General features: G+C 70.5%; 69 protein-coding genes and 1 pseudogene (2 of these 70 only partly in view). 15 read left to right on the forward strand and 55 right to left on the reverse strand.

What is annotated here, in order from left to right; translation table 11 throughout:
* From AB0K80_RS21675 to AB0K80_RS21690, 4 genes are all read left to right on the forward strand, one after another.
* Positions 1-2,125, forward strand: the 3' portion of a protein-coding gene (locus AB0K80_RS21675; protein ID WP_365672026.1) for a glycoside hydrolase family 3 N-terminal domain-containing protein. The gene continues 185 nt to the left of window position 1, outside the view; the window shows 2,125 of its 2,310 coding nt (coding positions 186-2,310); its start codon lies off the left edge, out of view; the stop codon is at positions 2,123-2,125.
* A 72-nt stretch (positions 2,126-2,197) separates the two neighbouring features.
* Positions 2,198-2,470 (forward strand): hypothetical protein, encoded by a 273-nt coding sequence (locus AB0K80_RS21680; protein WP_365672028.1) that lies wholly within the window; start codon positions 2,198-2,200, stop codon positions 2,468-2,470.
* Positions 2,471-2,540: 70 nt separating this feature from the next.
* Positions 2,541-4,046 (forward strand): M48 family metalloprotease, encoded by a 1,506-nt coding sequence (locus tag AB0K80_RS21685; protein ID WP_365672030.1) that lies wholly within the window; start codon positions 2,541-2,543, stop codon positions 4,044-4,046.
* Between the two features lie 247 nt (positions 4,047-4,293).
* The gene (locus tag AB0K80_RS21690; RefSeq protein ID WP_365672031.1) at positions 4,294-4,932 is read left to right on the forward strand and encodes a carbonic anhydrase; all 639 of its coding nucleotides are present in this window, start codon (positions 4,294-4,296) and stop codon (positions 4,930-4,932) included.
* A 118-nt stretch (positions 4,933-5,050) separates the two neighbouring features.
* On the opposite strand, the gene AB0K80_RS21695 is transcribed toward AB0K80_RS21690, so the two are convergent.
* Positions 5,051-5,536, reverse strand: coding sequence for an Asp23/Gls24 family envelope stress response protein (locus AB0K80_RS21695; protein ID WP_365672033.1), 486 nt, complete (start codon positions 5,534-5,536; stop codon positions 5,051-5,053).
* 200 nt (positions 5,537-5,736) lie between these two features.
* Between AB0K80_RS21695 and AB0K80_RS21700 the strand changes: the two genes are divergently transcribed.
* Positions 5,737-5,907 carry a hypothetical protein gene (locus AB0K80_RS21700; RefSeq protein ID WP_365672035.1) on the forward strand — a complete coding sequence of 57 codons (171 nt, stop codon included), beginning with the start codon at positions 5,737-5,739 and terminating at the stop codon, positions 5,905-5,907.
* Between the two features lie 127 nt (positions 5,908-6,034).
* Entirely contained in the window at positions 6,035-7,078 is a 1,044-nt protein-coding gene (locus tag AB0K80_RS21705; protein ID WP_365672037.1) for a YihY/virulence factor BrkB family protein, read from the forward strand.
* Positions 7,079-7,220: 142 nt separating this feature from the next.
* Here the strand turns inward: AB0K80_RS21705 and AB0K80_RS21710 are convergent, their stop codons facing one another.
* From AB0K80_RS21710 to AB0K80_RS21720, 3 genes are all read right to left on the reverse strand, one after another.
* Positions 7,221-8,210, reverse strand: coding sequence for a magnesium and cobalt transport protein CorA (locus tag AB0K80_RS21710; protein ID WP_365672039.1), 990 nt, complete (start codon positions 8,208-8,210; stop codon positions 7,221-7,223).
* A gap of 448 nt (positions 8,211-8,658) precedes the next feature.
* Positions 8,659-9,450: a GvpL/GvpF family gas vesicle protein gene (locus AB0K80_RS21715; RefSeq protein ID WP_365672041.1), complete on the reverse strand. Its 792-nt coding sequence runs from the start codon at positions 9,448-9,450 to the stop codon at positions 8,659-8,661.
* Positions 9,451-9,453: 3 nt separating this feature from the next.
* Complete coding sequence (locus tag AB0K80_RS21720; protein WP_365672043.1) at positions 9,454-9,855, reverse strand: gas vesicle structural protein GvpA; 402 nt, start codon at positions 9,853-9,855, stop codon at positions 9,454-9,456.
* 515 nt (positions 9,856-10,370) lie between these two features.
* On the opposite strand from AB0K80_RS21720, the gene AB0K80_RS21725 reads away from it, so the two are divergent.
* From AB0K80_RS21725 to AB0K80_RS21735, 3 genes and pseudogenes are all read left to right on the forward strand, one after another.
* Complete coding sequence (locus AB0K80_RS21725) at positions 10,371-10,799, forward strand: phage holin family protein (protein WP_365672233.1); 429 nt, start codon at positions 10,371-10,373, stop codon at positions 10,797-10,799.
* The gene (locus AB0K80_RS21730; RefSeq protein ID WP_365672045.1) at positions 10,796-11,245 is read left to right on the forward strand and encodes a DUF3618 domain-containing protein; all 450 of its coding nucleotides are present in this window, start codon (positions 10,796-10,798) and stop codon (positions 11,243-11,245) included. The genes AB0K80_RS21725 and AB0K80_RS21730 overlap by 4 nt, the downstream gene beginning before the upstream one ends.
* 7 nt (positions 11,246-11,252) lie before the next feature.
* Positions 11,253-11,366, forward strand: a pseudogene (locus AB0K80_RS21735) (DUF4235 domain-containing protein); the annotation flags it as partial.
* A gap of 146 nt (positions 11,367-11,512) precedes the next feature.
* Here AB0K80_RS21735 and AB0K80_RS21740 read toward each other — a convergent pair.
* Genes AB0K80_RS21740 through tsaB form a run of 4 tightly spaced genes read right to left on the reverse strand, consistent with a single transcriptional unit; the run spans position 11,513 to position 14,040 of the window.
* Complete coding sequence (locus AB0K80_RS21740; protein WP_365672047.1) at positions 11,513-11,779, reverse strand: hypothetical protein; 267 nt, start codon at positions 11,777-11,779, stop codon at positions 11,513-11,515.
* Positions 11,776-12,864, reverse strand: coding sequence for a tRNA (adenosine(37)-N6)-threonylcarbamoyltransferase complex transferase subunit TsaD (tsaD, locus tag AB0K80_RS21745; RefSeq protein ID WP_365672048.1), 1,089 nt, complete (start codon positions 12,862-12,864; stop codon positions 11,776-11,778). Before tsaD ends, AB0K80_RS21740 begins: the two co-directional genes overlap by 4 nt.
* Positions 12,857-13,390, reverse strand: coding sequence for a ribosomal protein S18-alanine N-acetyltransferase (gene rimI, locus AB0K80_RS21750; RefSeq protein ID WP_365672049.1), 534 nt, complete (start codon positions 13,388-13,390; stop codon positions 12,857-12,859). The genes tsaD and rimI overlap by 8 nt, the downstream gene beginning before the upstream one ends.
* Positions 13,387-14,040, reverse strand: a complete 654-nt coding sequence (gene tsaB / locus AB0K80_RS21755) for a tRNA (adenosine(37)-N6)-threonylcarbamoyltransferase complex dimerization subunit type 1 TsaB (RefSeq protein WP_365672051.1) — start codon at positions 14,038-14,040, stop codon at positions 13,387-13,389. Before tsaB ends, rimI begins: the two co-directional genes overlap by 4 nt.
* 120 nt (positions 14,041-14,160) lie before the next feature.
* Between tsaB and AB0K80_RS21760 the strand changes: the two genes are divergently transcribed.
* Positions 14,161-14,712 carry a hypothetical protein gene (locus AB0K80_RS21760; RefSeq protein ID WP_365672053.1) on the forward strand — a complete coding sequence of 184 codons (552 nt, stop codon included), beginning with the start codon at positions 14,161-14,163 and terminating at the stop codon, positions 14,710-14,712.
* A gap of 42 nt (positions 14,713-14,754) precedes the next feature.
* Here the strand turns inward: AB0K80_RS21760 and AB0K80_RS21765 are convergent, their stop codons facing one another.
* The 6 genes from AB0K80_RS21765 to AB0K80_RS21790 form a co-directional block, all read right to left on the reverse strand.
* Entirely contained in the window at positions 14,755-14,928 is a 174-nt protein-coding gene (locus AB0K80_RS21765) for a hypothetical protein (protein ID WP_365672055.1), read from the reverse strand.
* A gap of 182 nt (positions 14,929-15,110) precedes the next feature.
* Positions 15,111-15,626, reverse strand: coding sequence for a tRNA (adenosine(37)-N6)-threonylcarbamoyltransferase complex ATPase subunit type 1 TsaE (tsaE, locus tag AB0K80_RS21770; RefSeq protein WP_365672056.1), 516 nt, complete (start codon positions 15,624-15,626; stop codon positions 15,111-15,113).
* Positions 15,592-16,851, reverse strand: a complete 1,260-nt coding sequence (locus tag AB0K80_RS21775; RefSeq protein ID WP_365672058.1) for an alpha/beta hydrolase — start codon at positions 16,849-16,851, stop codon at positions 15,592-15,594. Before AB0K80_RS21775 ends, tsaE begins: the two co-directional genes overlap by 35 nt.
* A gap of 67 nt (positions 16,852-16,918) precedes the next feature.
* Entirely contained in the window at positions 16,919-18,088 is a 1,170-nt protein-coding gene (alr, locus tag AB0K80_RS21780) for an alanine racemase (RefSeq protein ID WP_365672060.1), read from the reverse strand.
* Between the two features lie 86 nt (positions 18,089-18,174).
* On the reverse strand, positions 18,175-18,399 hold the full coding sequence (locus tag AB0K80_RS21785; protein ID WP_365672062.1) for a hypothetical protein: 225 nt from the start codon (positions 18,397-18,399) through the stop codon (positions 18,175-18,177).
* Positions 18,400-18,435: 36 nt separating this feature from the next.
* Positions 18,436-19,881 carry an NAD(P)H-hydrate dehydratase gene (locus tag AB0K80_RS21790; RefSeq protein WP_365672064.1) on the reverse strand — a complete coding sequence of 482 codons (1,446 nt, stop codon included), beginning with the start codon at positions 19,879-19,881 and terminating at the stop codon, positions 18,436-18,438.
* A 140-nt stretch (positions 19,882-20,021) separates the two neighbouring features.
* Here AB0K80_RS21790 and AB0K80_RS21795 point away from each other — a divergent pair, with 140 nt between their 5' ends.
* Complete coding sequence (locus AB0K80_RS21795) at positions 20,022-21,179, forward strand: hypothetical protein (RefSeq protein WP_365672066.1); 1,158 nt, start codon at positions 20,022-20,024, stop codon at positions 21,177-21,179.
* Between the two features lie 41 nt (positions 21,180-21,220).
* On the opposite strand, the gene AB0K80_RS21800 is transcribed toward AB0K80_RS21795, so the two are convergent.
* Both AB0K80_RS21800 and AB0K80_RS21805 read right to left on the reverse strand, forming a co-directional pair.
* Entirely contained in the window at positions 21,221-21,958 is a 738-nt protein-coding gene (locus AB0K80_RS21800) for a dienelactone hydrolase family protein (RefSeq protein ID WP_365672068.1), read from the reverse strand.
* 109 nt (positions 21,959-22,067) lie between these two features.
* A complete protein-coding gene (locus tag AB0K80_RS21805) occupies positions 22,068-22,439 on the reverse strand; it encodes a holo-ACP synthase (RefSeq protein WP_365672070.1) in 372 nt (123 codons plus the stop codon).
* A gap of 213 nt (positions 22,440-22,652) precedes the next feature.
* Here AB0K80_RS21805 and AB0K80_RS21810 point away from each other — a divergent pair, with 213 nt between their 5' ends.
* Positions 22,653-22,865: a DUF397 domain-containing protein gene (locus AB0K80_RS21810; RefSeq protein ID WP_365672235.1), complete on the forward strand. Its 213-nt coding sequence runs from the start codon at positions 22,653-22,655 to the stop codon at positions 22,863-22,865.
* Here the strand turns inward: AB0K80_RS21810 and glmS are convergent.
* Positions 22,826-24,673, reverse strand: coding sequence for a glutamine--fructose-6-phosphate transaminase (isomerizing) (gene glmS, locus AB0K80_RS21815; RefSeq protein WP_365672072.1), 1,848 nt, complete (start codon positions 24,671-24,673; stop codon positions 22,826-22,828). The genes AB0K80_RS21810 and glmS overlap by 40 nt on opposite strands.
* Positions 24,674-24,830: 157 nt before the next feature.
* Between glmS and coaA the strand changes: the two genes are divergently transcribed.
* Together coaA and AB0K80_RS21825 are read left to right on the forward strand one after the other, a co-directional pair.
* A complete protein-coding gene (gene coaA, locus AB0K80_RS21820) occupies positions 24,831-25,799 on the forward strand; it encodes a type I pantothenate kinase (RefSeq protein WP_365672074.1) in 969 nt (322 codons plus the stop codon).
* A gap of 16 nt (positions 25,800-25,815) precedes the next feature.
* The gene (locus AB0K80_RS21825) at positions 25,816-26,745 is read left to right on the forward strand and encodes a DUF389 domain-containing protein (RefSeq protein ID WP_365672076.1); all 930 of its coding nucleotides are present in this window, start codon (positions 25,816-25,818) and stop codon (positions 26,743-26,745) included.
* 83 nt (positions 26,746-26,828) lie between these two features.
* Here AB0K80_RS21825 and glmM read toward each other — a convergent pair whose 3' ends face one another.
* From glmM to AB0K80_RS21845, 4 genes are all read right to left on the reverse strand, one after another.
* A complete protein-coding gene (gene glmM, locus AB0K80_RS21830; protein ID WP_365672078.1) occupies positions 26,829-28,187 on the reverse strand; it encodes a phosphoglucosamine mutase in 1,359 nt (452 codons plus the stop codon).
* Between the two features lie 188 nt (positions 28,188-28,375).
* Entirely contained in the window at positions 28,376-28,888 is a 513-nt protein-coding gene (rpsI, locus tag AB0K80_RS21835) for a 30S ribosomal protein S9 (RefSeq protein ID WP_365672080.1), read from the reverse strand.
* A gap of 42 nt (positions 28,889-28,930) precedes the next feature.
* Positions 28,931-29,374, reverse strand: a complete 444-nt coding sequence (gene rplM / locus AB0K80_RS21840) for a 50S ribosomal protein L13 (protein WP_031118775.1) — start codon at positions 29,372-29,374, stop codon at positions 28,931-28,933.
* Positions 29,375-29,576: 202 nt separating this feature from the next.
* Positions 29,577-30,797: a glycosyltransferase family 87 protein gene (locus tag AB0K80_RS21845; protein ID WP_365672082.1), complete on the reverse strand. Its 1,221-nt coding sequence runs from the start codon at positions 30,795-30,797 to the stop codon at positions 29,577-29,579.
* Between the two features lie 74 nt (positions 30,798-30,871).
* Here AB0K80_RS21845 and AB0K80_RS21850 point away from each other — a divergent pair, with 74 nt between their 5' ends.
* Positions 30,872-31,750, forward strand: a complete 879-nt coding sequence (locus tag AB0K80_RS21850) for a hypothetical protein (RefSeq protein ID WP_365672084.1) — start codon at positions 30,872-30,874, stop codon at positions 31,748-31,750.
* 60 nt (positions 31,751-31,810) lie between these two features.
* Here AB0K80_RS21850 and truA read toward each other — a convergent pair whose 3' ends face one another.
* The 34 genes from truA to AB0K80_RS22020 all read right to left on the reverse strand — a co-directional run.
* Positions 31,811-32,665: a tRNA pseudouridine(38-40) synthase TruA gene (gene truA, locus AB0K80_RS21855; protein WP_365672086.1), complete on the reverse strand. Its 855-nt coding sequence runs from the start codon at positions 32,663-32,665 to the stop codon at positions 31,811-31,813.
* 73 nt (positions 32,666-32,738) lie between these two features.
* Positions 32,739-33,269: a 50S ribosomal protein L17 gene (rplQ, locus tag AB0K80_RS21860; protein WP_365672088.1), complete on the reverse strand. Its 531-nt coding sequence runs from the start codon at positions 33,267-33,269 to the stop codon at positions 32,739-32,741.
* A 142-nt stretch (positions 33,270-33,411) separates the two neighbouring features.
* Positions 33,412-34,434, reverse strand: coding sequence for a DNA-directed RNA polymerase subunit alpha (locus AB0K80_RS21865; protein ID WP_028420758.1), 1,023 nt, complete (start codon positions 34,432-34,434; stop codon positions 33,412-33,414).
* A 149-nt stretch (positions 34,435-34,583) separates the two neighbouring features.
* A complete protein-coding gene (gene rpsK, locus AB0K80_RS21870; protein ID WP_003956432.1) occupies positions 34,584-34,988 on the reverse strand; it encodes a 30S ribosomal protein S11 in 405 nt (134 codons plus the stop codon).
* 64 nt (positions 34,989-35,052) lie between these two features.
* Positions 35,053-35,433, reverse strand: coding sequence for a 30S ribosomal protein S13 (gene rpsM, locus AB0K80_RS21875; RefSeq protein ID WP_365672090.1), 381 nt, complete (start codon positions 35,431-35,433; stop codon positions 35,053-35,055).
* A 189-nt stretch (positions 35,434-35,622) separates the two neighbouring features.
* Positions 35,623-35,736 (reverse strand): 50S ribosomal protein L36, encoded by a 114-nt coding sequence (gene rpmJ, locus AB0K80_RS21880; RefSeq protein WP_003998809.1) that lies wholly within the window; start codon positions 35,734-35,736, stop codon positions 35,623-35,625.
* A 58-nt stretch (positions 35,737-35,794) separates the two neighbouring features.
* The gene (gene infA, locus AB0K80_RS21885; RefSeq protein ID WP_003948620.1) at positions 35,795-36,016 is read right to left on the reverse strand and encodes a translation initiation factor IF-1; all 222 of its coding nucleotides are present in this window, start codon (positions 36,014-36,016) and stop codon (positions 35,795-35,797) included.
* A gap of 162 nt (positions 36,017-36,178) precedes the next feature.
* Entirely contained in the window at positions 36,179-37,015 is an 837-nt protein-coding gene (gene map, locus AB0K80_RS21890; protein ID WP_365672092.1) for a type I methionyl aminopeptidase, read from the reverse strand.
* Between the two features lie 575 nt (positions 37,016-37,590).
* Positions 37,591-38,253 carry an adenylate kinase gene (locus AB0K80_RS21895; RefSeq protein WP_365672094.1) on the reverse strand — a complete coding sequence of 221 codons (663 nt, stop codon included), beginning with the start codon at positions 38,251-38,253 and terminating at the stop codon, positions 37,591-37,593.
* A complete protein-coding gene (gene secY / locus AB0K80_RS21900) occupies positions 38,253-39,566 on the reverse strand; it encodes a preprotein translocase subunit SecY (protein ID WP_365672096.1) in 1,314 nt (437 codons plus the stop codon). Before secY ends, AB0K80_RS21895 begins: the two co-directional genes overlap by 1 nt.
* Before the next feature lie 562 nt (positions 39,567-40,128).
* On the reverse strand, positions 40,129-40,584 hold the full coding sequence (gene rplO, locus AB0K80_RS21905; protein WP_289933205.1) for a 50S ribosomal protein L15: 456 nt from the start codon (positions 40,582-40,584) through the stop codon (positions 40,129-40,131).
* A 2-nt stretch (positions 40,585-40,586) separates the two neighbouring features.
* Positions 40,587-40,769 carry a 50S ribosomal protein L30 gene (rpmD, locus tag AB0K80_RS21910; RefSeq protein ID WP_004984515.1) on the reverse strand — a complete coding sequence of 61 codons (183 nt, stop codon included), beginning with the start codon at positions 40,767-40,769 and terminating at the stop codon, positions 40,587-40,589.
* A gap of 2 nt (positions 40,770-40,771) precedes the next feature.
* Positions 40,772-41,377 carry a 30S ribosomal protein S5 gene (rpsE, locus tag AB0K80_RS21915; RefSeq protein ID WP_014674381.1) on the reverse strand — a complete coding sequence of 202 codons (606 nt, stop codon included), beginning with the start codon at positions 41,375-41,377 and terminating at the stop codon, positions 40,772-40,774.
* A 43-nt stretch (positions 41,378-41,420) separates the two neighbouring features.
* Entirely contained in the window at positions 41,421-41,804 is a 384-nt protein-coding gene (gene rplR, locus AB0K80_RS21920; RefSeq protein WP_029380981.1) for a 50S ribosomal protein L18, read from the reverse strand.
* A 3-nt stretch (positions 41,805-41,807) separates the two neighbouring features.
* Positions 41,808-42,347, reverse strand: a complete 540-nt coding sequence (gene rplF, locus AB0K80_RS21925) for a 50S ribosomal protein L6 (RefSeq protein ID WP_365672099.1) — start codon at positions 42,345-42,347, stop codon at positions 41,808-41,810.
* Between the two features lie 24 nt (positions 42,348-42,371).
* On the reverse strand, positions 42,372-42,770 hold the full coding sequence (gene rpsH, locus AB0K80_RS21930) for a 30S ribosomal protein S8 (RefSeq protein ID WP_365672101.1): 399 nt from the start codon (positions 42,768-42,770) through the stop codon (positions 42,372-42,374).
* Between the two features lie 215 nt (positions 42,771-42,985).
* A complete protein-coding gene (locus AB0K80_RS21935) occupies positions 42,986-43,171 on the reverse strand; it encodes a type Z 30S ribosomal protein S14 (protein WP_003956452.1) in 186 nt (61 codons plus the stop codon).
* A gap of 5 nt (positions 43,172-43,176) precedes the next feature.
* The gene (rplE, locus tag AB0K80_RS21940; protein WP_365672103.1) at positions 43,177-43,737 is read right to left on the reverse strand and encodes a 50S ribosomal protein L5; all 561 of its coding nucleotides are present in this window, start codon (positions 43,735-43,737) and stop codon (positions 43,177-43,179) included.
* Positions 43,737-44,060 carry a 50S ribosomal protein L24 gene (gene rplX / locus AB0K80_RS21945; protein WP_365672105.1) on the reverse strand — a complete coding sequence of 108 codons (324 nt, stop codon included), beginning with the start codon at positions 44,058-44,060 and terminating at the stop codon, positions 43,737-43,739. Before rplX ends, rplE begins: the two co-directional genes overlap by 1 nt.
* A gap of 2 nt (positions 44,061-44,062) precedes the next feature.
* Positions 44,063-44,431: a 50S ribosomal protein L14 gene (rplN, locus tag AB0K80_RS21950; protein WP_003998823.1), complete on the reverse strand. Its 369-nt coding sequence runs from the start codon at positions 44,429-44,431 to the stop codon at positions 44,063-44,065.
* Positions 44,432-44,528: 97 nt separating this feature from the next.
* Positions 44,529-44,816: a 30S ribosomal protein S17 gene (gene rpsQ / locus AB0K80_RS21955; RefSeq protein ID WP_365672107.1), complete on the reverse strand. Its 288-nt coding sequence runs from the start codon at positions 44,814-44,816 to the stop codon at positions 44,529-44,531.
* Positions 44,816-45,040, reverse strand: a complete 225-nt coding sequence (rpmC, locus tag AB0K80_RS21960; protein WP_365672109.1) for a 50S ribosomal protein L29 — start codon at positions 45,038-45,040, stop codon at positions 44,816-44,818. Before rpmC ends, rpsQ begins: the two co-directional genes overlap by 1 nt.
* On the reverse strand, positions 45,040-45,459 hold the full coding sequence (gene rplP / locus AB0K80_RS21965) for a 50S ribosomal protein L16 (RefSeq protein ID WP_029380975.1): 420 nt from the start codon (positions 45,457-45,459) through the stop codon (positions 45,040-45,042). The genes rpmC and rplP overlap by 1 nt, the downstream gene beginning before the upstream one ends.
* Before the next feature lie 5 nt (positions 45,460-45,464).
* The gene (rpsC, locus tag AB0K80_RS21970) at positions 45,465-46,292 is read right to left on the reverse strand and encodes a 30S ribosomal protein S3 (protein WP_069779214.1); all 828 of its coding nucleotides are present in this window, start codon (positions 46,290-46,292) and stop codon (positions 45,465-45,467) included.
* Positions 46,292-46,639, reverse strand: coding sequence for a 50S ribosomal protein L22 (rplV, locus tag AB0K80_RS21975; RefSeq protein ID WP_184818458.1), 348 nt, complete (start codon positions 46,637-46,639; stop codon positions 46,292-46,294). The genes rpsC and rplV overlap by 1 nt, the downstream gene beginning before the upstream one ends.
* A 41-nt stretch (positions 46,640-46,680) precedes the next feature.
* Complete coding sequence (gene rpsS / locus AB0K80_RS21980; protein WP_247461288.1) at positions 46,681-46,962, reverse strand: 30S ribosomal protein S19; 282 nt, start codon at positions 46,960-46,962, stop codon at positions 46,681-46,683.
* Positions 46,963-46,974: 12 nt separating this feature from the next.
* A complete protein-coding gene (gene rplB, locus AB0K80_RS21985) occupies positions 46,975-47,811 on the reverse strand; it encodes a 50S ribosomal protein L2 (RefSeq protein ID WP_365672112.1) in 837 nt (278 codons plus the stop codon).
* Between the two features lie 50 nt (positions 47,812-47,861).
* A complete protein-coding gene (gene rplW, locus AB0K80_RS21990; protein WP_365672114.1) occupies positions 47,862-48,281 on the reverse strand; it encodes a 50S ribosomal protein L23 in 420 nt (139 codons plus the stop codon).
* Positions 48,281-48,940 (reverse strand): 50S ribosomal protein L4, encoded by a 660-nt coding sequence (gene rplD, locus AB0K80_RS21995; protein WP_365672116.1) that lies wholly within the window; start codon positions 48,938-48,940, stop codon positions 48,281-48,283. The genes rplW and rplD overlap by 1 nt, the downstream gene beginning before the upstream one ends.
* An 8-nt stretch (positions 48,941-48,948) precedes the next feature.
* Positions 48,949-49,593: a 50S ribosomal protein L3 gene (rplC, locus tag AB0K80_RS22000; protein ID WP_365672118.1), complete on the reverse strand. Its 645-nt coding sequence runs from the start codon at positions 49,591-49,593 to the stop codon at positions 48,949-48,951.
* A gap of 18 nt (positions 49,594-49,611) precedes the next feature.
* Entirely contained in the window at positions 49,612-49,920 is a 309-nt protein-coding gene (gene rpsJ, locus AB0K80_RS22005; protein WP_003948644.1) for a 30S ribosomal protein S10, read from the reverse strand.
* Between the two features lie 581 nt (positions 49,921-50,501).
* Entirely contained in the window at positions 50,502-51,089 is a 588-nt protein-coding gene (locus tag AB0K80_RS22010; protein ID WP_365672120.1) for an AAA family ATPase, read from the reverse strand.
* A 200-nt stretch (positions 51,090-51,289) separates the two neighbouring features.
* Entirely contained in the window at positions 51,290-51,889 is a 600-nt protein-coding gene (locus AB0K80_RS22015) for a hypothetical protein (RefSeq protein ID WP_365672122.1), read from the reverse strand.
* Positions 51,886-52,821, reverse strand: the end of a protein-coding gene (locus AB0K80_RS22020) for a DUF6531 domain-containing protein (protein WP_365672125.1). 3,624 nt of this gene lie beyond the right edge of the window; only the last 936 of its 4,560 coding nucleotides appear in the window; its start codon lies off the right edge, out of view; its stop codon occupies positions 51,886-51,888. Before AB0K80_RS22020 ends, AB0K80_RS22015 begins: the two co-directional genes overlap by 4 nt.

Genomic DNA, 52,821 nt, shown 5'->3' on the forward strand with positions numbered 1-52,821 from the left:
GCTGATCACCCGGGGTCTGGGCCAGCTCACCCGCTCCTTCGGCACCGCCCCCGTGGACCCGGCGCTGGGCGCGCAGGCTCTGGCCCGCGCCCAGCGCCGCATCACCGAGGCGGGCCGCTTCGGCATCCCGGCCATCGCGCACGAGGAGTGCCTGGCCGGTTTCACCGCCTGGCGGGCCACCGCCTACCCCGTGCCGCTGGCCTGGGGCGCGAGCTGGGACCCGGTGCTCGTCGAGGAGATGGCCCGCCGCATCGGCGCCGACCTGCGCGCGGTGGGCGTGCACCAGGGCCTCGCGCCGGTCCTGGACGTCGTACGGGATCCGCGCTGGGGCCGGGTGGAGGAGACGATCGGCGAGGACCCGTACCTGGTCGGCACGATCGGCACCGCGTACGTGCGGGGCCTGGAGTCGGCCGGGGTGGTGGCCACGCTCAAGCACTTCGCCGGGTACGCCTCCTCCGCCGGCGCCCGCAATCTCGCGCCGGTGCGGGCGGGGGTCCGGGAGTTCGCCGACGTCACGCTGCCGCCCTTCGAGATGGCGCTGCGCGAGGGCGGGGCGCGCTCGGTGATGGCGGCCTACACCGAGACCGACGGCGTCCCCGCCTCCGCCGACCCGGGGTTGCTGACCCGTCTGCTGCGCGAGGAGTGGGGCTTCACCGGCACGGTGGTCGCCGACTACTTCGGCATCGGGTTCCTGGAAACCCTGCACCGGGTCGCGGCCGGCCCCGCCGAGGCGGCGCACGCGGCGCTGGCCGCCGGTATCGACGTCGAGCTGCCGACGCTGAAGTGCTACGGGAAGCCGCTGGTGGAAGCCGTGCGGGCGGGCGAGATCCCGGAGGACCTGGTGGACCGCGCGGCCCGCCGCGTCCTGCTCCAGAAGTGCGAACTGGGCCTGCTCGACGAGGACTGGACTCCCGAGCCGGCCGGTCCGGTCGAGCTGGACTCGACGGCCAACAGGATCCTGGCCCGCCGCCTGGCCGAGGAGTCGGTGGTCCTGCTGGACAACCCGGACGGCCTGCTGCCGCTCGCCCCCGACACCAGGATCGCGGTGGTCGGTCCCCGGGCGGCCGACGCCCTGGCGATGCTGGGCTGCTACTCCTTCCCCTCCCACGTCCTGCCCCACCACCCCGATGTGCCGACCGGCATCGAGATCCCGACGCTGCTGGAGGCGCTACGCGCCGAACTCCCCGACGCCAAGGTGACGTTCGCGCAGGGGTGCGGGGTGTCGGACCCGGACACCTCCGGCTTCGAGGAGGCCATCGCCCGGACGGCGGAGGCGGATGTGTGCGTGGCGGTCCTCGGCGACCGGGCGGGCCTGTTCGGCCGCGGCACCTCGGGCGAGGGCTGCGACGCGAGCGACCTGCGCCTGCCGGGCGTGCAGGGCGCGTTGCTGGATGCGCTGGTCGCGACCGGCGTCCCGGTCGTCCTGGTGCTGCTGACCGGCCGCCCCTACGCGCTCGGCCGCTGGCACGGCCGCCTGGGCGCCGTCGTCCAGGCGTTCTTCCCGGGGGAGGAGGGCGGCCCGGCGGTGGCGGGTGTGCTGTCGGGCCGCGTCACCCCCTCCGGCCGGCTCCCGGTCAGCATCCCCCAGGTCCCCGGCGGCCAGCCCTGGACCTATCTCCAGCCCCCGCTGGGCCTGGCGGGCGAGGTCAGCAACCTCGACCCGACCCCGCTGTACGCCTTCGGCCACGGCCGCTCGTACACGACGTTCGCGTGGGAGGACTTCACCGGCGGCGAGCCGGTGGAGCTCGGCACGGACGGCTCGTACGACGTCTCCCTCACGGTCCGCAACACCGGCGACCGCCCGGGCGCGGAGGTCGTCCAGCTGTACCTGCACGACCCGGTGGCGTCGGTGACCCGGCCGGACGTACGGCTGGTCGGCTACCAGCGGGTGGAGCTGGTGCCGGGGGAGGCGGCCCGCGTGACCTTCCGCTTCCACGCCGACCTCTCGGCGTTCACCGACCGTTCAGCCCGCAAGGTGGTCGAGCCCGGCGCCCTGGAACTACGGTTGGCGGCGTCCAGCGCGGACGTACGCCACACGGTACGGCTGCAGCTCACCGGGCCCCCGCGGGTGCTCGGGCCGCAGCGGCGGCTGCGCTGCGGGACGGAGGTGTCGGGGGTGGCGTAGCCCTCCGCGCCGCGGGTGCACGGGGGATGTCATGGACAGGTTGCTCCACCACGAGCTGCGGCCGCCTTCGCGGTGCCGGCCTGCGCCGCCGTCAGCACGACGGCGGCGCTTCTCGCCCACGGCGTCCCCCCGCTGCGGCCGCGCACGCTGGGCACCGTCGCCGCCGTGCCGTGGGTGCTCCTGGTGCCGGTGTGGTCGGCGCTGGACTGGCTGGGCGAGGCCGCCGTGGTCGCCCACCGGGAGCGGCGCAACGGCAGGCTGCTGTGGCGCGGTCATGTGACGAGCCGCCCCTGGGAGTTGTCCTGGTCCCCGGCCGGCTGCGGCACGACGGCCGGGCAGCCGTAGACAGGTGACGCCGAGCCGGCTGTGCCAGAATCCGCCGACACTCTTCCCGCACAGGGCGACAGGAGCGCGTATGGACGACGCCATAGCCGGCGGCGAGGGCAGGGGCGCGGACGCCGGGATCCGGGCGTGGCTGCTCGCCCTCGCCATGCTGGCCCTGGCCTGGCTGCCGTCCGCGCTGGTGGTGGCGGCACTCGCCGCGGCCGCTCTGGCCTGGGGTCCCCGGTGGGCCGTGGCGGGACCGTTCGTCCTGCTCGCGGCCGGTGCCGTACGGGCGGCCCGGGAGCACGGCCGGCTGCCCGGACGGGCCGTGGAGCCGGAGGCCGAGCAGGAGCTGACCGCGCTGGTGCGGGGCGTGGCGGAACGGCTCGGGTTCCGCGAGCCGCTGCTGGTCCGGGTCGTCCCCGAGGTGCAGGCGTCCCTCGGCCCGGCCAGGGTCGCCGGGGCACGGGCGTACGTGCTGCTGCTGGGCCTGCCCCTGCTGCGCGGGCTGACCGAGGCGCAGCTGGCGTCGGTCGTCGCGCACGAGCTGGGGCACCGGCAGCATCTGGGGGACCGCCGCATGACCCTGCTGCGGTTCGCCCGCGGCACCCTCGCCGACCGTCTGGACCGCCGGGTCCGCCCGCTCGCGCCGCTCGCCGCCCCGCTGCTGCGCGCCTCGCAGCCGCTGATGTGGCGGGCGGAGCTGGCCGCCGACGCCGACGCGGTCCACGTCGCCGGGAGCGCCGCCTGCGCCCAGGCGCTACGGCGGACGGCGGTGCTGCACGCCGCGTTCGAGGGGCTCGGCGGCACCTGGTGGTCCGCCCTGGCGGAGGAGGGCGCCTGCCCCGCGGACTTCTACGACGCCCTCGACACCGCGCTGGCCGACCCGCACGTCGCCGCCCGTGCGGCCCGGGTCGCCGCCGAGGAGGACGCCCTCGACCCGTACGCCGCGTCCGGCCACCCGCCGGTCACCACGCGCATCGCCGCGCTGCCGGCCGGGCCCGGCGAGCCGCCCGGCACCTACCGGGACACCCCCCTGGTGCTGCGGGACGCCGCCGCCCTCGCCCGCTGGTGCGTCGCGGAACTCGCCGGGGTGGACGGGGAGCCGACGGACGCTGCCTCGGTGCCGCCCGGCCGGAAGCCCGACCGGTACGACGGCCCCCGCCCGGTCCGCCTGCTGGAGCTGGACGCCGAACGGCTGCACGGTCTGCACGACGACACCGGTCTGACGCTGCTGCTGTACGCCACCCGCCAGGAGGAACCCGCCCCGGCTCTGGTCGCCGCCCTGGACACCGTCGCCGACGGCAGCTGGCCGCGGCTGGCCCGGCGGCTCGAACCCGGCCTGCGCTGGATGCCGTCCGCCGTCCGCCCGGACATCGCCCGCCGGGCGTTCGCCGGTGCCCTGGCCGCTGCCCTGGCCCCCCTGCTGCGCGACTCGGGCTGGACGTACCCGAGCCGCTGGCTCAACTCCGTCCTCACCTCCCCCGACGGCACCACCCTGGACCTCCAGGAACTGGCCTGGGAGGCCGTGGCGGACCCGGGTCCCCTGCGCGCGCTCCTCGCCGCCCCGAACACCCGGACGCAGCCGGCGGCCTGAGCCGTACGGGGCGCCCCCGGCCCGCGTCCTGGGCGGTGTCGGCTCCCGGCCGCGCCGACCGGCGGTGATGTCGCCACGACGGCGCGGCGCGGCCAGCCTGGGATCCGCCGACGGATCGGCGGGAAGGGCGCCGTGCGGACAGGACGCACAGGACCTGCCGGACCACCGCGCGCACCGCTGCCTCATCGAGTTGCTTGAAGGCCGATGTGGGTGAGCGTGGGCGAGCGCCGACTCGTAGGCTGCGAGCATGACAGAGATCCAGAACCCGACTCCCCGTGACGCCTTCGACCTGCTCATGGCCGGCAACCAGCGCTTCGTCGCAGGCACCCCCGAACACCCGAACCAGGACGCCGTCCGCCGCGCCGAGACCGCGCCGGGGCAGCAGCCCTTCGCCGTGCTGTTCGGATGTTCCGACTCCCGGCTCGCCGCCGAGATCATCTTCGATCGTGGCCTGGGCGACCTGTTCGTGGTCCGCACTGCCGGACATGTCGCCGGGACGGAAGTCCTCGGGTCTCTCGAGTTCGGAGTCAGCGTCCTCAACGCACCGCTGGTCGTCGTCCTCGGCCACGACTCGTGCGGTGCCGTCGCCGCGGCCTGCTCCGCCTTGGAGAACGGGCAGACGCCGGGCGGCTTCGTCCGCGACGTCGTCGAACGGGTGACCCCGAGCGTGTTGGCAGCCCGCGCCGCCGGACGTGAGACGGCCGAGGAGGTCCTGGCCGAGCACATCGAGCACACCGTGGACCTGCTGCTCGAGCGCTCCCGCATCCTGGCCGAGCGGGTGGCCGCCGGCCGGGCCGCCGTGGTGGGTCTGTGCTACCGGCTGGCCGACGGCAGCGCGCAGCTCGTTGCCGCCCGCGGCCTTGATGCGGCGGTCCCCACATCCTGACCGTCCCGGCCCCAGGCGAGTGTGCGGGTGGTGACCCTTGCCTCCCGGAGGCGGGTGACGAGCGGACGCACGTCACCCTTCGGGTGATCACCCGCGCCCACCGGGGTGCGGCGCCGGATCACCTGACGCGGCCCTCGTCCGGCTCGGCTTCTTCCTCCTCGTCGGGCAGGTGGACGTCGCCGACGGCGATGTTCACCTCGACCACCTCCAGGCCCGTCATCCGCTCCACGGCGCTGATCACGTTGGTGCGTACGTCGCCGGCGACGTCGACGATGGAGGCGCCGTACTCGACTACGACGTTCAGGTCCACGGCGGCCTGCCGCTCGCCGACCTCGACCTTCACCCCCCGCGTGACGGCTGCGCCGCCCCCTCCGCCGGGGACGCGTTCCCGCACAGCGCCCAGGGCGCGGGCCATGCCGGCCCCGAGGTTGTGAATGCCCGGTACCTCGCGGGCGGCCATGCCCGCGATCTTGGCCACTACCCCGTCCGCGATGGTGGTCTGCCCTCGTGTCTCGGCCGGAGCCCCGGCCCCGGTGCGGCCCTTCAGCGCGCTCACGCCCGCATCGGGCCGACTGCCCCCGCCGACACTGGTGTTGTCCGTCATGGCGGTCACCTCGATCGGTCGGTCGGACACCGGTGCGGCGCCCTTCGAACGGCCGACTACCCCACGAAGTCAAAACCACACAATCCCGACTTATCGACTCAGCTCATCACTGCCCCCCCCGGTGAGCAGGATGCGGCGCACCAGGCAGTGTGCAAATCTAACGAAAACGGTCCGAACCGGGTGGCGTGAGGAGGAGCGAGATGGACGCCGAGAGGATGAGGCAACGGGCCAGGGAGATGGCCGGCAAACTACGCCAGAGGAACCCGGCCGAGCAGAAGAGCAAGGGGCGGCACAAGGCCGGGACGCATCGTGGCGGGCTCCTGGAGAGCCAGATGAAGAAGCTGCAGGAGCGCCGTCACCGGAGCCGGTGACTCGGCAGGTGTGCATCCGTGGCTCGAGTCGTCGTGCCTGTGGCCACCCGTGCCCGGATGCTCCATCGGCCGACAGCCGCAGGGGGCTGTGGGGTCTGGAGCGGAGCCCTGCGGATACCCGAGTGTCATGGCACGGACAGTAGATGCTGACGGAAACAAGGGCCCCGAGCCGGAGCCGGACAGCCATGACACGGCCATTGGACCGGACGAGGAGGTGGAGGAGCGGGCTCCGGACGCGCCTACCGAGCTTCCCAGGCGATCCTGGTGGGCGGTGCTGAAGGGAACCCTGAGGGAATTCCAGGACGACGAGCTCGCGGACCGGGCTGCGGCCCTGACCTATTACGGGGTGCTGTCCCTGTTCCCGGCGTTGCTGGTGTTGGTGTCGCTGCTGGGTATCTCGGGGCAGTCGGCGACACAGCAGGTGATGGACAACATCAACAAGCTGGCGCCGGGTTCGGCGCGCACCATCATCAGCAACGCCGTGAAGCAGCTGCAGGGCAACGGCGGTGTCGGTTCCATCATGGCGGTCGTGGGTCTGGCGCTCGCCGTGTGGTCGGCCTCGGGCTATGTCGCCGCCTTCATCCGTACCGCCAACGCCGTGTACGACATGCCGGAGGGGCGCCCGGTGTGGAAGGTGTTGCCGGTCCGGCTGGGTGTGACGGTGGCGCTGCTGGTCCTGGCGGTGGTCAGCGCCCTGATCGTGGTGTTCACCGGCGCCCTGGCGCGTCAGGTGGGCACCGCGCTGGGCCTGGGGAACGCGGCGCTGACAGCATGGTCGATCGCGAAGTGGCCAGTCCTGGTGGTCTTGGTCACGATCATGATCGCCATCCTGCTCTGGGCGACGCCCAACGTGAAGGGGCGAGGCTTCAAGTGGGTCACACCGGGCAGCTTCCTTGCCCTGCTGGTGTGGATGGTCGCCTCCGCCGGCTTCGCGTTCTACGTCGCCAACTTCGCCTCGTACAACAAGACCTACGGCACCCTGGCGGGAGTGATCGTCTTCCTGGTGTGGCTGTGGATCAGCAACATCGCGATCCTGCTCGGCCTGGAATTCGACGCCGAGATGGCCCGCCAGCGTGCGGTCGCCGGTGGTCTGCCGGAGACGCAGGAGCCGTACGTCCCGCCCCGGGACACCCGTAAGTGGTCGCAGGAGGACCGACGCCGTCTCGCCTGAGGCAGCGCACCGACGTCGGGCTCGATCGTGAGCGCGCCGTATTCGCCGTGCGTGGCCGGATCGGCCGCCTGATCAGGGGACCCGAGGGGTTGACGTGGGCGGCCGAGCCGTGGCGGGCAGCCGGACTGCGGGACTGCGCGCTTCACAGCCAGCCGTTGCGGCGGAAGGCTCGGTACAGCAGTCCTGACCCCAGCCCCATCACGGCGAGCGCGCATGGGTAGCCGTAGCGCCAGTCCAGTTCGGGCATGTGGGCGAAGTTCATGCCGTAGACCCCGGCGACCATGGTGGGGATGGCGAAGATGGCGGCCCAGGCGCTGATGCGGCGCATGTCGTCGTTCTGCCACGTTCCCACCTTGGCCAGATGGGCGTCGAGGACGGAGGCGAGCAGGTCGTCCAGGGCGCGGACTTCGGTGTCGGTGCGGGTGAGGTGGTCGGTGACGTCGCGGAAGTAAGGCAGGACCTGCCGTGGCCAGTCGTCGCGCGCCGTGGTGAAGGGCTGCATGACGGGGACGAGTGGCTGGATGGCGTCGCGGAACTCCACGACCTCGCGCTTGAGCGAGTAGATCTGTTCGGTGAGGTCATCCCGTGCGGGCGAGAAGACGCATCGCTCCAGCTCCGTCAAGTCTGTGCGGACTTGGGCGGCGGCCTCGGCGTAGGCGTCGACGATCACATCGGTCACCGCGTGCAGGACGGCGACCGGCCCGAGCCGTGCCATGTCCGGCTGCTCCTCCAGCCGGCGCGCGGCCTCCACCGTGGGGTCGTTCGCCCCGTGCCGCACGGTCAGCGCGAACGACGGGCCGAGGAAGATCATCACTTCTCCGGTCTCCACGTCCGCGGTCTTCTCGACGAACCACAGCGTCTTCACCGCGACCGCCAGCACGTCGCCGAAGCGTTCCTGCTTCGGCCGCTGGTGCGCCTGGACCGCGTCCTCGATGGCCAGAGGATGCAACTCGAGGTGCTCGCCCAGTTGCTGCAGCTCCTCCTGGCGGGGCTCGTCCATGCGGATCCAGGCGAACTCATCCGGCTTCAAGACCGCCAGACGGTCCAGGATGACCTGGCATCCGGCGTCCGCCTGCCGGCAGTCGATCTGCTCGTACTCACCCGTCCGCTCCTGATAGATCACGCACTCCATGTGCTTTCGGATGCTTCCGCCACGGCATTCCATGCCTGAGCGCGCCGTGTTGTCGGCCTGAGGGATCTTTCACCGTGATCGCCGTCGTTGCTGTGTTGCTGCTGCCCGCGCTGGGCCTGCTGCTGTACGGGATGGATCGATCGCATCGAGGACTGGCTGCCGGGCCGGCCCAGGGCGGCCCGGCACGCACGCGGGCGTCATCTGCGTCTGGTCCAGAGCACAAGTCGGCCGCAGGCCGCTGATCGGTCACCGCGCTACCGCGACGTGGCCTGATCACGCCGGCAGGGCAGCTGACCTTGCGGCTACCCGCCGCGGGCAGGGGCCGCAGGGATGCCAGGGCCCCGGCACCGAGCCGGGTGCCGTACTTGCGGGCGTTGGTGACCAGCTCGACGAGGTGCTGACGCCAGCCGCCGTCGACCCGAGTCCTGGAGGTGTCCCTGGGGCAGCTTCACCTGTCAGGCGGCTGGGTTGCTGCGGCTCCGAACGCTTCCGCGGTGCCGCCTTCGGCCTGCTGGGACGCCGGGGTGTCGACGAAGCTGTAGGGCGGCAGCGGGCCGTTGACCCGAAGATCGAGATGCGGATGCTGCCGGCGGAGTTCTTCGACCGCGGCCAGGAATTGCTCCGCTGAACCGCGGTCCACCAGGAAGGAGAGGTTGGCCAGCCAGCCGGTGCTCTGCGGCCCGGCGCTGACTGCCTCGGCCCTCGGCTCCAGTGCCTGCCGGAGCAGCTCCGCGTCGGCTGTCTCGCGTGCCTGGACGGCGGCGGCGATCATCTCCCCGAGCCGGATCTTCTGCTCTTGCGTGCCGCCACCGGCCTCGCGGTTGGCTTGCGCCAGGGACCGGATGTCGTCGTGGTCCGCCATGATCAGACGGAGCACGGCCTCTTCCTTGTGGTTGGCCTTGATGTTGTACTCCGCTGTGCCGTCCAGGGCCCGCAGCCGCTCGAGGAAGTGCTCCGCGCGCTCGGCGAGCACCGCCGTCACCGTGTCGTCGTCCGCAGCGGCGCTGCCGAACCGCATCGGCAGTACCACGCCGCCCGCCCCGGCTTCGGCCAGCACCTGCTGGTGGGCGAGGAGATCACGGCGCTTGGGCCGCATCTGATCGGGGGCGTCACTGACGAGCGCGGCCAGCTCGCCCTGGCGCAGCACCCGTACCGGCCGTGGAGGGGCACCGATGCCGCCCAGGTCCTCGGGGAGGGAGGGGTGTGAGGCGCGGATGATCCCGTAGACGTAGGTGCTCATCTCTCATTCCCCTCTCCCCCGCGCGGCGGGCCGCTCGGCCTGACGCTCCCGGCCGTCATCGCGTGCCTGCTGGAAGGCGTCCGAGATCGTCTCGGCGGCGCCGGACAGGGCTCCCTTGGTCTTGCCGCGGGCGCCGGACTGCGTGAGCTGTCCAGTGAGCTCGGTAAGGCCGGCCGGCTTGCGCGGCCCCGCTTCCAGGTCGAGGCGGTTGCACGCCTCGGCGAAGCGAAGGTACGTGTCGACGCTGGCCACCACGACCCGTATGTCGATCTTGAGTATCTCGATACCGATCAGGGAGACCCGCACGTAGGCGTCGATCACCAGCCCGCGGTCGAGGATGAGTTCCAGAACGTCGTAGAGGCCGCTGGAACCGCCTCCGCCACCCTGCTGTGTCGCGATGGTCATCGCGGCCAACCCCTTGCCGTCTGTTCTGCGCGGTCCCGTCGGCGCTGTCCGTGCTGCGACGCAGGCTTGCAGGTGCGAGTAGCCCCCACCACCTGAAGCCAAACGCGTGTACGAGCTTGGCGATGGACGCGGAACGACGCCGCCCGACTGGGCCAGCGTCACCGGCCTGCTCGGCACCACCACTACGGCATCGGCTGGGACGCAACCTGGCAGCAGGCCAACCAGCCCGGCGCGGGCGGCTGGGCCCGCACCACACCGCAGACCGTGCCGGCGCGCCGGGAGGAGGTCCGCGTCGAACGGGAGCCCAGCACGGACGAAAACCGTGACGCCGCCCTGTCCGGGCCCGCCATCAGCGAAGAGCGGGCCGGCGCTGGTACCCGGCAGCTTGAGCACCGTGCCGAGTCCGTGTCCTGATCTGGTCCGTCGCGGGTACTCGCCGCTCACGAAGCAGACGGGCTGCACCGCGGCCCGTCGTGATGGACCGAAGACGGACGGAGGTGATCGTCGTGTCGACCATGCAGCCACCCCCTGCCGGCCCTGACCGCAGTACGCACCGCACCGGCCCCGAGCCGGTGAGCGAACTGGTGCAGCGAGCGTCGCAGCAGCTGACGGAGCTGGTGCGCGGCGAGCTGAGGCTGGCTCAGGCAGAGATGAAGGAGAAGGGCAAGCGCTACGGGAAAGGCGGCGGACTGTTCGGCGGCGCCGGCGTCGTCGGCTTCCTGACGGCGCAGGCGCTGGTCGCCACCGCGATCGCCGCGCTGGCGGTGCCGCTGCCGGTATGGGCCGCCGCCTTGATCGTCACCGCCGTGCTCGGCCTGATCACCGTGATCATGGCCATGAGCGGCAAGAAGCAGATCAAGGAGGGCGCACCGCCCACGCCCGAGCAGACGATCGACAGCGTCAAGGCAGACGTGGCCGAGATCAAGGAGAGTGCACAACGATGACCCAGCCGCCCCACGACGAGCCCACCGCCTCCAGCCCTGAGGAGCTGCGTGAGCAGGTGGAGCAGACCCGCGAAGAGCTCGGGCAGACGGTCGAGGCGCTGGCGGCCAAGACCGACGTCAGGGCCAGGGCACAGGAGAAGGCCGCCGAGGTCAGGCAGCAGGCCGTCATCAAGGCCGGGGAGCTGAAGGCCAAGGCCGCCGAGACCACTTCCCGGCTACAGGACAAGCTCCCCGATCCGGTGAAGGACAAGGCCGCTCAGGCCGCCGGGCAGGCCCGCGCCAAGGCCGTCCAGGCCGGTCACCTGCTCCAGGAGAAGGCACCCGAACCGGTGCGTCAAAGGGCAGCCCAGGGGGCCCAGGCGGCGCGGGACAACCGCACCCTGCTGCTCGCCGCGGCCGCAGGTGCCGCCCTGGTGTGGCTGGCATGCCGCCGCACGAAGGGGTGAGCGGACGCAGGTGCTGCTTGCCGCATCCTTGCAGGGCGCGATCATCGCCGGGGTCAAGGCCGCCGTCGCCCGGGCCGGCGCCGCCGCCACACGCCGCCTGACCGGAACCTGGCCGGGCTGACTGCAGATGCGCAAGGGGGGTGCCGGTGTGACGTGGATACCGGCACTCCCCTGCTGGCAGGTCCTCCCCGCACGGAAAGGTCCCACGGCCGTGTCGCTTCTTGTGCGATACCCGCCCTGACCGCCGCGGCTGCCATCGGCAACCGATCAAAGAGACAGGCTCTGGCCGACCGCCTCGAACCGCCAGCGGTGCACCGCCCGGGTCACCAACTCCCCGTCCGGCTCCGGAAGTTCCGGCAGCTCGGCGTCGTACGGGGCGTCCCACCAGGTGATGACCAGGACCCGGTCCTGGGGGGCCCGGAAGGTCTCCCGGCGCAGGGGCGGTCCGTCGAGCCGCTGCTCCTGGACCCAGGCCAGCAGCTCCTCGCCCCGGCCGGGTACGGCCCGGGCCTCCCACATCAGCGCGACCGTCACGGGTACAGGTTCTCCCCGCCGACCTCGTGCACATGGTCGTGCGAGCCCGGGACGTGAGGGTCCGTCACCGGCAGCGAGGAGTCCGCCGACAGGTCCCAGGACGAGGCCGCCCGGCCCCGCGCGACCATCTCCGCGCCGAGCGCGGCGACCATCGCCCCGTTGTCCGTGCACAGTTTGGGGCGCGGCACCCGCAGCCGGATCCCGGCGGCCTCGCAGCGCTCCTGGGCCAGGGCCCGCAGCCGGGAGTTGGCGGCGACCCCGCCGCCGATCATCAGGTGGTCGACGCCTTCGTCCTTGCAGGCCCGCACCGCCTTGCGGGTCAGCACGTCCACCACCGCCTCCTGGAAGGAGGCCGCCACGTCCCGCACCGGCACCTCCTCCCCCGCCGCCCGCTTGGCCTCGATCCAGCGGGCCACGGCCGTCTTCAGCCCGGAGAAGGAGAAGTCGTACGCCGGGTCGCGCGGGCCGGTCAGGCCGCGCGGGAAGGCGATCGCCTCCGGGTCGCCCTCGCGCGCGTACCGGTCGATGACCGGGCCGCCGGGGAAGCCGAGGTCCAGCACGCGCGCGATCTTGTCGAAGGCCTCGCCCGCCGCGTCGTCGATGGTGGCGCCCATCGGGCGGACGTCGGAGGTGATGTCGCTGGACAGCAGCAGCGAGGAGTGCCCGCCGCTGACCAGCAGCGCCATCGTGGGCTCGGGCAGCGGGCCGTGCTCCAGCTGGTCGACGCAGATGTGCGAGGCCAGGTGGTTGACGCCGTACAGCGGCTTGCCGAGGGCGTAGGCGTACGCCTTCGCCGCCGACACGCCGACCAGCAGCGCTCCGGCCAGGCCGGGGCCGGCGGTCACCGCGATGCCGTCGAGGTCGCGGCCGCTGACGCCCGCCTCCTTCAGCGCGCGGTCGATGGTCGGCACCATGGCCTCCAGATGGGCCCGCGAGGCCACCTCCGGCACGACCCCGCCGAAACGGGCGTGCTCGTCGACGCTGGAGGCGACGGCGTCGGCCAGCAGGGTGGTGCCGCGGACGATCCCGACGCCGGTCTCGTCGCAGGAGGTCTCGATCCCCAGCACCAGGGGTTCGTCAGCCATGGATCTCGGTTCCTTGTACGGGGTTCTCGGGGATGGTCAGTCGCATCACCAGGGCGTCCACGTTCCCCGGCTGGTAGTAGCCGCGCCGGACACCGATGGGCGCGAAGCCGAAGCGTTCGTACAGCTTCTGCGCGCGGACGTTGTCGACGCGGCACTCCAGCATGACCTCGGCGACCTCGAAGGCGGTGGCCGCCTTGAGGAGTTCGGCGAGCAGCCGGCCGCCGAGGCCGGTGCCCCAGTGGTCGCGGGCGACGGCGATGGTCTGGATGTCGGCCTGGTCACCCGAGGCGACGATGCCGCCGTATCCGACGATCCGGCCGCCGGCCTCCCCCGGGTGTCCGGCTCCCGGGAGTTCGGCGACCAGGTACCGCCGGGTGGCCTCCGGGCCCCGGGCGTGGGCCAGTTCGGACCAGAACATGCCCCGGGACCAGGCGTCCTCGGGGAACAGGTCCCGCTCCAGCTCCAGGACGGGGTCGATGTCCCACCAGCGCATCTCGCGCAGCACGGGCGTCACGGGCTCGGTCACTTCGGGGTGACCACCTTGTAGTTCTTGGGGACCTGGGCGTCGGGCCGGCGCAGGTACAGCGGCCGGGGCGCGGCGAGTTCCTCGCCCCGGGCGAGCCGCTCGGCGGCCAGGCGGGCCAGGGCGGCGGCGGAGACGTGCTCGGGCTCGTGCGCGCTGGGGAAGGTGTCCGGGTACAGCAGCGCGCCCGCGCCGACCGCGGGCAGGCCCCTGACCTGGTCGGCGATGGCGGCGGGCCGGTCCACGGCCGGCTCGGTGAGGCGGGTGCGGGAGTCGGCGTACCGCGCCCAGTAGACCTCCTTGCGGCGGGCGTCGGTGGCCACGACGAAGGGGCCTTCCAGGTCGGCGGCGTAGGCGAGGCCGTCCAGCGTGCACACCCCGTGCACGGGCACCCCGAGCGCCAGTGAGAAGGTCTCCGCGGTCATCAGGCCGACGCGCAGCCCGGTGTAGGGGCCGGGGCCGACGCCGACGACGATCCCGGTGACGGCGTCGAGCTTCGAACCGGCCTCGGCGAGCACCCGGTCGATCGCCGGGAGCAGCAGCTCACCGTGGCGGCGGGCGTCGACCTGGCTGGACGAGGCGATGACGTCCCTGCCGTCGTGCAGGGCGACGGTGACGGCGGGTGTGGCGGTATCCAGAGCGAGCAAGAGCACGCAAACAGCCTACGGCTCCCGCGGCCCCGGCACGGCCGCCCCGGGCAGCCGGTCACGTGCTGCTACCGTCACCTTCCGTCACGACACGGTATCGGGCGTACGACACGGAGGTGGGCGCCGGTGGCAGGCAGCAGCTCGGGAATCGTGGCCGGGCTCACCGCGGCGGCCCTCGCCGCGGTCGGCTTCCTCGGCTACCGGGCCTCGGCGACCCTCCCCGCCGACCTGGGCAGGCCGCACCCGGGCGGCTCACCGGCGGCCGGCGCCGGCAAGGCCGCGCCCGCCGGGAAGAAGTCCGCCCTGCCCGCCGGCTCGGGGACGGGCCGGCGGGTCGTCTACGCGCTGGGCAGCGACCGGGTGTGGCTGGTCGGCGACGGCGACAAGGTCACGCGCACGTTCCGGGTGTACCCCAGCACGGTGGATCCGGCGCCCGGCCGTTACGCGGTGACGTCCCGCTCCAAGGCGGTGACCGGGTCGGACGGCACGCCCGTCGAGCACGTCGTGCGCTTCGCCAGCGTGCGGGGCGTGCCGGTCGGGTTCAGCGCGGCCGTGGACGGCTCGACGCCGTCGCCGAACCCGCGCGTGCGGACCGGGGGCATCCGGGAGTCGCGGGCGGACGGCGCGGCGATGTGGACGTTCGCGACGATCGGCCGGAAGGTCGTGGTCGTCCGTTAGGACGGGCCGGAACGGGCCAGGACGGGCCTCTTCGCGCTCCGCTCAGGCGGCCTCGCGGCCGTGCTCCTCCACCGGCAGGGGCGTCGTGTCCGGGTCGGGCTCGCAAGGCGGCGTCGAGATCGTCCGCGCGGCGGCGCAGGACGCCAGCAGGTCCCGCATGGACAGTCCGGCGACCGCGAACGGGTGCGGCCGGGTCTCGTGCTCCGTAGCCGGCATGGACGCCTCCTGACGTGCGGGGGCGGGCGTGGTTAGGCAGACCTAACCACGGACTGGATACCATGTGACCACGCCCGGGACACCGAACGCAACATTTTCCCGACGTGTTGTCGGAACCTTCATGGAAGCCCCGCGGCGCGACCGGACGGCACGAGCCCCGCGGCCCGGCCGGAGTGCACGGCTCAGGCCGACAGCACGCTGAGGTCGGTCCCGGCCCACCGCTCGCCCAGCCCGGTCACCGTCACGTGCCGGACCTCGTCGGTGGTGTCGCCGACGGCGCGGTGGATCCGGACCTGGAGCCGGTCCTCGGTCAGCTCCTCGACCTTGCCCTCGCCCCACTCGACCACGATCACGGAGTCGGGCAGCGAGACGTCGAGGTCGAGGTCCTCCATCTCCTCCAGACCGCCGGAGAGCCGGTAGGCGTCGACGTGGACCAGGGGCGGGCCGTCGCCCAGCGAGGGATGCACACGGGCGATCACGAACGTCGGGGAGGTGACCGCGCCGCGCACGCCGAGGCCCTCGCCGAGCCCGCGGGTCAGGGTCGTCTTGCCCGCGCCGAGCTCACCGGTCAGCATCACCAGGTCCCCGGCGCGCAGCAGTTTGGCGAGCCTGCGGCCCAGCTCCCGCATCTGCTCGGGGGAGGTGACGGTGATCTCGGCCGGCTCAGCCGGGTTGTGCGGTGCTGCTGGTGCTTCCATAGCGACCCACGGTAGCCCCTGCGGGGACGGCACCCGCGCGGGTGAGCAGGTCGGCGAGGCGGTCGGTGACCACTTCCGGGTGTTCCAGGATCACCAGGTGGCCCGCGTCGGGGACGAGCACCAGCTCGGCGTCGGGCAGCAGGTCGGCGATGGCCTCGCTGTGCTCGCTCGGGGTGACCATGTCCTGCACGCCGGCGAGCACCAGGACGGGGATGTCCGCGAAGTGGGCGAGCGCCTCGGTCTTGTCGTGGTCGTCGAAGGCCGGGTAGTACTCGGCGACCACGTCGATGGGCGTGCCCTCGATCATCCGCTCGGCGAACCGTTCGACCGCCGGGTCGACGTCCTTCGAGGCGAACGAGTACCGCTTGATGATCCCGGCGAACAGGTCGGCGGTGGCCCGGCGCCCCTTCTCCACCAGCTCGGCCCGCTGCCCCAGCGCCTTCAGCACGCCCGGCAGCACCCGCCGCACCACGTTGACCCCGGCGACCGGCAGCCCGAAGTTCACCTCGCCGAGCCGCCCCGACGAGGTGCCCACCAGGGCCACACCGACGACCCGCTCCCGGATCAGCTCCGGGTACTGGTCGGCCAGCGCCATCACCGTCATACCGCCCATGGAGTGCCCGACCAGCACGATCGGGCCGTCGGGTACGGCCGCGTCGATGACGGCCTTCAGGTCGCGGCCCAGCTGCTCGATGGTGACCGGCTCACCGCGCTCGACCTGGGCGACGCCCCGCGCCGACCGGCCGTGGCTGCGCTGGTCCCAGTGCACGGTCCGCACCACGCCCCGCAGGGCCGCCCGCTGGAAGTGCCAGGAGTCCTGGTTGAGGCAGTAGCCGTGGCTGAAGACGACGGTGACCGGAGCGGGCGCCTTGCGGCCGAACAGCCGCCGCCGGCGCGGGGTGAGCGCGGGCGCCGCGTCCGGGTCGAGGTCGTCGACCTCGTAGTACAGCTCGGTGCCGTCGTCGGCGTACGCCTTGCCGGGGCTGCCGCGCAGCGCTCCGTAGGGTCCGGTCGAGTCGAGGGCGAGCCGTGCCTTCTGCCGTACGGCCCGGCCGACGGTGAGCCGCTCCAGAGCGACTCCGGCGGCCGCGCCGGCCGCCACCACGCCTATCGCCATGCCCGCGATGCCGGTCGCCCGGCGCCAGCCTCCCGTCGCGCCCGCGGCGGCGGAGGCGACGACCGCCGAGGCGGCGTCCGCGACCGCCTCCGCACTGCTCTCGTCCACGTACCGCTCTCCTCTTCGCCGGGGTGCTCGGGCTGCCGGAACTGCTACGGGTCACTGGTCGTGCGGGTTACCCGTCTTGTTCCTCATTCACATAGACGCGGGGAACGCGTGTTCCGATCCGGGTGACGATCTCGTACCCGATGGTGCCCGCGGCCTGCGCCCAGTCCTCGGCGGTGGGCTCGCCCCGGTCGCCGGGCCCGAACAGCACCGCCTCACACCCCGCTTCGGGCTCGTCCCCGCCCAGGTCGACGACGAACTGGTCCATCGCGACCCGCCCGGCGACCGTGCGCCACTTGCCCTCGACGAGCACCGGCCCGGCCGAGGAGGCGTGCCGCGGGATGCCGTCGGCGTAGCCCAGCGGGACGAGGCCGAGGGTGGTCTCGCCCGGGGTGACGTACCGGTGCCCGTAGCTGACGCCGTGCCCGCCCGGGACCCGCTTGACCAGGGCGAGGGAGGCCGACAGCGTCATCACCGGGCGCAGGCCGAAGTCGGCGGGGGCGCCGAGTTCGGGGCTGGGCGAGACGCCGTACAGGGCGATGCCGGTGCGGACCAGGTCGAAGTGGCTCTCGGGGAGGGTGAGGGTGGCCGGCGAGTTGGCGATGTGCCGGACCTCGGGGCGCACGCCCCGCTGCTCGGCGTACGCCGTCATCTCCCGGAACCGGGTGAGCTGGGCGGCGATGGACGGATGCCCGGGCTCGTCGGCGCACGCGAAGTGCGACCACAGGCCGGTGACGCGGACCAGCCCCTCGGCCTCGGCGCGCAGCGCCTCGCCGACCAGTTCGGCCCAGTCGTCCCCGGGCTGGCAGCCGCCCCGCCCGAGCCCGGTGTCGGCCTTGAGCTGCACCCGGGCGGGCCTGCCCGCGGCGCGCGCGGCCCCGGCGACCTCCCGGAGCGCCCACAGCGCGCTCACGGACACGTCGAGGTCGGCCTCGATCGCCTCCCGCCAGGGCCCGCCGGGCGTCCACAGCCAGCACATGATGCGCCCCGGCAGTCCGGCCGCCCGCAGCACGAGCGCCTCCTCGGGCGTGGCGGTGCCCAGCCAGGTCGCCCCCGCCGCAACGGCCGCCCGGGCACACCGCACCGCCCCGTGGCCGTACGCGTCGGACTTCACGACGGCCATCAGGGCCGCCCCCGGCGCGTGGGCACGCAGGGTCCGCACGTTGGACCGCAGGGCGGCCAGGTCGATCTCGGCGCGCGCCCGCAGGGGCGCGCTCCGCAGCGCAGCACTCTCGTTCATCGCGCCCAGTGTCTCAGAGGGCCGCCGCACCCCTGGGGCACCGGCCCCCGTCGATCGGCGCTGCGCTGCGGGCGCGCTCCGCGGCGTCAGCCGCTGCGGGCGCGCATCGCTACCGCCGTACCGAGGGAGAGAACCACGCCGACGACGCTCACCCAGATCGCGGGCGTCAGCCCCGCGACCATGCCGAAGAGGCCGACGACGACCAGTGCGAGCGAGGCGATCAGGGCGATCCACAGGCCGGTGGCGGCCACCGCACGGCCTGCCGTGTCGTCAGGGCCGAGCAGGTTGTCCCGGTCTCGATGTGCGTCCACGACGTGCTCTTCTCCGGCCAGTCGGAGCCGGCAGCTTCAGCTCCCGCCCGGCTCCCCCGTCACATTCCGCCAAGCGACCGGAACCGCCTCCGCCACATCGTGCGCCCCCACCGGCGCTCCCTGCGCGGCCAACCGCCCTGCCAGCCCGTGCAGATACGCCCCCACACTCCCGGCGTCGACCGCGGAGAGCCCCGCCGCCAGCAACGACCCCGCCAGCCCGGACAGCACGTCCCCGCTCCCCGCGGTGGCCAGCCAGGCCGTCCCCGTCGGGTTCACCCGGACGGGGCCACCCTCGGGCCCGGCGACCACCGTCGTGGACCCCTTCAGCAGCACGGTCGCCCCGTACCGCCCGGCAAGTTCCCGCACCGCCCGCAGCCGCGCCGACTCGACCTCCGCCCGGTCCACCCCGAGCAGCGCCGCCGCCTCCCCCGCGTGCGGGGTCATCAACGTCGGTGCCCTGCGCTCCCGCACGGCCGCCACCTCCGCCAGCCGCAGCCCGTCCGCGTCGATCAGCACGGGCACGTCCGAGGCCAGCACCTCCGCGACGGTCCCGGCGTCGTCGCCCACCCCCGGCCCGACGACCCACGCCTGCACCCGCCCGGCCCGCTTCGGCCCCTGGTCGGACACGAGCGTCTCGGGGTACCGGGCGATGACGGCCTGCCCGGCCGGACCCACGTACCGCACGGCCCCGGCCCCGCCCCGCAGCGCCCCGGCGACGGCGAGCACGGCGGCGCCCGGGTACCGGGCGGACCCGGCGGCGATCCCGACCACGCCCCGCCGGTACTTGTCGCTCTCCCCGGAGGGCACCGGCAGCAGCCGCGCCACGTCCGCGTGCTGCAACGCCTGCAGTTCCGGCTCGGCGGGCAGCTCCAGCCCGATGCCGACGAGCCGTACGGCCCCGGCGTACTCCCGCGCCGGATCGATCAGCAGCCCCGGCTTGTGCGCCCCGAAGGTCACCGTCACATCGGCCCGCACGGCCGCGCCGTGCACCTCCCCGGTGTCGGCGTCCACCCCGCTCGGCAGGTCGACGGCGACCACGGCGGCCCGTGACCGCTGGGCGGCCGCGGCGAGCGGCACCGCGTCCGGCCGCAGCCCGCCCTTGCCGCCGATCCCGACGATGCCGTCCACGACCAGGTCGGCCCGCTCGATCAGCTCCTCGGTGCCACCGGCCGCCACGGCCCGTCCGCCCGCGCGGCGCAGCGCCGCCAGTCCCCCGCCGTGCGCCCGCTCCGGCGCGAGCAGCACCGCCGTGACCCCGGCTCCCCGGCGGGCCAGCCGGGCCCCGGCGTACAGGGCGTCGCCGCCGTTGTCCCCGCTGCCGACGAGCAGCACGATCCGGCGGCCGTACACCCGCCCGAGCAGGTGCGCGCAGGCGGCGGCGAGTCCGGCGGCGGCGCGCTGCATCAGCGCCCCCTCCGGAAGCCGTGCCATCAGCTCTCGTTCAGCCGTCCTGACCGTCTCCACGCTGTACGCAGTCCGCATACGGCCGAGTCTCCCGCACCGACCGCGACCGGAACCAACTCCGCCGCGTGCATTGACGCTTTGCCGCGCCTTTGCCACACTCACGGCCCCCCACAGGTGAATCGATTCACTCGAATCGATTCGACGAGAGGACCAGCCCCATGCGACGCAGAGCCGCACTCCTCGCCGCCGCAGGCGCCACCGCCCTCCTCACCGCCGCAGGCCCCCTCCCGGCCCCCGCGACAGCCGCCCCCGCGCGCGCCGCCGCCGCCTGCGGAGACGGTGCGTACCAGGCCGAGGCCGTGCGGAACGGCAGCACGTGGACAGCGCGGCGCGGCGGCAGCACCGTCTACACCGGCACCGACCTGCGGGCCGCCGTGCAGGCGGCCGTGAACAGCCTGACGCCGGGCCGGACGGCGAAGGAACGGGTCGTCGTCCGCGGCTCGGGCTCGGTCCCGGCCGGCTCGCGCATCTCCCTGCCGAGCTACACCGCCCTCGACGTCTGCGGCACGATCGACGTGACCGGCACCGGCTCGGGCGACCAGGCGCCGGTCTACTCCCGCGGCACCCGGGACATCGAGGTCCAGCACCTCACTCTCACCGGCACCCCGCTGTACGGCATCTTCCTGCGCAACGTGCAGAACGTGACGCTCGGCCAGATCGACATGCGCCTCTCCCGCGGCCTGGGCGTGCGGATCGACAACCGCGGCGACACCAGCCAGTGGACGCGCAACGTCCGCATCGACACCGTGTACGTCTCCGGCGCCTCCAGCCACGCGGTGGAGACGTACGGCGTCGACGGCCTCACCATCGGCACGGTCACCGCCCGCAACGTGGGCGAGTCGGGCCTGCTGCTCAACCAGACGATCAACGCCACCGTCACCAGAGTCGACGCGGAGAACGCGGGCACGGGCACCGGCTACGCGGCCTTCCGCATGGCCAACCGCAACGGCCGCGTCGGCAGCGGCTACCCCACCAACATCCGGGTCGGCGAGGTCATCGCGCGCGGCGGCGGACGGGGCGTCTTCTGCGTCTCGGAGAGCGGCGGCGCGACCATCGACCGGGTGACGATCTCCGGCACCGGCAACAACGCGGTGCTCATCGAGAACTGCTACAACGTCAACCTCGCCGCCCAGAGCGGCACGGTCACGGGCGGCGGAGAGATCCGCCTCGCGGCGCGCTCGGAGTTCCCGAACAACCGTGACATCACCGTCCAGAACCTGACGGTGACCAACTCGGCGATCCGCGAGAACCCCTGCGGCGAGAACACGACGTTCCGCAACAACCGGCTGGTGAACAGCACCCAGTCGATCTGCTGAGAGCCCCGCACGTACCGTCCCCGGGTCTCCGCCCCAGCGGGTCATGCCCCCAAGTGCTCCGTCACGGGCAGGCACTCGGCGAGCAGGTCGACGACGTCGCGCCAGGCTCGCTGCGCGTGCCGGGGGTGGTAGCCGACACCGGGGACCGCGGGGTGGTCGACCGGCGGGTGGTGGAAGGCGTGCAAGGCGCCGCCGTAGACCGTGAGGCGCCAGTCGACGCCGGCGGCCTGCATCTCAGCGGTGAACGCGGCTCGTTGCGCGGGCGGCATGATCGGGTCTTCCGATCCGACCCCGGCCCACACCGGGCAGCGGATGCGCGCTGCCTCGCCCGGTCGGCCCGTGGTCGTCGCGTTGACTGTCCCGATCGCGCGCAGGTCGACGCCGTCTCGCCCGAGTTCCAGCGCGATCGCGCCCCCGGTGCCGTAGCCGATGGCGGCGATCCGGTCGGGGTCGGTCCGGGGCTCGTTGCGCAACTCGTCGAGTGCCGCGTGGCCGATGCGCCGCATCCGGTCGGGGTCAGCGAGCAGGGGCAGGCAACGGGCCAGCATCTCCTCGGGGTCACCCAGATAGCGCCCGCCGTGCAGGTCGAAGGCCAGCGCCACATATCCCAGCTCGGCGAGAGCATCGGCCCGGCGGCGCTCGACGTCGCTGAGCCCCATGCCCTCCGGTCCGAGCAGCACTGCGGGCCGGCGGCCGACACCGGCCGGCAGCGCGAGGTACCCGATCATCGTCAAACCGTCGGCGGGGTACTCGACCGTACGCGTCGTAATCGTCGGCATGAGACCGGACTGTAGTGATCGCCGAGCCCGGTCCGGCCGGTGTTCTGCCGCTGGCAGAACAGCGTGGGTGTCTTCTGTTGGCGATGTCCCGACCTCCCACGGGGCCCCTTCAGCCCTCGGCGATGACGACCGCCGAGGCGACCCCCGCGTCATGGCTCAGCGACACGTGCCAGGACCGCACCCCGAGTTCCGCGGCGCGGGCGGCCACGGTTCCGGTCACCCGGAGCCGGGGCCGCCCGCTGTCCTCGACGTACACCTCGGCGTCGGACCAGAGCAGCCCGGCGGGCGCGCCGAGCGCCTTGGCGAGCGCCTCCTTGGCGGCGAACCGCGCGGCGAGCGAGGCGACCCCCCGCCGCTCCCCGCTGGGCAACAACAACTCGCTGGGCAGAAAGAGCCGGTCGACCAGCCCGGGCGTCCGCTTGAGGGACGCCGCGAACCGGTCGATCTCGGCCACGTCGATACCGACCCCGATGATGCTCACCCGGGCACTCTAAAGGTCACCCTTCCTCGGGGTCCCCGGCGAACAGGTCCTCGGCCCGCTCGACGGTACGAGACCGCTCCAGCCACGTCTCCATGCGGTCGAGATCTGTGCAGCCGGTGATGCGCTCACGCACGCTGTCGGAGACGGGGTTTCGGGCCGCTCCTGGAAGATGCGGTGCATGCCCTCGTGAGCGAAAGAGCTGTGAGGTCCCCCATGGACGCCTGGCGCAAGTCGTCCTGCTCAGGCCCTGACGACGGCAACAACTGCCTCGAAATCGCCAACTCCCCCACCCACATCACCATCCGCGACTCGAAGGCCCCGGCCAGAGCCACCCTCACCGTCCGGGCCGGAGCCTTCACCGCCTTCGTCGAGGCCCTCAAGGGCGACTACTCCACCGTCACCGACTTCGCCAGGTTGCGCGGCTGATCCACCTCGTTGCCCCGGGCGGTGGCCAGCTCGCACGCGAACACCTGCAACGGAACCGTCGCCACCATCGGCTGCAGCAGCGTCGGGGTGACCGGGATGCGGATCAGGTGGTCGGCGTACGGCACCACCGCCTCGTCGCCCTCCTCGGCGATGACGATGGTCCGGGCGCCCCGGGCCCGGATCTCCTGGATGTTGGAGACGATCTTGTCGTGCAGCACCGAGCGCCCGCGCGGCGACGGGACGACGACCACCACCGGCAGGTCCTCCTCGATGAGGGCGATCGGCCCGTGCTTCAGCTCGCCCGCCGCGAAGCCCTCGGCGTGCATGTAGGCGAGTTCCTTCAGCTTGAGCGCGCCCTCCAGCGCCACCGGGTAGCCCACGTGCCGCCCGAGGAACAGCACTGTGTTCTTCGAGGCGAGCGAACGGGCCAGCTCCCGGACCGGCTCCATGGTCCCCAGCACCTGCTCCACCGCACCGGCGATGTGCGACAGGTCCCGGATCACGGCCCGGATCTCGTCGCCCCACTTGGTGCCCCGCACCTGGCCCAGATACAGCGCGACCAGATAACAGGCCACCAGCTGCGTCAGGAACGCCTTCGTCGAGGCGACCGCGACCTCCGGCCCGGCGTGCGTGTACAGCACCGCGTCCGACTCGCGGGGGATCGTCGAGCCGTTGGTGTTGCAGATCGCCAGCACCCTGGCCCCCTGCTCCCGGGCGTGCCGCACCGCCATCAGCGTGTCCATGGTCTCCCCGGACTGGGAGACGGCGATCACCAGGGTCTGCTGGTCCAGGATCGGGTCCCGGTAGCGGAACTCGCTCGCCAGCTCCACCTCGCACGGGATCCGGGTCCAGTGCTCGATGGCGTACTTGGCGATCAGCCCGGCGTGGAAGGCCGTACCGCACGCCACGATGACGACCTTGTCGACCTCGCGCAGCACGCCCGCCGGGATGCGCACCTCGTCCAGCGTCAGCGAGCCCGACGCGTCGATGCGCCCGAGCAGGGTGTCGGCGACCGCCTTGGGCTGCTCGGCGATCTCCTTGAGCATGAAGTAGTCGTAGCCGCCCTTCTCCGCGGCCGAGGCGTCCCAGTCGACGTGGTACGAGCGCACGTCCGCCGGGCGGCCGTCGAAGCCGGTCACCGTGATCGCGTCCCGGCGCAGCTCCACCACCTGGTCCTGGCCCAGCTCGATCGCCGACCGGGTGTGGGCGATGAACGCGGCCACGTCCGAGGCGAGGAAGGCCTCGCCCTCGCCCACCCCCACCACGAGCGGCGAGTTGCGCCGCGCCCCGACGACCACGTCCGGCGCGTCGGCGTGCACCGCGACCAGCGTGAACGCCCCCTCCAGCCGTCGGCACACCAGCCGCATGGCCTCCGCGAGGTCGTCGCACGAGGAGAACTCCTCGGCGAGCAGGTGCGCGACGACCTCGGTGTCGGTCTCGGAGGCGAGGTCGTGGCCCCGCTCCTCCAGCTCGGCGCGGAGCGCGGCGAAGTTCTCGATGATCCCGTTGTGCACGACCGCGACCCGGCCCGCGTTGTCGATGTGCGGGTGGGCGTTGGCGTCGGTCGGCCCGCCGTGCGTGGCCCACCGGGTGTGCCCGATGCCCGTCGAGCCGGTCGGCAGCGGCCGCTGGTCCAGCTCCTTCTCCAGGTTGAGCAGCTTCCCGGCCCGCTTGGCCGTCGCCAGCCCGCCGTCCGCGAGCACGGCGACGCCCGCCGAGTCGTAGCCCCGGTACTCCAGCCGCTTCAGCCCGGCCATCACGACCTCGAGCGCCGACTGCGGCCCCACGTATCCCACGATTCCGCACATGGGCGGCAGCCTACGACCCGTTCTCGCCCGGATCGCGGCACTCCCTGCCCGAAATCGGAAAAACCCACGGGTGCCGGGGCCGGTGGCGTGACCGACCCCACCCCCCACGCCGTTCAAACTCCGTTAACAATGGACTGTGATCTCTCCGGTCTCCTCGATGCCCCGGAGCGCCCACCGGCAGCGGCCGGAGGCGACTCCCTACGTCGACCTCACCCGCGCGGAGTGGAGCGCCCTGCGCGACAAGACGCCGCTCCCCCTCACCGCCGAGGAGGTCGAGAAGCTGCGCGGCCTCGGTGACGTGATCGACCTGGACGAGGTGCGGGACATCTACCTGCCGCTCTCCCGGCTCCTCAACCTCTACGTCGGCGCCACCGACGGCCTCAGAGGCGCCCTGAACACCTTCCTCGGCGAACAGGGCTCCCAGGCCGGCACCCCCTTCGTCATAGGGGTCGCCGGTTCCGTCGCCGTCGGCAAGTCCACCGTCGCCCGCCTCCTGCAGGCCCTGCTGCGCCGCTGGCCCGAGCACCCCCGCGTGGAGCTCGTCACCACCGACGGCTTCCTGCTGCCCACCAAGGAGCTCCAGGCCCGCGGCCTGATGTCGCGGAAAGGTTTCCCCGAGTCGTACGACCGCCGCGCCCTCACCCGGTTCGTCGCCGACATCAAGGCGGGCAAGGACGAGGTCACCGCCCCCGTCTACTCCCACCTCATCTACGACATCGTGCCCGGCGAGAAGCTCACCGTCCGCCGCCCCGACATCCTCATCGTCGAGGGCCTGAACGTGCTTCAGCCCGCCCTGCCCGGCAAGGACGGCCGCACCCGGGTCGGGCTGGCCGACTACTTCGACTTCAGCGTGTACGTCGACGCCCGCACCGAGGACATCGAGGGCTGGTACCTCGACCGCTTCAAGAAGCTGCGCGCGACCGCGTTCCAGGACCCGTCGTCGTACTTCCGCAAGTACACCCAGGTCTCCGAGGAGGAGGCCCTCGACTACGCCCGCACCATGTGGCGCACGATCAACCGGCCCAACCTGGTGGAGAACATCGCCCCCACCCGCGGCCGCGCCACCCTGGTGCTGCGCAAGGGCCCGGACCACAAGGTGCAGCGCCTGAGCCTGCGCAAACTGTGACCGTTACGCTGCCGCCATGCTGCATCTGCGCCTGATCACGCCGTCCGAGAAGACCGGTGACGTGGTCCGTCTGATCGAGGGGACGGTCGGCACCACGCATCTCGTCGTGCTGCCGGGCGCGGCCCGCAACCCCGCCGGGGACGTCGTGATGTGCGACGTGGCCCGGGAGGCGGGCGACGAACTCCTCGGCCTCCTGCGGGAGATGGACCTGGAGGACTGCGGCTCCATCGCCGTCGAGAACATCGACCTGTCGCTGTCGAAGCGGGCCGACAAGGCGGAGGCCGAGGCGCCGGGCGAGGGCGCGGACGCGGTGCTGTGGGAGCACCTGACCGACGCCACGCACGAGGAGTCGACGCTGTCGGTCACCTACCTGGCGTTCCTCACGCTGGCCACCATGATCGCGGCCTGCGGTGTGGTGCTGGACAACGCCATCCTGATCGTGGGCGCGATGGCGGTGGGCCCGGAGTTCGGTCCGCTCGCGGGCATCTGCACGGCGGTGGTGCAGCGTGCGCCCCGCCTGGCGCTGCGTTCGCTGACCGCCCTGCTGGTGGGCTTCGCCGCGGCGATGGCGGTGACGGTCGGCTTCAGCCACTTCATGGACGCGGTGAACCTGTTCAGCGAGGGGAAGCTGGAGAGCGACCGCCCCAACACCGGCTTCATCTACGCCCCCGACTGGTTCTCCTTCGTCGTGGCGATCCTCGCCGGCGCCGCGGGCACCCTCTCCCTGACCTCCGCCAAGTCGGGCGCCCTGGTCGGCGTCGCGATCTCGGTGACCACGGTCCCGGCCGCCGCCAACGCGGCGGTGGCCCTCAGCTACGGCGACACGAAGCAGACCTGGGGTTCGACGGAACAGCTCCTGCTCAACCTGCTCGGCATCATCCTGGCCGGCACCCTGACCCTGCTGACCCAGAAGTGGCTCTGGCGACGCCAACGGCAGCGCGCCTAGGGGCGCGGGGAACTGCGCGACAAGCCACGGACCAACCCGCGGCCCGCAGACCACAGATCCCCACCCCGCACCCGGAAACCCGACTACCCCAACGCCGACTTCACGACATCAGCCAGCCGCCCCGCGACAGACCGGGCCTGCTCGATATCCGCCGCCTCGACCATCACCCGCACCAACGGCTCGGTCCCCGAAGGCCGCAGCAGCACCCGCCCGGTCTCCCCGAGCTCCCGCTCCGCGTCCGACACCGCCGCCGCCAGCTCCGTACTCGTACGGACCCGCGACTTGTCCACGTCGGGCACGTTCACCAGCACCTGCGGCAGCCGCTCCATCACGGACGCCAGCTCCCGCAGCGTACGGCCGCTCTGCGCGACCCGCGCCGCCAGCAGCAGCCCGGTCAGGGTGCCGTCGCCCGTGGTCGCGTGATCGAGGATGATCACGTGCCCGGACTGCTCACCGCCCAGCGCGAAGCCGTGCTCCTTCATCTCCTCCAGCACGTACCGGTCCCCGACCGCGGTCTGGACGAGCCGGATGCCCTCCCGCTCCATGGCCAGCTTGAAGCCGAGGTTGGACATGACGGTCGCCACGACGGTGTCGGACCGCAGCGCGGAGCGTTCCCGCAGGGCCAGCGCGAGCACAGCCAGGATCTGGTCGCCGTCCACCTCCTCGCCGGTGTGGTCGACGGCCAGGCAGCGGTCGGCGTCGCCGTCGTGGGCGATGCCCAGGTCGGCGCCGTGGGCGACGACGGCGGCCTTCAGCTGGTCCAGGTGGGTGGAACCGCACCCGTCGTTGATGTTGAGCCCGTCCGGCTCGGCCCCGATCGTGACGACCTCGGCGCCGGCCCGCGCGAACGCCTCCGGCGAGACCCGGGAGGCCGCGCCGTGCGCCTCGTCGAGCACGATCTTCAGGCCGTCGAGCCGGTTCGGCAGCACCCCGAGCAGGTGCTCGACGTACCGCTCGGCGCCCTCCTCGTACGCGCGGACCCGCCCGACACCGGCGCCGGTGGGCCGCTGCCACGGCTCGCCGCGCTTGTGCTCCTCGTACACGGCCTCGATACGGTCCTCCAGCTCGTCGGCGAGCTTGTGGCCGCCGCGGGCGAAGAACTTGACGCCGTTGTCGGGCATGGCGTTGTGGCTCGCGGAGAGCATCACACCGAGGTCGGCGCCGAGCGCGCCCGTGAGGTACGCCACGGCCGGCGTCGGCAGCACGCCGACCCGCAGGACGTCCACTCCGGCACTGGCCAGTCCGGCGACCACGGCGGCTTCCAGGAACTCCCCGGACGCGCGCGGGTCACGCCCGACCACCGCGGTCGGCCGGTGTCCTTCGAACGTGCCCGCCTCGGCCAGTACGTGCGCCGCGGCGACGGAGAGGCCGAGCGCCATCTCGGCCGTCAGGTCCGCGTTGGCGACACCGCGCACGCCGTCCGTGCCGAAGAGTCGTCCCACTGTGGTGTCCTCCGAATTGCTCAAGAAAGTGCGGCTCACTCGAGTGTCCGGGCCGGGCCCGGGCCGAGTACATCCCCCTGAGACTGACCGCAGTCGTCGGGAGTTGCAAACGATCGCTGCCAAACGAACCGCCCCGGCGGCACAGACCGTGCCGCCGGGGCGTTTCGTTGCAGGAACAGCGGACGCGCTTAGCGCTTGCTGTACTGCGGAGCCTTGCGGGCCTTCTTCAGACCGGCCTTCTTCCGCTCGACCGCGCGGTCGTCGCGGCGCAGGAAGCCGGCCTTCTTCAGCGGGCCGCGGTTGTTGTCGACGTCGGCCTCGTTCAGCGCGCGGGCGACACCGAGACGGAGCGCACCGGCCTGACCGGAGACACCGCCACCCGAGATACGGGCGATGACGTCGTAACGGCCCTCGAGCTCGAGCACCTTGAAGGGCTCGTTGACTTCCTGCTGGTGGACCTTGTTCGGGAAGTAGTCCTCGAGGGAGCGACCGTTGATCTTCCACTTGCCGGTGCCCGGGACGATCCGGACACGGGCGATGGCCTCCTTGCGGCGGCCCAGGCCGGCGGCCGGCTGGGGCTCGCCGAAGCGGGAGGCGAGGGACTCCGAGGTGTACTCGCCCTCGACGGGGACCTCGGACTCGGTGGTGTAGCTGTCGATGTCAAGCTCTTCGAGCGGCTGCTCGGCAGTGGTCTCGGCCACGATTCTCCTCAGATTCTCTTCAGTCTTAGGGGGTGGCCGGACTTACTGCGCGACCTGGGTGATCTCGTACGGCTGCGGCTGCTGCGCGCCGTGCGGGTGCTGGTCACCCTTGTAGACCTTCAGCTTCGAGAGCATCTGACGGCCCAGGGAGTTCTTCGGGAGCATGCCCTTGACGGCCTTCTCGATGGCCTTCTCGGGGTTCTTGTCGAGCAGCTCGTCGTAACGGACGGAGCGCAGACCACCCGGGTAGCCGGAGTGGCGGTACGCCATCTTCTGGGTCCGCTTGTTGCCGGACAGGTGCACCTTGTCGGCGTTGATGATGATGACGAAGTCACCAGCGTCGACGTGCGGCGCGTAGATCGGCTTGTGCTTGCCCCGCAGAAGGGTGGCGGCAGTGCTGGCGAGACGGCCCAGGACAACGTCCTGAGCGTCGATGACGTGCCACTGGCGCGTCACATCGCCGGGCTTGGGGCTGTACGTACGCACGGTTCGTAGCCTTCGCTTCGAGTGAATGGTCCTAGACAAGGTCACCGAAACGATCACGACAGCCTAGACCGCACTGCGGTGACGCAAACCGCGTGCTGGTCGCTGGTCATCGGCCCGGTGGACCGGTGTAAGGGCCCGTCCCGTGAGAATGAGCAAGCCAATACACAACGAATAGGCAGGATACCGGGGCGCCCCGAGGGGGTCAAAACGCGGGATCACTGCCGACGTCGAGTGTACGGCCCCCGGGCTCCCGCCGCGGACCCACCAGCGCGCCGGAACGCTGCGCCGGGCGCGGCCCGAACGTCTGCCGGGCTACCGTCACCGCCAGCACACCCAGCGTGACCGCGTCCTTGAAGGCCCGCCGCCGCCCCGACTCCAGGAACGGCCACGACACCCCCGGGACCTGCGGAAGCATCCCGAGCCAGAACCAGGGCCGCCGCGCCACCGACCCCGGGCACGGCAGCCCGGCGAGCAGCAGCGGCAGCACGACCAGGAGGTAGTGGTCGTACGACGGCCTGGACACCAGGAACGCCGAGAGCATCAGTCCGGCGGAGGTCTCCACCAGCCGCAGCGGGCCCGGGTCGGCACGCCGCCAGCGCCGGTACGCGCACCCCACCCCGGCCGCCGCGGCCAGCACTGCGACCGCCCCGGCGAGCGGCTCCGGCACGCCCAGCCTCGGCAGGACGGCCGCCGGGGAGGCCTCGTAGAGCCGTACGAAGCCGTCGTCGCCGCGCAGCAGGAACGGCAGGGTCCGGGTGAGGAAGCCGGCCGGGTCGGGCAGCAGCAGCGCTGCCGGCACCGAGGTGACCAACGGCACGCCGGCCAGGACGCCCAGGGCCCGCCAGCGGCGCGCGAAGACGAACAGCAGCGCCATCGGCACGAGCAGCGGCTTCAGCGCCACGGCCAGGCCCAGCACCGCGCCCGCGGCCGGCCACCGGCCGTGCCCGGCCAGCAGCAGGGACAGCGGCAGCGCCAGCACGGCCACGGCGGTCCAGTTGCCCAGCCGCACCAGGTGCCCGAAAGGCGCGAAGCCCACCGCCAAGGCGAGCAGTCCGAGCGCCGCGAACCGGCTGTGCAGCGGCACGCGGTGCAGACGCAGCGCGCAGGCCCAGCCGAACACCAGGCAGCCCGTCACCGCGACCGGCACCAGCACGCGCAGCACCCCCTGCGGCAGCAGCGCCTGCGGGACCGCCGCCAGGACGGCGCCCGGCAGATACAGGAAGTGCGGATCGTCGTACGGCGAACCGCCCGCCAGCCAGGTCCGCGCGGCCCGCACCACGATCGCGTTGTCCATCCCCCCGCCCGGGACGGCGCGTGCGCTGCCGGCCGCCGACGCGCACAGCACCGCCACCAGCGCCGCCCACAGATGCCGGCCGGCCGGCCGCACCAACCACCCGGAGATGTCGCTTTTGCCCGTCCTCATGGGAGGAACGCTAGGGGGTCCGGAGCTCAATGAGGCGGAACAGCACGCCTCTTGACCCGTCTAAGATGCGCCCCATGAGTTATGGGCAGGGGGGACCTCAGTCCCAGTGGGATCCCTGGAAACCGCACTCCCAGCAGCCCTGGACCAGTGGCGGCGGGACTCAGGCGCCGGACTGGGCGGCGCTCGCTGAGGCGTCCGAGGCCCGCAACAGGCGGCGCAGGCTGCTGTTCATCGGCGGTGGCGCACTGGCCACCGTGGGGATCGCCGCGGCCGTCGCCGTGGCGGTCGTCTCGGCGAACGGCAAGAGCCAGGCGTCGAACAACCCGACCTCCCAGCTGCCAGCGACCGACATCCCGAGCGCGAGCGCCTCGGCCCCGTCGTTCGCCCCGACCAGTGCCCCGCCCCCGCTGGACCCGAAGGACTTCGTCTCCAGCGCCAGGAAGGACACGGCCCCGCTCAGCCCGGAGATCCTCTTCCCGGGCACGCAGCTCACCATGGGCGAGACGGTGTACAAGAAGGGCCCCACGGCCGACACCAGGAACTGCGCCTCGGCCTCCGGCGGCACCCTGCCCAAGATCCTCACCGCGAACGACTGCACCCGCCTGATACGCGTCACCTACACCAAGGACGGCATCGCGGTCACGGTCGGCGTGGCGGTCTTCGCCACCGAGGCGCAGGCCACCAAGGTCAAGGACCAGGCCGACCGCAAGAGCTTCGTCAAGTCGCTCTCCGGCGGCGGGGTGAAGGACTTCTGCAACTCCGGCGTCTGCCGTACGACCACCAACTCCTACGGCCGCTACGCCTACTTCACCAACGCCGGCTTCACCAGCGGCAAGAACGTCACGGAGCAGGACACGGCGGTCTTCACGACCGGCGACAACCTGGCCGAGTTCACCTTCCGTCAGATCCACCGCAGAGGCGAGGTCCAGGCCTCGGCAGCGGCGAACGAGTGACGGCCCGGTGCCGGGGCGCGCTCCCACCCGGCACCGACGGGCCCGCCCCCGGCACCCGGCTCAGCAGCACCCCGCCCCCGGCAGCACCCTCTTGTTCCGCGCCTCACGGTTGCGCGCGGCAAGCAGCTCGTCGGCCGGATACCCGACCTCCTCCAAGGTCAGCCCGTGCGGCCGCACCACATGCACGGCGGAGTCCCGCACCCCCGCCGCCAGCACCTTCGCGGGCCACTCCGTCCCCCGGTGCCCGTCCCCCACGAACAGCAGCGCCCCGATCAGCGACCGCACCATGTTGTGGCAGAAGGCGTCGGCCCGCACCGTCGCCGTGACGATCCCGTCGTCCCCCCGGACCAGGCTCAGTTCCTGCAGGGTCCGGATGGTCGTGGCCCCTTCGCGCTTCTTGCAGTACGCGGCGAAGTCGTGCTCACCGAGCAGCCCCCGCGCGGCCTCGTTCATCGCGTCGACGTCCAGCGGCCAGTCGTGCCACAGCACGTGGTTGCGCAGCAGCGGGTCGACCCCACCGGGGTTGTCGGTCACCCGGTACGCGTACCGGCGCCACACGGCTGAGAAGCGGGCATTGAAGCCGACAGGCGCCTCCCTGAGCGCCCACACCCGCACATCCCTCGGCAGCCGCCCGGCAAGCCGCTTGAGCAGTTTCTGGCTGTGCTCGGCCCACACCTCACGCGGCAGATCGACGTGCGCCACCTGCCCCCGCGCGTGCACCCCGGCATCGGTGCGTCCGGCGACGGTCAGCTCGTACGTCTCCCGCGACCGTGTCACGGTCCGCAGCGCGTCCTCGATCTCCCCCTGGACGGTCCGCCGCCCGCCGGCCTGCTTGGCCCACCCGGAGAAGTCGGTGCCGTCGTAGGACAGGTCCAGGCGGATCCGGACGTACCCGGGCTGTACTTCATCGCTCACGTACGCATCCTCTCAGGTGCACGAAAGCGGGCCCGCCCCGAAGGACGGACCCGCTGTGACGCTCGGCAGTGCCTCAGGCGTCCTTGGACTCCTCGTCCGCGGACTCCTCGGCCTTGGCGTCCTCGGCCTTGGCGTCCTCGACCGGGGCCTCGTCGGCCTTGGTCTCCTCCGCCTTGGCCTCCTCGGCCTCCTTGACCGCACGCTTGGTCGCGGCCTCGGCCTCACCGGTCGCCTGCTGCGCCACCGTCAGCGCCTCGACCAGCTCGATGACCGCCATGGGCGCGTTGTCGCCCCGACGGTTGCCGATCTTGGTGATACGGGTGTAGCCACCCGGACGGTTCTCGTAGCGCGGGCCGATCTCGGTGAAGAGCGTGTGGACGACGCTCTTGTCCGTGATGACCTGCAGCACCTGACGGCGGTTGTGAAGGTCGCCCTTCTTCGCCTTGGTGATCAGACGCTCGGCGTACGGGCGCAGGCGGCGGGCCTTCGCCTCGGTGGTGGTGATACGACCGTGCTCGAAGAGCGACCTCGCGAGGTTCGCGAGCATCAGCTTCTCGTGCGCGGCGCTGCCGCCCAGACGGGCACCCTTGGTGGGCTTCGGCATGGTTCTTCTCCTTGGTATCTGCCCCGGCCGTATCAGGTACCGGGGTCAGGACCCGGTGAGCGGCTGCTCACCGGCAACAACCAGCCCCTCCCGCGGGGAGAGGGGCGGGGCCCCGGGGGCGTGTCAAGCCCCCGGGAACGACTCAGTACTGCTCGGTCTCGACGAAACCGGAGTCCGCGTCGTCGTCCGCGCCGAACGCGTCGGCGGCGGCGGTCGGGTCGAATCCGGGCGGGCTGTCCTTCAGGGCCAGGCCCATGCCGGCCAGCTTCGCCTTGACCTCGTCGATCGACTTCGCACCGAAGTTGCGGATGTCGAGGAGGTCCGCCTCGGACCGCGCGACGAGCTCACCCACGGAGTGGATGCCCTCGCGCTTGAGGCAGTTGTAGGAGCGGACGGTGAGCTCCAGCTCCTCGATCGGCAGCGCCAGGTCGGCGGCGAGGGCGGCGTCCGTCGGGGACGGACCCATGTCGATGCCCTCGGCGTCGATGTTGAGCTCCCGGGCCAGACCGAACAGCTCGACCAGGGTCTTGCCAGCCGACGCCATGGCGTCACGCGGACGCATGGCCTGCTTGGTCTCGACGTCGACGATCAGCTTGTCGAAGTCGGTGCGCTGCTCGACACGGGTCGCCTCGACCTTGTAGGTGACCTTGAGAACCGGCGAATAGATCGAGTCGACCGGGATGCGCCCGATCTCCTGACCGACCTGCTTGTTCTGCACGGCGGAGACGTAACCGCGGCCGCGCTCGACCGTCAGCTCCATCTCCAGCTTGCCCTTGCCGTTGAGCGTGGCGAGGACGAGGTCGGGGTTGTGCACCTCGACACCGGCCGGCGGCGCGATGTCGGCGGCGGTGACCAGACCCGGACCCTGCTTGCGCAGGTACATCACCACGGGCTCGTCGTGCTCGCTCGACACGACCAGCTGCTTGATGTTGAGGATCAGGTCGGTGACGTCCTCCTTGACGCCCGGCACGGTGGTGAACTCGTGCAGGACGCCGTCGATACGGATGCTGGTGACAGCGGCACCCGGGATCGAGGACAGGAGGGTACGGCGCAGGGAGTTGCCGAGGGTGTAGCCGAAGCCCGGCTCCAGCGGCTCGATCACGAACCGGGAGCGGAACTCGTCGACGACCTCTTCGGTCAACGAGGGACGCTGAGCGATCAGCATGTGTGGATCAGATCCTTCAGTCGGGGGCGCCCGCTATTTGACGCCCGACTCGAAAGCCGCACCCGGGAGGGAGCGGGTAATGCAAGGGTACGGGCGGTACGACCCGTACGGACCGTACCGCCCGAATTCCTGCGGCGAAGAGCCGTGCGTCAGACGCGGCGGCGCTTCGGCGGACGGCAGCCGTTGTGCGGGGTCGGCGTGACGTCCTGGATGGAGCCGACCTCGAGGCCGGTCGCCTGCAGGGAGCGGATCGCGGTCTCACGACCGGAGCCCGGGCCCTTGACGAAGACGTCGACCTTGCGCATGCCGTGCTCCTGGGCGCGGCGGGCGGCCGACTCGGCGGCCATCTGCGCGGCGAACGGCGTGGACTTCCGGGAGCCCTTGAAGCCGACGTGGCCGGCGGAGGCCCAGGAGATCACGTTGCCGGACGGGTCCGTGATGGAGACGATCGTGTTGTTGAACGTGCTCTTGATGTGCGCGTGGCCGTGAGCGACGTTCTTCTTTTCCTTGCGGCGCACCTTCTTGGCAGCGCCCTGACGTCCCTTGGGGGGCATCTCTAACTCCTACGGGAGGTGGTCGGTCCTACAGCGAAGACCGTGGACAGGTGTCCGCTGCGGACTACTTCTTGCCCGGCTTCTTCTTGCCGGCGATGGCGCGACGCGGGCCCTTGCGGGTGCGGGCGTTGGTGCTGGTGCGCTGACCACGGACCGGCAGACCGCGGCGGTGGCGCAGACCCTGGTACGTGCCGATCTCGACCTTGCGGCGGATGTCGGCCTGGATCTCGCGACGGAGGTCACCCTCGGTCTTGAGGTTGTTGTCGACGTACTCGCGGATCGCGACCAGCTGCTCCTCGGTGAGGTCCCGAACACGGGTGTTCGGGTCCACGCCGGTGGCGGCCAGCGTCTGCTGGGAAAGGGTCCGGCCGATGCCGAACACGTAGGTCAGGGCGATCTCCACGCGCTTGTCGCGCGGGATGTCGACACCGGAAACGCGTGCCATTCAATGGCTCCTGGTGATCTTCGGAGGTCTGCCACAGGACCGGTTCCCAGCCGCCGTATCAGGTACGGACTGGGTCCCCGGCCTCCGAACCGGGGGTGTCGAGCCGCTGCTGCGGTTCGGGCCCTGCGTATGAACAAATTCAGCTCGCGTCGCGCGAAGCCCTGCGAAGTCGCAGAGGGAGGTCGTGCGTCAGCCCTGGCGCTGCTTGTGGCGCGGGTTCTCGCAGATGACCATGACCCGGCCGTGACGGCGGATCACCCTGCACTTGTCGCAGATCTTCTTGACGCTCGGCTTGACCTTCATGGGGTGAGGTTCTCCGGGTCAGTGCCACCACCCCGGCGGACCGGGGCGCAGGCAAGATCTACTTGTAGCGGTAGACGATCCGGCCACGCGTCAGGTCGTACGGAGACAGCTCCACCACGACCCGGTCGTCAGGGAGGATACGGATGTAGTGCATCCGCATCTTGCCGCTGATGTGTGCCAGGACCTGGTGGCCGTTCTGGAGCTCGACCTTGAACATGGCGTTCGGCAGAGACTCGACGACAGTGCCCTCGATCTCGATGGCACCTTGCTTCTTGGCCACGCTTCGCCCTTCGAATCGACTACCTTGATCGACTCCGCGCACCGCACGCGGACATGCGGGTACACAAGAGCCGACGAGTCAGTCTACGTCAGGGCACGCGGAAACACGAATTCGGGCGTGGTCGGGGAAGCCTGCCCCACGCCGGAGATCATTATGCGATCTCTAGGCGAGCGGGTCGGGGGCGGCCGTGATGCCGTACTCGGCGAGCTTGGCCTTGCCGCCGTCGGGGGCGGTCAGCACCAGCGGTCCGTCCTCCGTGAGGGCGACCGAGTGCTCCCAGTGCGAGGACCAGGTGCCGTCGGTCGTGACGACCGTCCAGTCGTCCTCCAGGACCACCGTCTTCGCCGTCCCCAGCGACACCATGGGCTCGATGGCCAGGCAGAAGCCCGGGACCAGCTTGGGGCCCTTGCCGCGCCGCCGGTCGACGTAGTTCAGCAGGTGCGGGTCCATGTGCATCTCGGTGCCGATGCCGTGACCGCCGTAGTCCTCGATGATCCCGTACCGGCCGCCGCCCGGCTTGGGCTGCCGGCGGATGTACGTCTCGATGGCCCGGGAGATGTCGACGAGCCGGTTGCCCTGCTTCATCGCCGCGATGCCGGCCCACATCGACTCCTCGGTCACCCGAGAGAGCTCGATCAGCTCCGGGGCGTGGCCGGAGCCCACGAAGGCCGTGTAGGCGGCGTCGCCGTGCCAGCCGTCGATGATCGCGCCGCAGTCGATGGAGATGATGTCCCCGTCCTTCAGGACGACGTCGTCGGAGGGGATGCCGTGCACGACGACCTCGTTGACGGAGGTGCAGATGGTGGCCGGGAAGCCGCCGTAGCCGAGGAAGTTCGGCTTGGCGTTGTGCTCGGCGAGCACCTTGCGGGCGACCTGGTCCAGATCCTTCGTCGTGGCGCCGGGCACGGCGGCCTCTCGCGTGGCCGCGTGAATGGCGGCGACGACCAGCCCCGCCTCACGCATCTTGGCGATCTGCTCGGGGCTCTTGATCTGCACCATGGGGACTACGGCCTTTCTGGACCGGGAAGAGACGGATCCCTTCAACGATACGGGTCGCTGCGCTGAGCCCGAACGGGCCTTGCTCACCCGGTGGACAGGCCCCGGGACTTGCCCACCCGCCCACCCGACGCGGTCGGCCCAAGGCCCCGGCCCGGGGCTCCGCCCCGAACCCCGACGGGGGCTCCGCCCCCTGCACCCCCGGCGCCTGCCCACCGGCCGCGGTCAGCCAGAGGCCTGTGCCCCGAGCTTCGCCCCAGACCCCGGCGGGGGCTCCGCCCCTGCACCCCGGCGCCCGCCCAGCCGCCTGCCCGACGCGGTCAGCTACAAGCCCGGGTCCCGGGGCGCCGCCCCACACCCCGACAGGGCTCCGCCCCGCACCCCCAGCGGCGCCCGGCGACCGAGCCGCCCCCGCTGCGGGCAATCGTGCCTCCCCCAGTGCCTCAAGGGCCTGGGAGGTACCCGCACGACAGCACGGGTGGCGCCGGGCTGCGCGAACGCCCCACAGCACAGCCGCGGACCCCTGCCTCACAGGGAACCGCGGCTGCCACCGACGTACAGGACGGAAGGACGGCGCCCTACTGGGCGGCCTCCTCGCGCTTCAGTGCTTCCAGCGCCCGCTTCGTGACCTCGTCCACCGGCCCGAGGGACGAGATCGTCACGACCAGCCCCTGTGCCTTGTAGTAGTCGATGATCGGCTCGGTCTGCGTGTGGTAGACCTCCAGCCGGGTCCGCACGGTCTCCTCGGAGTCGTCGTCCCGCTGGTACAGCTCGCCCCCACAGACGTCACACACACCCTCCTGCTTCGGCGGGCTGTACGACACGTGGAAGACGTGGCTGGAGTCCTTGCGGCAGATCCGCCGCCCGGCGATCCGCTTGACGACCTCTTCCTCCGGGACCTCCAGGTCCAGCACCGCATCCAGCGTGATGCCCTCGGTCTCCAGGAGCTCGTCCAGCGCCTCGGCCTGGGAGACGTTGCGCGGGAAGCCGTCCAGCAGGAACCCGCCCTCGGCGTCGGGCTGCTCCATGCGGTCCTTGGCCATCGCGATGGTGACCTCGTCCGGCACCAGGTTGCCGGCGTCCATGTAGGACTTCGCGAGCTTCCCGAGCTCCGTCTGCCGGCTGATGTTGGCCCGGAACAGGTCGCCGGTGGAGATGTGCGGGATGCGCAGCTTCTCGGCAAGGCGGGTGGCCTGCGTACCCTTTCCGGCACCCGGCGGCCCGACGAGGACGATTCGCATCAGCGGAGGAACCCTTCGTAATTGCGCTGCTGGAGCTGGCTCTCGATCTGCTTCACGGTCTCCAGACCGACACCCACGATGATCAGGATGCTGGTACCGCCGAACGGGAAGTTCTGGTTGGCCCCGAAACCTGCCAACGCCATCGTCGGCACGAGAGCGATCAGCCCCAGATACAGCGACCCCGGCCAGGTGATCCGGTTGAGTACGTAGCTGAGGTACTCAGCGGTCGGTCGGCCAGCCCGGATGCCCGGGATGAAGCCACCATACTTCTTCATGTTGTCCGCGACTTCCTCGGGGTTGAACGAGATCGCCACGTAGAAGAACGCGAAGAACACGATCAACAGGAAGTACAGCGCGATGTGCGCCGGCGCGGCCGTGTCCGCGAGGTTCCGCCGGATCCAGGTCGCCCAGCCCGCGGTCGAGTTGGTGAACTGGACGATCAGCGCCGGGATGTACAGCAGCGACGACGCGAAGATGACCGGGATCACGCCCGCCTGGTTGACCTTGAGCGGGATGTAGGTGGACGTACCGCCGTAGGAGCGGCGGCCGATCATCCGCTTGGCGTACTGCACGGGGATGCGGCGCTGGGCCTGCTCGACGAAGACCACCAGGCCGACCATGACCAGGCCGACGAGGATCACGGTGCCGAACTCGATCCAGCCGCCCGCGAGGTCGCCCTGCTGCTTGATGGCCCACAGGGCGGACGGGAAGGTGGCGGCGATCGAGATGAACATCAGGATCGACATGCCGTTGCCGATGCCGCGGTCGGTGATCAGCTCGCCGAGCCACATCACCAGCGCCGTACCGGCGGTCATGCAGATGACCATGGTGATGGTCACGAAGATCGACTGGTCCGGGACGATCTGGCCGGCCACCGGGCAGTTCGGGAACAGCGCGCCGCTGCGGGCGGTGGCCACCAGGCCGGTGCCCTGCAGCACGGCGAGGGCCACCGTCAGGTAGCGGGTGTACTGCGTGATCTTCGCCGTGCCGGCCTGGCCCTCCTTCTTCAGGGCTTCCAGGCGCGGGATCACCACGGTCAGCAGCTGGAGGATGATGCTCGCCGTGATGTACGGCATGATGCCCAGCGCGAAGACCGTGACCTGCAACAGCGCGCCGCCGCTGAACATGTTGACCAGACCGAACAGGCCCGAGTTGGCCTCGGCGTTGTCGATACAGGTCTGCACGCTCTTGTAGTCGATGCCCGGGATCGGGATGTGGGTGCCGACCCGGTAGAGCACGATGATGCCGAGCGTGAACAGCAGCTTCTTGCGCAGGTCGGGCGTCTTGAACGCCCGGGCGAACGCGGTGAGCACGGTGCCTCCTGCGACCCCCGCGTTCGCTACGCGAGAGGTGACGGTATGTTGTGCGAGGACGGAATTCTCTGTTCCTGATGCTCTGTCCGGCACGGAGTCCTACGACAGGGCATCAGGGAGACTAACAGTGTCGACTACCCTACGCGGAGCCCGCACCGACATGAAACCGCCCTGTCGGCCAGCGGCGGAGCCGATGCGCTCCCTTTGACACGGTCTGCGGCCCGTCCCTTCTCGGATCCCCCCGGGGGGACCTCCTGTCAGGCCCGCTCAGCGCCCTCGGCGGCGGATGTGCCGTCTTTTCGGCCCGCCGAGCGGCCCAGAGGCCTCCAGAATGCCTGAGAACGCTCTCCTGGCGCCCTCACGCCATTCTCCGCCCAGCCCCGGCCCGCTGTCAGCGACGGAGATCACGGGGGCCGCGCAACCAATCTCACTCCCGTACGAGCTCCCCTACTCCCGGGTACGGGCTCCCTGTACGAGTGACACGGCGGGGCAGGGCACACGCAAAGGCCGGGAGCTCCCAGAGGGAACTCCCGGCCTTCCGCGTGTAGGGGTCGGCCCCGGCTCAGACGAGCTCGGTCACCGAACCGCCGGCGGCGGCGATCTTCTCCTTGGCGGAGGCGGAGGCCTTGTCGACCTGCACCTGCAGCGCCACGGAGATCTCACCCTCGCCGAGCACCTTGACCAGGCTGTTCTTGCGAACGGCGCCCTTGGCCACCAGGTCCTCGACCGTGACCTCGCCACCCTCGGGGTAGAGCTTGGCCAGCTTGTCGAGGTTCACGACCTGGTACTCGGTCTTGAACGGGTTCTTGAAGCCCTTCAGCTTCGGAAGACGCATGTGGAGCGGCATCTGGCCACCCTCGAAGCGCTCCGGAACCTGGTAGCGGGCCTTGGTGCCCTTGGTACCACGACCGGCCGTCTTACCCTTCGACGCCTCACCACGACCGACACGGGTCTTGGCGGTCTTGGCGCCCGGGGCGGGACGGAGGTTGTGGATCTTGAGCGGGTTGTTCTCCGCCATGATCAGTCGACCTCCTCGACCGTCACGAGGTGGCGGACGGTGTGCACCATGCCGCGGAACTCGGGGCGGTCCTCCTTGACGACCACGTCGTTGACCTTCTTCAGGCCAAGCGAACGCAGGGTGTCACGGTGGTTCTGCTTGCTGCCGATGTACGACTTCACCTGGGTGATCTTGAGCTGCGCCATGCTTACGCACCCACCCCGGCACGCGCACGAAGGAGAGCCGCGGGGGCGACGTCCTCGAGCGGCAGACCACGGCGGGCCGCGATCTCCTCGGGACGCTGCAGGCCCTTCAGGGCCTCCACGGTCGCGTGCACGATGTTGATGGCGTTGTCGGAGCCGAGCGACTTCGACAGGACGTCGTGGATACCGGCGCACTCCAGCACGGCACGCACCGGACCACCGGCGATCACACCGGTACCCGGCGACGCCGGCTTGAGGAGCACGACACCGGCAGCCTTCTCACCCTGGATCGGGTGCGGGATGGTGCCCTGGATCCGGGGGACCTTGAAGAAGTGCTTCTTGGCCTCCTCAACGCCCTTGGCGATGGCGGCCGGCACCTCCTTGGCCTTGCCGTATCCGACACCCACGGTGCCGTCACCGTCGCCCACCACGACCAGCGCGGTGAAGCTGAAGCGACGACCACCCTTCACAACCTTGGCGACGCGGTTGATCGCGACGACGCGCTCAACGTACGCGGTCTTCTCGGCGGCAGCAGCGCCGCCGTCACGGCCCTTCCGGTCCCGCCGCTCGCCGCCACCGGCACCGCTTCCGCGGCGCTGGGGTCCAGCCATTGGAATTACCTCTCTCTGTTTCCGCTAGCTACGGAACCGTGGCTCAGAACTTGAGCCCGGCCTCGCGGGCGGCGTCGGCCAGGGCGGCGATGCGCCCGGCGTACTGGTTGCCACCACGGTCGAACACGACGGCCTCGACACCGGCGGCCTTGGCACGCTCGGCGACCAGGGCGCCGACCTGCTTGGCCTGCGCGGACTTGTCGCCCTCGCCACCGCGGATCGACGCGTCCAGGGTGGACGCCGACGCCAGGGTGTGGCCCTTCAGGTCGTCGATCACCTGCGCCACGATGTGGCGGTTGGAGCGGGTCACGACCAGACGGGGGCGCTCGGCGGTACCCGAGACCTTCTTGCGGATCCGGATGTGGCGACGCTTGATAGCGGCACGCTTGTAGGCGTCGCCCTTGAGGATCTTCTGCCCGTATGCCATGGCTTACTTACCCGCCTTTCCGACCTTGCGGCGGATGACTTCGCCCTCGTACTTGACGCCCTTGGCCTTGTACGGGTCGGGCTTGCGCAGCTTGCGGATGTTGGCCGCAACCTCGCCGACCTTCTGCTTGTCGATGCCCTCGACCGAGAAACGGGTCGGGGTCTCCACCTTGAAGGTGATGCCCTCCGGGGCCTCGACCAGGATCGGGTGGCTGTAGCCCAGGGAGAACTCCAGGTTGGAGCCCTTGGCCTGGACGCGGTAACCGACACCGCTGATCTCGAGCTTCTTGACGTATCCCGTGGTCACACCGGTGATCATGTTCGCCACCAGCGTGCGGGACAGGCCGTGCAGGGCCTTGCTCTGCCGCTCGTCGTTCGGGCGGAGCACCTGGAGGGTGCCGTCCTCGCCCTTAGCGATCTCGATCGGCGCGGCAACGGTGTGGGTCAGTTCGCCCTTGGGGCCCTTGACCTTGACCGTACGGCCGTCGATGGTGACGTCCACGCCGGCGGGAACCGGGATGGGGAGCTTGCCGATACGCGACATTGCTGTCTCTCCTCCGTTCCCGAGTTACCAGACGTAGGCGAGGACTTCCCCACCCACGCCCTTCTTCTGCGCCTGCTTGTCGGTCAGCAGACCGTGGGACGTGGAGATGATCGCCACGCCCAGGCCGCCGAGGACCTTCGGCAGGTTGGTGGACTTCGCGTACACCCGGAGACCGGGCTTGGAGATCCGCTTGATGCCCGCGATGGAGCGCTCACGGTTCGGGCCGAACTTCAGCTCGAGGACGAGGTTCTTGCCGACCTCGGCGTCCTCGACGCGCCAGCCCGTGATGAAGCCCTCCTGCTGGAGGATCTCCGCGATGTGCGACTTGATCTTGGAGTGCGGCATCGACACGGTGTCGTGGTACGCCGCGTTCGCGTTCCGCAGACGCGTCAGCATGTCTGCGATCGGATCAGTCATGGTCATGAATTGGCCTGTGGCCTTTCTCGCCGGGGTTTCCGGGTGCTCCATCCCTCTCCCCGATCCGAGACGGGGCGGGTGCGGTGCGGTGGACCTACGGCGTAGTAAGTCGTTAAGGGCGGCGGCAGACGCCCAACCCCACAAGCCTAAGGCATGTGGGCTTGGGCATCCGACCGCCCCAGTTGCTTACCGAGAGGCTCCAGAATCCCGAATTACCGGGATTACCAGGAGCTCTTGGTCACGCCCGGCAGCTCGCCACGGTGAGCCATCTCACGAAGGCACACGCGGCACAGGCCGAACTTGCGGTACACGGAGTGCGGACGGCCGCAGCGCTGGCAGCGGGTGTACGCGCGCACACCGAACTTGGGCTTGCGAGCAGCCTTCGCGATAAGAGCCTTCTTCGCCATCTCGCTCACGCCTCCTTGAACGGGAAGCCGAGGTGACGGAGGAGCGCGCGGCCCTCTTCGTCGTTGGTCGCCGTGGTGACCACGGTGATGTCCATACCCCGGACGCGGTCGATCTTGTCCTGGTCGATCTCGTGGAACATGACCTGCTCCGTGAGACCGAAGGTGTAGTTGCCCCGGCCGTCGAACTGCTTGGGGGACAGACCGCGGAAGTCGCGGATGCGCGGCAGCGCGAGCGACAGGGTGCGGTCCAGGAACTCCCACATGCGGTCGCCACGCAGGGTGACGTGGGCACCGATCGGCTGGCCCTCACGCAGCTTGAACTGCGCGATGGACTTGCGGGCCTTGGTGACGGCCGGCTTCTGGCCGGTGATCGTGGCGAGGTCGCGCACGGCGCCCTCGATCAGCTTGGAGTCGCGGGCGGCGTCGCCCACACCCATGTTGACCACGATCTTGACGAGGCCCGGAACCTGCATGACGTTCTCGTACTTGAACTCGTCACGCAGCTTGCCGATGATCTCCTCGCGGTACTTCTGCTTCAGACGCGGAGTCACGGTGGTGGTCGTCATCAGATGTCCTCACCCGTCCGCTTGGCAACGCGGATCTTGTTGCCTTCGTCGTCGAAGCGGTAGCCGACACGGGTCGGGACCTTCTTGCCGTCCTTCTCCACAACCAGCATCACGTTGCTGACGTGGATCGGGGCCTCGACGGTCACGATGCCACCGGCCTGCGAACCACGAGCCGTCGGACCGGCCTTGGTGTGCTTCTTGACCCGGTTGACACCCTCGACCAGGACACGCTCCTCGCGCGGGAAAGCGGCAATGACCTTGCCCTGCTTGCCCTTGTCCTTGCCGGTGATGACCTGGACCAGGTCGCCCTTCTTGATCTTCATGCTCACAGCACCTCCGGCGCGAGGGAGATGATCTTCATGAACTTCTTCTCGCGCAGCTCACGGCCCACGGGGCCGAAGATACGGGTGCCGCGAGGGTCGCCGTCGTTCTTCAGAATGACCGCGGCGTTCTCGTCGAAGCGGATGTACGAGCCGTCCGGACGGCGGCGCTCCTTCACGGTGCGAACGATGACCGCCTTGACGACGTCACCCTTCTTCACGTTGCCACCGGGGATCGCGTCCTTGACGGTGGCGACGATGACGTCACCGATACCCGCGTAGCGGCGACCGGAGCCACCGAGCACACGGATGCAGAGAATCTCCTTCGCACCCGTGTTGTCGGCGACACGCAGTCGCGACTCCTGCTGGATCACGTCTATCTCCTGATCGTCTGCCGGTTCCCCGGGGGCCGTTCACCGAACGGTCCCCCGGAGCCTGGCGGAACTGACCTGCGGGTTTGCCCCGCAGGAATTACTTGGCCTTCTCGAGGATCTCGACGACGCGCCAGCGCTTGGTCGCGGACAGCGGCCGGGTCTCCATCAGGAGGACGCGGTCGCCGACACCCGCGGCGTTCTGCTCGTCGTGCGCCTTGAGCTTGTTGGTACGGCGGATGACCTTGCCGTACAGCGCGTGCTTGACGCGGTCCTCGACGGCGACGACGACGGTCTTGTCCATCTTGTCGCTGACGACGTAGCCCTCACGGGTCTTACGGAAGCCGCGTTCGGTCTTCTGCTGGTCAGTCACGTTGTTCTCGCTCATCAGGCGTTCTCCACCTGCTCGATGCCGAGCTCACGCTCACGCATGAGGGTGTAGATCCGGGCGATGTCCTTGCGGACCGCCTTCAGACGGCCGTGGTTCTCGAGCTGGCCCGTCGCCGCCTGGAAACGGAGGTTGAACAGCTCTTCCTTGGCCTCGCGGAGCTTCTCCAGAAGCTCCTCGTTGCCCAGCTCGCGCAGCTCGGACGCCTTGGTACCGGCCGACATCACGCTTCACCTGCCTCGCGCTTGACGATCCGGCACTTCATCGGCAGCTTGTGGGCCGCACGCGTCAGCGCCTCACGGGCGATCTTCTCGTTGGGGTACGACAGCTCGAACATGACGCGTCCGGGCTTGACGTTGGCGACCCACCACTCCGGAGAACCCTTACCGGAACCCATGCGGGTCTCGGCCGGCTTCTTCGTGAGCGGGCGGTCCGGGTAGATGTTGATCCAGACCTTGCCGCCACGCTTGATGTGACGGGTCATGGCGATACGAGCCGCCTCGATCTGGCGGTTCGTGACGTAGGCCGGGGTCAGCGCCTGGATGCCGTACTCGCCGAACGCAACCTGCGTGCCACCCTTGGACATGCCGTTGCGCTTCGGGTGGTGCTGCTTGCGGTGCTTGACCCTACGGGGGATCAGCATGGTGGTCAGGCCTCCGTTCCGGTGCTCTCAGCCGGAGCGGCGGACGCGGGAGCCTCGGCCTTGGGGGCCTCGGCACCAGCGGCCTGCTGCGGCTTGCGACCGCGCCGCTCGCCACCACGGCCACCACGGGCCGGGCGGTCGCCGGCGCCACCGCGGGCCGGGCGGTTGCCCGCACGGGCGGCGGCGTTCTCGGCGCGGACCTCGGCGATGTTCTTGACGTCGCCCTTGTAGATCCAGACCTTCACGCCGATGCGGCCGAAGGTCGTCTTGGCCTCGAAGAAGCCGTAGTCCACGTTCGCGCGGAGCGTGTGCAGGGGCACGCGGCCCTCGCGGTAGAACTCCGAGCGGGACATCTCGGCGCCGCCGAGGCGGCCACCGCACTGGATCTTGATGCCCTTGGCGCCCGCCTTCATCGCCGACTGCATGCTCTTGCGCATGGCGCGGCGGAAGGAGACGCGGCTGGACAGCTGCTCGGCAACGGCCTGGGCCACGAGCTGAGCGTCGGTCTCGGGGTTCTTGACCTCGAGGATGTTCAGCTGGACCTGCTTGCCCGTGAGCTTCTCGAGGTCGCCGCGGATGCGGTCGGCCTCGGCGCCACGGCGGCCGATGACGATGCCCGGACGCGCGGTGTGGATGTCGACGCGGACGCGGTCACGGGTGCGCTCGATCTCCACCTTGGAGATGCCGGCGCGCTCCATGCCGGACGTCATCATCCGACGGATGGCGACGTCTTCCTTGACGTAGTCCTTGTAGAGCTTGTCGGCGTACCAGCGCGACTTGAAGTCGGTGGTGACACCGAGCCGGAACCCGTGCGGGTTTACCTTCTGGCCCATTACCGGGTTCCTTCCTTGCTGCTGACGACCACGGTGATGTGGCTGGTCCGCTTGCGGATCCGGTAGGCACGGCCCTGGGCGCGCGGCCGGAACCGCTTCAGGGTCGGGCCCTCGTCGACGTAGGCCTCGGAGATGTAGAGGCTGTCGACGTCGGTGTGGTCGTAGTTGTGCGCGGCGTTGGCGATGGCGCTGTCGAGCACCTTGCCAACCGGAACCGAGGCAGCCTGCGGAGCGAATCGCAGGACGGCCTGGGCCTCCGTGGCGTTCATGCCACGGATGAGGTCCACCACGCGGCGGGCCTTCATGGGCGTGACGCGGATGTACCGCGCCTGGGCCCTGGCTTCCATGGTTGTCCCTTCAGTTACTTACTGTCTGGTGCGATCCGCGCCTAGCGGCGCTTCGACTTCCGGTCTTCCTTGACGTGGCCCCGGAAGGTGCGGGTCGGCGAGAACTCGCCGAGCTTGTGGCCGACCATCGACTCGGTGACGAACACCGGGACGTGGGTCTTGCCGTTGTGCACCGCGATCGTGTGACCGAGCATGGCCGGGACGATCATCGAGCGGCGGGACCAGGTCTTGATGACGTTCTTGGTGCCGGCTTCGTTCTGGGCGTCCACCTTCTTCATCAGGTGGTCGTCGACGAAGGGCCCCTTCTTCAAGCTACGAGGCATCTCAACCCGTCCTTAGCGCTTCTTGTTCGTCTTGCGGCGGCGGACGATGTACTTGTTCGACGCCTTCTTGGGCGAACGAGTACGGCCTTCCTTCTTGCCCCACGGGGACACAGGGTGGCGACCACCGGAGGTCCGGCCCTCACCACCACCGTGCGGGTGGTCCACCGGGTTCATGACCACACCACGCACGGTCGGGCGGACGCCCAGCCAGCGCTTACGGCCGGCCTTGCCCCAGTTGATGTTGCTCTGCTCGGCGTTGCCGACCTCGCCGACGGTGGCGCGGCAGCGGACGTCGACCAGGCGGATCTCACCGGACGGCATGCGCAGGTGGGCGTAGGCGCCCTCCTTCGCGAGCAGCTGCACGGAGGCGCCGGCGGAGCGGGCGAACTTCGCGCCGCCGCCCGGACGCAGCTCGATGGCGTGCAGGGTCGTACCGACCGGGATGTTGCGCAGGGCGAGGTTGTTGCCCGGCTTGATGTCGGCCCCGGGACCGTTCTCGACGCGGTCGCCCTGGTTCAGGCCACGCGGCGCGAGGATGTAGCGCTTCTCGCCGTCCGCGTAGTGCAGGAGCGCGATGCGCGCGGTGCGGTTGGGGTCGTACTCGATGTGCGCGACCTTCGCCGGCACGCCGTCCTTGTCGTGACGACGGAAGTCGATCACGCGGTAGGCGCGCTTGTGGCCACCACCCTGGTGGCGCACGGTCACACGACCGGAATTGTTACGGCCGCCCTTGCTGTGCAGGGGACGGACCAGCGACTTCTCCGGCGTGGACCGCGTGACCTCGACGAAGTCGGCGACGCTGGCGCCACGACGGCCAGGAGTCGTCGGCTTGTACTTGCGGATACCCATTGTCTCTCAGTCCTCGGAAGTGATTCCGAAATCTGGACGATCCCGACCGCTTACGCGGTCGGACCGCCGAAGATGTCGATACGGTCGCCCTCGGCAAGGGTCACGATCGCGCGCTTGGTGGACGCACGCTGGCCGAAGCCGGTGCGGGTCCGCTTGCGCTTGCCCTGGCGGTTGATCGTGTTGACCCCGGTGACCTTGACCGAGAAGACCGACTGGACGGCCTCCTTGATCTGGGTCTTGTTGGCCCGCGGGTCGACGACGAACGTGTACTTGTTCTCGTCGAGCAGCGCGTAGCTCTTCTCGGAGACGACCGGCTTGATCAGGACGTCACGGGGGTCCGTGTACGACTTGCTCAGCGGCGTCTCGACGGTGTTCTTGCCCTCGGTGGCGTGGCGACGCGCCTTCTTGACGCGGGCCTCCTTGGCCTTCTTCGCGGCCTTCGAGGCGATAGCGGGGTGACGGATGGCCATCAGTCCTCGCTCCCTTCGTTGTCGTTGGCCTTCTGCGGGCCGGCGACGAAGGACTCGAAAGCGGCCTTGGTGAAGACCACGTCGTCCGAGACGAGAACGTCGTACGTGTTCAGCTGGCCCGGCTCCAGGATGTGGACCTGGGGCAGGTTGCGGGCGGACAGCCACGCGGCCTCGTCGGAGCGGTCGACGACCAGGAGCAGGTTCTTGCGCTCGCTGATCTTGCCGAACAGGCTCTTCGCGGCCTTCGTGGAGGGGGTCTCGCCCTCGACCACGCCGGTGACGACGTGGATGCGGTTGTGACGCGCCCGGTCGGTGAGGGCGTGCCGCAGCGCGGCAGCCTTCATCTTCTTCGGGGTCCGCTGCGAGTAGTCGCGCGGCACGGGACCGTGCACGACGCCACCACCGGCGAACTGCGGCGCGCGGGTCGAGCCCTGACGGGCGCGGCCGGTGCCCTTCTGGCGGTACGGCTTCTTGCCGCCACCACGGACTTCACCGCGGGTCTTGGTCTTGTGGGTGCCCTGGCGGGCAGCGGCCAGCTGCGCGACGACGACCTGGTGGATCAGCGGGATGCTGACCTTCTCAACGCCGAAGATCTCCGCGGGGAGCTCGACGGTACCGGCCTTGTCGCCCGCCGGCGAAAGGATGTCAACAGTGCTCATCGGTTACCTCAGGCCCCCTTGGCCGCGGTGCGGACCAGGACGAGGCCGCCGTTCGGACCGGGAACCGCGCCCTTGATGAGCAGCAGACCCTTCTCCGCGTCAACGGCGTGGACGGTCAGGTTCTGGGTGGTGACCCGCTCGTTGCCCATGCGACCCGCCATGCGGAGGCCCTTGAACACACGGCCCGGGGTGGCGCAGCCACCGATGGAACCGGGAGAGCGGTGCTTGCGCTGGGTGCCGTGTCCGGCGCCGAGGCCACCGAAGTTGTGGCGCTTCATGACACCGGCGAAGCCCTTGCCCTTGCTCTTGCCGGTCACGTCGACCTTCTGGCCGGCCTCGAACACCTCGGCGGTGATCTCCTGGCCGAGCGTGTACTCGGAGGCGTCCGACGTGCGGATCTCGACGAGGTGACGACGCGGGGTGACGTCGGCCTTGGCGAAGTGGCCCTTGAGGGGCTTGTTCACCTTGCGCGGGTCGATCTCGCCGAAGGCGATCTGGACGGACTCGTAGCCGTCGACGTCGTTCGTACGGACCTGGGTGACGACGTTGGGCCCGGCCTTGACGACGGTCACCGGGACGACACGGTTGTTCTCGTCCCAGACCTGAGTCATACCGAGCTTCTCGCCCAGGATGCCCTTGATCTGCTTAGCCATCTCTTCAGATCACCGGCCTCAGAGCTTGATCTCGATGTCGACACCGGCCGGGAGGTCGAGTCGCATCAGAGAGTCAACGGTCTTGGGGGTCGGGTCGAGGATGTCGATCAGGCGCTTGTGCGTGCGCATCTCGAAGTGCTCGCGCGAGTCCTTGTACTTGTGCGGCGACTTGATGACGCAGTACACGTTCTTCTCAGTGGGCAGCGGCACCGGGCCCGCGACCGACGCACCAGTACGGGTCACCGTCTCGACGATCTTCTTCGCCGAGGAGTCGATGACCTCGTGGTCGTAGGCCTTGAGCCGGATGCGGATCTTCTGTCCCGCCATGGCTACTTCGTAGTCCTGTCTCTCTTTACGCTCTGGAACCCGGTGTTCCCTTGACTTCCTCCGACCCACGCGGTCGGGCGTGTCGCACTCCCGCTGACACAGATGTCCCTTGTTCGAACATCCCTGCTGGGGGGTGCGGCCCTACCAGAACCGCGGACCGGAGGCGAAACGCCCACCGGGCGCCTGGCCGGCGCCGCGCCCACGCTTCCCGGAAGATTCCCGTACTTCCAACCCACACGGGGTTGACGAGTACCGTGGGACTCGCTTCCGGTCCTCCCGGCGGGAGGCGCGCAGCATCAACACTCGACCGAGCAACTCGGACAGTCTGCCATAGGGGGCGGGGCGGATGCCAATCGAGCGGGAGAGAATACCCCGGGGGTGACGTAGATCAAACCAGGGCGGGGGGCCGAGGGCGGCTCATGGTCTGTCGCGGCTTCGCCGCCGGACCCTCTGACCAGACACAACGCCTCTCGATCTTGTCGCCCGTGAGCTCCAAGAGCCGGTCGGCCGCCCAGCCGTTCCATTGGACGGCACGGGGTCTTGATCGCCGCTGCACTTCGGCTTCGACGACCGACGCAGGCCTAGGCAGTCGACCACCTGCTCGACCAGGTAAAGGAAGTATTCGTCTTCCTCGGCACTCTTGATGTCGACAGGTACCAGCCTGCCGACCGCCGACAGTTCGCCTGCGAGGCGCCGACTGAGAACAGGAACGCCTGGACGACCAGAGGGGAAGTCGCTCTTTGACCACGACCCGCTGCGCGTGCGACCAATCCGAACGGCACAGGAAGATCGTCAGCCGACCTCCGCGGCTCACGACGATCCCACTCCCTGCTGTCCACGGTCAGAAGCAGATCCATCGGCTGCCCGCAGCGGCACACCACCTCTTGCGGTCGAAGACCGCTCGCTCGGGTCCGCACCCGGCAGCCGAGCCGGAAGCTGTCCGCACCCAACGGCGCGTACCTTTCCGCACCTCCCCGGGTTGGTTCCACTCCCCCGCTCCGGGGCCCGTCCAGCGCGTCCCTCACCGGCTCGCCCAGCGCCAGCCGGGACAGCACCATCAGTCCATCGAGAGCGTTCGACTTGCCGCTGCCGTTGCGCCCGATCAGCACGGTGAGGTCCTCGAGGGGCAGCCGCTGGTCGGTGAGGCTCTTGAAGGAGGTCAGGCGCACCGACGGGGTACGGGGACCGGCCGTGCCGCACGGTCAGTCGTTCACATGCAGCACCGTGGACGCGGTGACCGACTCCAAGGCGGGTCCTGGTGCCGAGTACAGCACAGGGTTCAGGCTCCGCATCCAGTGATGATGGCCTGTAGGTCCATGGGTTCCTTGCCGGGTGACCAGACCAGGCGCCTTTCGATCTGGTCGCCTGGTCACGCCAATCCCCACGGATTGGGGTGCGGTGTACGTGCCGCGTCCTCAGACCAGACGAGCCTCGCCTCGAGATCAGCACCAAGGAAATCCCACAGGCGGTCCACCGCCCAGCCGTTCCAATAAACACCGCCGGGAAACTGCGGTACACGGAACGCGGGAAGGTCCGCTGGTAGCGCGTCTGCCCTAAAGACGGTCTTCTTGATCTCACCGGTTGTCCTCTTTGGTCTGGAGGACCTGGCCACATCGACACAGTCGACTACTGCCTCCACGGCGTAGCAGAGGTACGCACCCGCGTCAGCCCCCTCAATGTGTACCGGGATCAACCGACCGGCTGCCAGGAGTTCCTCCCGCATCGCATCGGCGATTCGCCGGCTCAGAACGGGTGCTTCTGGGTAGCCGGACGGGAACTCCGTGGCACGCAGCTGCGGATTGCCGTCCCACTCGGCCGTAAGCGCTGTCGGTAGATCAGCGGGAGAGCCGCTGATCTGCCAGCGAATGATCTTCCTCAGTGACGGACCCATCAGCAAGGTCCGGAAGTCGCCGAGGCTCGGCAGCAAACGGTACACGGACAAGGGCTTCAAGTGATCATCACGGGTCATGGTGCCGTCCAGAAGGCGGTCGGTGAGGGAGTGCCGGTCGATAGCTCAGCTTCGATCTCACGGCCGATCGCGCGCAACTCCCGTCGGAGTTCGGAGCGGATCGCTCGTGCACCGAAACCTCTCGCGGTCCTGTCTTCGACCACCCGGTCAAGACGCTGGTTGACGCGCTGCAAGAACGGCTCGCGATGGGTGAAGTTGTGGGGACTCGGGTGCCCCAGAGGGATCCCGTTGGCTGCGTCATTGATGTCGACCCCGTACCTGTCCAGCAGGTCCCGGCTCCGAGCGCCCGGTACCCAGTGGCCGGCTGTGCCTCCGGACGGGACGATGTGCGCCGCTGCCTGGCCACGGCCCACCGGGCGCCCTTCGAGACGCATGTTCCTGCGCAGCCGTCGAGCGTTCTGCCGACAGGTCAGAAGCCCCAGATAGTCGACCCAGTGCAGGGGATTGACCACGTAGAGCCGAGCGTTGGGTCCAGCCTGCATTCCCAGGGGGTCGGGACTCGCGTAGGCCGCAGTGGCGGGGTCGTAGTGGCGGAAGAGGTTGTAATGGAGCCCGGTTTCCGGGTCGTGGTACTGGCCTGGGAAGCGCAACGGCGTATACGCGTCGGCGTCTGTGTTCCAGGTGGTGAGGCCCCAGAGTGTGGTGTCGGCGCGCCAGGCGATGTCGCCGGATTCCGACACGAGTTCGGTAGGGGTGCCGACCAGGTCGGTGATGATCGCGAAGAAGCGCTGGTCGATGACTGTCTGAGGCGCATGTGCCAGCGCTGTGCGCTCGGTCTGGGCCAGCGGATGCATGCCGTCCCGGTCCCAGGTGAGGGTGCTCACCTCAGGGGTGTCCTGTCGCCATGACGTCTGCTCCACCAGATGGGCACCGTCCCAGACGAAGCGGCTCTCCTCGACGACTGCCTCCCCGTCCGGGGCCAGCCTCTGCTT

Source organism: Streptomyces sp. NPDC052682 (genome assembly GCF_040678435.1).
Lineage (GTDB): Bacteria > Actinomycetota > Actinomycetes > Streptomycetales > Streptomycetaceae > Streptomyces.

Coding starts and splice junctions, on each gene's coding strand:
- AB0K80_RS21685 (WP_365672030.1), top strand. CDS start 2,541: ATGGACGACGCCATAGCCGGCGGCGAGGGCAGGGGCGCGGACGCCGGG.
- AB0K80_RS21690 (WP_365672031.1), top strand. CDS start 4,294: ATGACAGAGATCCAGAACCCGACTCCCCGTGACGCCTTCGACCTGCTC.
- AB0K80_RS21695 (WP_365672033.1), bottom strand. CDS start 5,536: ATGACGGACAACACCAGTGTCGGCGGGGGCAGTCGGCCCGATGCGGGC.
- AB0K80_RS21700 (WP_365672035.1), top strand. CDS start 5,737: ATGGACGCCGAGAGGATGAGGCAACGGGCCAGGGAGATGGCCGGCAAA.
- AB0K80_RS21705 (WP_365672037.1), top strand. CDS start 6,035: ATGGCACGGACAGTAGATGCTGACGGAAACAAGGGCCCCGAGCCGGAG.
- AB0K80_RS21710 (WP_365672039.1), bottom strand. CDS start 8,210: ATGGAGTGCGTGATCTATCAGGAGCGGACGGGTGAGTACGAGCAGATC.
- AB0K80_RS21715 (WP_365672041.1), bottom strand. CDS start 9,450: ATGAGCACCTACGTCTACGGGATCATCCGCGCCTCACACCCCTCCCTC.
- AB0K80_RS21720 (WP_365672043.1), bottom strand. CDS start 9,855: ATGACCATCGCGACACAGCAGGGTGGCGGAGGCGGTTCCAGCGGCCTC.
- AB0K80_RS21725 (WP_365672233.1), top strand. CDS start 10,371: ATGCAGCCACCCCCTGCCGGCCCTGACCGCAGTACGCACCGCACCGGC.
- AB0K80_RS21730 (WP_365672045.1), top strand. CDS start 10,796: ATGACCCAGCCGCCCCACGACGAGCCCACCGCCTCCAGCCCTGAGGAG.
- tsaD (WP_365672048.1), bottom strand. CDS start 12,864: ATGGCTGACGAACCCCTGGTGCTGGGGATCGAGACCTCCTGCGACGAG.
- AB0K80_RS21765 (WP_365672055.1), bottom strand. CDS start 14,928: ATGCCGGCTACGGAGCACGAGACCCGGCCGCACCCGTTCGCGGTCGCC.
- tsaE (WP_365672056.1), bottom strand. CDS start 15,626: ATGGAAGCACCAGCAGCACCGCACAACCCGGCTGAGCCGGCCGAGATC.
- alr (WP_365672060.1), bottom strand. CDS start 18,088: ATGAACGAGAGTGCTGCGCTGCGGAGCGCGCCCCTGCGGGCGCGCGCC.
- AB0K80_RS21790 (WP_365672064.1), bottom strand. CDS start 19,881: ATGCGGACTGCGTACAGCGTGGAGACGGTCAGGACGGCTGAACGAGAG.
- AB0K80_RS21795 (WP_365672066.1), top strand. CDS start 20,022: ATGCGACGCAGAGCCGCACTCCTCGCCGCCGCAGGCGCCACCGCCCTC.
- AB0K80_RS21800 (WP_365672068.1), bottom strand. CDS start 21,958: ATGCCGACGATTACGACGCGTACGGTCGAGTACCCCGCCGACGGTTTG.
- AB0K80_RS21810 (WP_365672235.1), top strand. CDS start 22,653: ATGGACGCCTGGCGCAAGTCGTCCTGCTCAGGCCCTGACGACGGCAAC.
- glmS (WP_365672072.1), bottom strand. CDS start 24,673: ATGTGCGGAATCGTGGGATACGTGGGGCCGCAGTCGGCGCTCGAGGTC.
- coaA (WP_365672074.1), top strand. CDS start 24,831: ATGCCCCGGAGCGCCCACCGGCAGCGGCCGGAGGCGACTCCCTACGTC.
- AB0K80_RS21825 (WP_365672076.1), top strand. CDS start 25,816: ATGCTGCATCTGCGCCTGATCACGCCGTCCGAGAAGACCGGTGACGTG.
- AB0K80_RS21845 (WP_365672082.1), bottom strand. CDS start 30,797: ATGAGGACGGGCAAAAGCGACATCTCCGGGTGGTTGGTGCGGCCGGCC.
- AB0K80_RS21850 (WP_365672084.1), top strand. CDS start 30,872: ATGAGTTATGGGCAGGGGGGACCTCAGTCCCAGTGGGATCCCTGGAAA.
- rplQ (WP_365672088.1), bottom strand. CDS start 33,269: ATGCCGAAGCCCACCAAGGGTGCCCGTCTGGGCGGCAGCGCCGCGCAC.
- AB0K80_RS21865 (WP_028420758.1), bottom strand. CDS start 34,434: ATGCTGATCGCTCAGCGTCCCTCGTTGACCGAAGAGGTCGTCGACGAG.
- rpsK (WP_003956432.1), bottom strand. CDS start 34,988: ATGCCCCCCAAGGGACGTCAGGGCGCTGCCAAGAAGGTGCGCCGCAAG.
- rpsM (WP_365672090.1), bottom strand. CDS start 35,433: ATGGCACGCGTTTCCGGTGTCGACATCCCGCGCGACAAGCGCGTGGAG.
- rpmJ (WP_003998809.1), bottom strand. CDS start 35,736: ATGAAGGTCAAGCCGAGCGTCAAGAAGATCTGCGACAAGTGCAGGGTG.
- map (WP_365672092.1), bottom strand. CDS start 37,015: ATGGTGCAGATCAAGAGCCCCGAGCAGATCGCCAAGATGCGTGAGGCG.
- AB0K80_RS21895 (WP_365672094.1), bottom strand. CDS start 38,253: ATGCGAATCGTCCTCGTCGGGCCGCCGGGTGCCGGAAAGGGTACGCAG.
- rplO (WP_289933205.1), bottom strand. CDS start 40,584: ATGGCGGAGAACAACCCGCTCAAGATCCACAACCTCCGTCCCGCCCCG.
- rpmD (WP_004984515.1), bottom strand. CDS start 40,769: ATGGCGCAGCTCAAGATCACCCAGGTGAAGTCGTACATCGGCAGCAAG.
- rpsE (WP_014674381.1), bottom strand. CDS start 41,377: ATGGCTGGACCCCAGCGCCGCGGAAGCGGTGCCGGTGGCGGCGAGCGG.
- rplR (WP_029380981.1), bottom strand. CDS start 41,804: ATGGCATACGGGCAGAAGATCCTCAAGGGCGACGCCTACAAGCGTGCC.
- rplF (WP_365672099.1), bottom strand. CDS start 42,347: ATGTCGCGTATCGGCAAGCTCCCCATCCCGGTTCCCGCCGGCGTGGAC.
- rpsH (WP_365672101.1), bottom strand. CDS start 42,770: ATGACCATGACTGATCCGATCGCAGACATGCTGACGCGTCTGCGGAAC.
- AB0K80_RS21935 (WP_003956452.1), bottom strand. CDS start 43,171: ATGGCGAAGAAGGCTCTTATCGCGAAGGCTGCTCGCAAGCCCAAGTTC.
- rplE (WP_365672103.1), bottom strand. CDS start 43,737: ATGACGACCACCACCGTGACTCCGCGTCTGAAGCAGAAGTACCGCGAG.
- rplX (WP_365672105.1), bottom strand. CDS start 44,060: ATGAAGATCAAGAAGGGCGACCTGGTCCAGGTCATCACCGGCAAGGAC.
- rpsQ (WP_365672107.1), bottom strand. CDS start 44,816: ATGAGCGAGAACAACGTGACTGACCAGCAGAAGACCGAACGCGGCTTC.
- rpmC (WP_365672109.1), bottom strand. CDS start 45,040: ATGTCGGCCGGTACCAAGGCGTCCGAGCTGCGCGAGCTGGGCAACGAG.
- rplP (WP_029380975.1), bottom strand. CDS start 45,459: ATGCTGATCCCCCGTAGGGTCAAGCACCGCAAGCAGCACCACCCGAAG.
- rpsC (WP_069779214.1), bottom strand. CDS start 46,292: ATGGGCCAGAAGGTAAACCCGCACGGGTTCCGGCTCGGTGTCACCACC.
- rplV (WP_184818458.1), bottom strand. CDS start 46,639: ATGGAAGCCAGGGCCCAGGCGCGGTACATCCGCGTCACGCCCATGAAG.
- rpsS (WP_247461288.1), bottom strand. CDS start 46,962: ATGCCTCGTAGCTTGAAGAAGGGGCCCTTCGTCGACGACCACCTGATG.
- rplB (WP_365672112.1), bottom strand. CDS start 47,811: ATGGGTATCCGCAAGTACAAGCCGACGACTCCTGGCCGTCGTGGCGCC.
- rplW (WP_365672114.1), bottom strand. CDS start 48,281: ATGGCCATCCGTCACCCCGCTATCGCCTCGAAGGCCGCGAAGAAGGCC.
- rplD (WP_365672116.1), bottom strand. CDS start 48,940: ATGAGCACTGTTGACATCCTTTCGCCGGCGGGCGACAAGGCCGGTACC.
- rplC (WP_365672118.1), bottom strand. CDS start 49,593: ATGGCTAAGCAGATCAAGGGCATCCTGGGCGAGAAGCTCGGTATGACT.
- rpsJ (WP_003948644.1), bottom strand. CDS start 49,920: ATGGCGGGACAGAAGATCCGCATCCGGCTCAAGGCCTACGACCACGAG.
- AB0K80_RS22015 (WP_365672122.1), bottom strand. CDS start 51,889: ATGACCCGTGATGATCACTTGAAGCCCTTGTCCGTGTACCGTTTGCTG.